Origin of the sequence: Blattabacterium sp. DPU, assembly GCF_011290385.1 — a bacterium.
In the GTDB taxonomy this organism is placed as follows: domain Bacteria; phylum Bacteroidota; class Bacteroidia; order Flavobacteriales; family Blattabacteriaceae; genus Blattabacterium.
Genome location: NZ_CP049785.1, coordinates 200,317 through 257,987, shown reverse-complemented (window position 1 = coordinate 257,987; position 57,671 = coordinate 200,317). Strand labels below are relative to the sequence as shown.

50 protein-coding genes and 8 tRNA genes (1 of these 58 running past the window's edge) are annotated in these 57,671 nt (G+C 25.6%); 21 read left to right on the top strand and 37 right to left on the bottom strand.

The annotated features are described in order from the left end of the window. A protein-coding gene (gene glnS / locus G9C01_RS01210; protein WP_242673958.1) for a glutamine--tRNA ligase crosses the window boundary here: on the top strand, positions 1–259 show its end. It extends 1,433 nt beyond the left edge of the window; the window shows 259 of its 1,692 coding nt (coding positions 1,434–1,692); its start codon lies off the left edge, out of view; the stop codon is at positions 257–259. Between the two features lie 269 nt (positions 260–528). Here the strand turns inward: glnS and rpoC are convergent, their stop codons facing one another. From rpoC to ileS, 17 genes are all read right to left on the bottom strand, one after another. Beyond that, positions 529–4,758: a DNA-directed RNA polymerase subunit beta' gene (rpoC, locus tag G9C01_RS01205; protein WP_166265361.1), complete on the bottom strand. Its 4,230-nt coding sequence runs from the start codon at positions 4,756–4,758 to the stop codon at positions 529–531. 29 nt (positions 4,759–4,787) lie between these two features. Beyond that, entirely contained in the window at positions 4,788–8,597 is a 3,810-nt protein-coding gene (rpoB, locus tag G9C01_RS01200) for a DNA-directed RNA polymerase subunit beta (protein ID WP_166266383.1), read from the bottom strand. A 45-nt stretch (positions 8,598–8,642) separates the two neighbouring features. Further along, positions 8,643–9,020, bottom strand: coding sequence for a 50S ribosomal protein L7/L12 (gene rplL / locus G9C01_RS01195; RefSeq protein ID WP_166265358.1), 378 nt, complete (start codon positions 9,018–9,020; stop codon positions 8,643–8,645). Positions 9,021–9,079: 59 nt separating this feature from the next. Beyond that, positions 9,080–9,622 carry a 50S ribosomal protein L10 gene (gene rplJ / locus G9C01_RS01190; protein ID WP_166265355.1) on the bottom strand — a complete coding sequence of 181 codons (543 nt, stop codon included), beginning with the start codon at positions 9,620–9,622 and terminating at the stop codon, positions 9,080–9,082. Beyond that, positions 9,619–10,314, bottom strand: coding sequence for a 50S ribosomal protein L1 (gene rplA, locus G9C01_RS01185; protein ID WP_166265352.1), 696 nt, complete (start codon positions 10,312–10,314; stop codon positions 9,619–9,621). Before rplA ends, rplJ begins: the two co-directional genes overlap by 4 nt. 30 nt (positions 10,315–10,344) lie before the next feature. Next, entirely contained in the window at positions 10,345–10,773 is a 429-nt protein-coding gene (rplK, locus tag G9C01_RS01180; protein ID WP_166265349.1) for a 50S ribosomal protein L11, read from the bottom strand. 7 nt (positions 10,774–10,780) lie between these two features. After that, entirely contained in the window at positions 10,781–11,335 is a 555-nt protein-coding gene (gene nusG / locus G9C01_RS01175; protein ID WP_166265346.1) for a transcription termination/antitermination protein NusG, read from the bottom strand. A gap of 13 nt (positions 11,336–11,348) precedes the next feature. Next, positions 11,349–11,534: a preprotein translocase subunit SecE gene (secE, locus tag G9C01_RS01170; protein ID WP_166265343.1), complete on the bottom strand. Its 186-nt coding sequence runs from the start codon at positions 11,532–11,534 to the stop codon at positions 11,349–11,351. An 18-nt stretch (positions 11,535–11,552) separates the two neighbouring features. Beyond that, positions 11,553–11,625 (bottom strand) — tRNA-Trp (locus G9C01_RS01165). A gap of 26 nt (positions 11,626–11,651) precedes the next feature. Beyond that, positions 11,652–12,839 carry an elongation factor Tu gene (gene tuf, locus G9C01_RS01160; protein ID WP_166265340.1) on the bottom strand — a complete coding sequence of 396 codons (1,188 nt, stop codon included), beginning with the start codon at positions 12,837–12,839 and terminating at the stop codon, positions 11,652–11,654. Between the two features lie 31 nt (positions 12,840–12,870). Next, positions 12,871–12,942, bottom strand: a tRNA-Thr gene (locus G9C01_RS01155). A gap of 28 nt (positions 12,943–12,970) precedes the next feature. Continuing rightward, positions 12,971–13,043, bottom strand: a tRNA-Gly gene (locus G9C01_RS01150). Between the two features lie 7 nt (positions 13,044–13,050). Then, a tRNA-Tyr gene (locus tag G9C01_RS01145) sits at positions 13,051–13,134 on the bottom strand. 9 nt (positions 13,135–13,143) lie between these two features. Further along, positions 13,144–13,217 (bottom strand) — tRNA-Thr (locus G9C01_RS01140). An 84-nt stretch (positions 13,218–13,301) separates the two neighbouring features. Then, positions 13,302–13,952, bottom strand: a complete 651-nt coding sequence (locus tag G9C01_RS01135) for a lipoprotein signal peptidase (RefSeq protein ID WP_166265337.1) — start codon at positions 13,950–13,952, stop codon at positions 13,302–13,304. Positions 13,953–13,963: 11 nt separating this feature from the next. Then, positions 13,964–14,359: a TraR/DksA family transcriptional regulator gene (locus G9C01_RS01130; RefSeq protein ID WP_166265334.1), complete on the bottom strand. Its 396-nt coding sequence runs from the start codon at positions 14,357–14,359 to the stop codon at positions 13,964–13,966. After that, a complete protein-coding gene (gene ileS / locus G9C01_RS01125; protein WP_166265331.1) occupies positions 14,356–17,820 on the bottom strand; it encodes an isoleucine--tRNA ligase in 3,465 nt (1,154 codons plus the stop codon). The genes G9C01_RS01130 and ileS overlap by 4 nt, the downstream gene beginning before the upstream one ends. Positions 17,821–17,875: 55 nt before the next feature. On the opposite strand from ileS, the gene mutS reads away from it, so the two are divergent. From mutS to G9C01_RS01110, 3 genes are all read left to right on the top strand, one after another. Continuing rightward, complete coding sequence (mutS, locus tag G9C01_RS01120) at positions 17,876–20,446, top strand: DNA mismatch repair protein MutS (RefSeq protein ID WP_166265328.1); 2,571 nt, start codon at positions 17,876–17,878, stop codon at positions 20,444–20,446. A gap of 47 nt (positions 20,447–20,493) precedes the next feature. Beyond that, a tRNA-Gly gene (locus tag G9C01_RS01115) sits at positions 20,494–20,566 on the top strand. 9 nt (positions 20,567–20,575) lie between these two features. Continuing rightward, positions 20,576–20,660 (top strand) — tRNA-Leu (locus G9C01_RS01110). 16 nt (positions 20,661–20,676) lie between these two features. On the opposite strand, the gene guaB is transcribed toward G9C01_RS01110, so the two are convergent. Then, positions 20,677–22,143 carry an IMP dehydrogenase gene (gene guaB, locus G9C01_RS01105; RefSeq protein WP_166265326.1) on the bottom strand — a complete coding sequence of 489 codons (1,467 nt, stop codon included), beginning with the start codon at positions 22,141–22,143 and terminating at the stop codon, positions 20,677–20,679. Between the two features lie 175 nt (positions 22,144–22,318). On the opposite strand from guaB, the gene G9C01_RS01100 reads away from it, so the two are divergent. After that, positions 22,319–22,600 (top strand): hypothetical protein, encoded by a 282-nt coding sequence (locus G9C01_RS01100; protein WP_242673957.1) that lies wholly within the window; start codon positions 22,319–22,321, stop codon positions 22,598–22,600. A 69-nt stretch (positions 22,601–22,669) separates the two neighbouring features. Here G9C01_RS01100 and rplS read toward each other — a convergent pair whose 3' ends face one another. The 10 genes from rplS to G9C01_RS01055 form a co-directional block, all read right to left on the bottom strand. Then, positions 22,670–23,008, bottom strand: a complete 339-nt coding sequence (gene rplS / locus G9C01_RS01095; protein WP_166265320.1) for a 50S ribosomal protein L19 — start codon at positions 23,006–23,008, stop codon at positions 22,670–22,672. Then, entirely contained in the window at positions 23,008–24,402 is a 1,395-nt protein-coding gene (glmM, locus tag G9C01_RS01090; RefSeq protein WP_166265317.1) for a phosphoglucosamine mutase, read from the bottom strand. Before glmM ends, rplS begins: the two co-directional genes overlap by 1 nt. Positions 24,403–24,449: 47 nt before the next feature. Next, positions 24,450–24,797 (bottom strand): FtsX-like permease family protein, encoded by a 348-nt coding sequence (locus tag G9C01_RS03100; RefSeq protein ID WP_242673956.1) that lies wholly within the window; start codon positions 24,795–24,797, stop codon positions 24,450–24,452. Between the two features lie 296 nt (positions 24,798–25,093). After that, a complete protein-coding gene (locus G9C01_RS03095; protein ID WP_242673955.1) occupies positions 25,094–25,669 on the bottom strand; it encodes a hypothetical protein in 576 nt (191 codons plus the stop codon). Positions 25,670–25,684: 15 nt separating this feature from the next. Continuing rightward, on the bottom strand, positions 25,685–27,226 hold the full coding sequence (dnaB, locus tag G9C01_RS01080) for a replicative DNA helicase (RefSeq protein ID WP_166265314.1): 1,542 nt from the start codon (positions 27,224–27,226) through the stop codon (positions 25,685–25,687). A 73-nt stretch (positions 27,227–27,299) separates the two neighbouring features. Next, the gene (locus G9C01_RS01075; protein WP_166265311.1) at positions 27,300–28,256 is read right to left on the bottom strand and encodes an acetyl-CoA carboxylase carboxyltransferase subunit alpha; all 957 of its coding nucleotides are present in this window, start codon (positions 28,254–28,256) and stop codon (positions 27,300–27,302) included. Positions 28,257–28,273: 17 nt separating this feature from the next. After that, a complete protein-coding gene (locus G9C01_RS01070; protein WP_166265308.1) occupies positions 28,274–29,035 on the bottom strand; it encodes a succinate dehydrogenase/fumarate reductase iron-sulfur subunit in 762 nt (253 codons plus the stop codon). A 27-nt stretch (positions 29,036–29,062) separates the two neighbouring features. Next, positions 29,063–31,087 (bottom strand): fumarate reductase/succinate dehydrogenase flavoprotein subunit, encoded by a 2,025-nt coding sequence (locus G9C01_RS01065; RefSeq protein WP_166265305.1) that lies wholly within the window; start codon positions 31,085–31,087, stop codon positions 29,063–29,065. Positions 31,088–31,092: 5 nt separating this feature from the next. Next, complete coding sequence (locus tag G9C01_RS01060; RefSeq protein ID WP_242673954.1) at positions 31,093–31,692, bottom strand: succinate dehydrogenase cytochrome b subunit; 600 nt, start codon at positions 31,690–31,692, stop codon at positions 31,093–31,095. A gap of 118 nt (positions 31,693–31,810) precedes the next feature. Continuing rightward, a complete protein-coding gene (locus G9C01_RS01055; protein WP_166265299.1) occupies positions 31,811–32,962 on the bottom strand; it encodes a cysteine desulfurase family protein in 1,152 nt (383 codons plus the stop codon). A gap of 228 nt (positions 32,963–33,190) precedes the next feature. Here G9C01_RS01055 and rny point away from each other — a divergent pair, with 228 nt between their 5' ends. Genes rny through lpdA form a run of 3 tightly spaced genes read left to right on the top strand, consistent with a single transcriptional unit; the run spans position 33,191 to position 37,213 of the window. After that, the gene (rny, locus tag G9C01_RS01050) at positions 33,191–34,762 is read left to right on the top strand and encodes a ribonuclease Y (RefSeq protein ID WP_166265296.1); all 1,572 of its coding nucleotides are present in this window, start codon (positions 33,191–33,193) and stop codon (positions 34,760–34,762) included. 14 nt (positions 34,763–34,776) lie between these two features. Then, entirely contained in the window at positions 34,777–35,751 is a 975-nt protein-coding gene (locus tag G9C01_RS01045; protein WP_166265293.1) for a deoxyhypusine synthase family protein, read from the top strand. A gap of 31 nt (positions 35,752–35,782) precedes the next feature. Then, complete coding sequence (gene lpdA / locus G9C01_RS01040) at positions 35,783–37,213, top strand: dihydrolipoyl dehydrogenase (protein ID WP_371807692.1); 1,431 nt, start codon at positions 35,783–35,785, stop codon at positions 37,211–37,213. 3 nt (positions 37,214–37,216) lie between these two features. Here lpdA and G9C01_RS01035 read toward each other — a convergent pair whose 3' ends face one another. Together G9C01_RS01035 and G9C01_RS01030 are read right to left on the bottom strand one after the other, a co-directional pair. Further along, positions 37,217–37,888 (bottom strand): uracil-DNA glycosylase, encoded by a 672-nt coding sequence (locus G9C01_RS01035; protein ID WP_166265290.1) that lies wholly within the window; start codon positions 37,886–37,888, stop codon positions 37,217–37,219. 27 nt (positions 37,889–37,915) lie between these two features. Beyond that, positions 37,916–38,254 (bottom strand): 4Fe-4S dicluster domain-containing protein, encoded by a 339-nt coding sequence (locus G9C01_RS01030; protein ID WP_166265287.1) that lies wholly within the window; start codon positions 38,252–38,254, stop codon positions 37,916–37,918. 21 nt (positions 38,255–38,275) lie between these two features. Here G9C01_RS01030 and G9C01_RS01025 point away from each other — a divergent pair, with 21 nt between their 5' ends. Beyond that, entirely contained in the window at positions 38,276–39,313 is a 1,038-nt protein-coding gene (locus G9C01_RS01025) for an acyl-CoA reductase (RefSeq protein ID WP_207573368.1), read from the top strand. Here the strand turns inward: G9C01_RS01025 and ribD are convergent. The 4 genes from ribD to G9C01_RS01005 form a co-directional block, all read right to left on the bottom strand. After that, positions 39,305–40,333, bottom strand: a complete 1,029-nt coding sequence (gene ribD, locus G9C01_RS01020) for a bifunctional diaminohydroxyphosphoribosylaminopyrimidine deaminase/5-amino-6-(5-phosphoribosylamino)uracil reductase RibD (protein WP_166265284.1) — start codon at positions 40,331–40,333, stop codon at positions 39,305–39,307. The two genes, G9C01_RS01025 and ribD, sit on opposite strands and share 9 nt — an antisense overlap. A 5-nt stretch (positions 40,334–40,338) precedes the next feature. Further along, positions 40,339–41,094: a shikimate dehydrogenase family protein gene (locus tag G9C01_RS01015; protein ID WP_166265281.1), complete on the bottom strand. Its 756-nt coding sequence runs from the start codon at positions 41,092–41,094 to the stop codon at positions 40,339–40,341. Positions 41,095–41,106: 12 nt separating this feature from the next. Beyond that, positions 41,107–41,304: a 30S ribosomal protein S21 gene (gene rpsU / locus G9C01_RS01010; RefSeq protein WP_166265278.1), complete on the bottom strand. Its 198-nt coding sequence runs from the start codon at positions 41,302–41,304 to the stop codon at positions 41,107–41,109. Between the two features lie 20 nt (positions 41,305–41,324). Continuing rightward, positions 41,325–41,399, bottom strand: a tRNA-Val gene (locus G9C01_RS01005). 60 nt (positions 41,400–41,459) lie between these two features. On the opposite strand from G9C01_RS01005, the gene recG reads away from it, so the two are divergent. From recG to G9C01_RS00970, 7 genes are all read left to right on the top strand, one after another. Further along, positions 41,460–43,517 (top strand): ATP-dependent DNA helicase RecG, encoded by a 2,058-nt coding sequence (gene recG / locus G9C01_RS01000; RefSeq protein ID WP_166265275.1) that lies wholly within the window; start codon positions 41,460–41,462, stop codon positions 43,515–43,517. A gap of 6 nt (positions 43,518–43,523) precedes the next feature. Further along, entirely contained in the window at positions 43,524–45,662 is a 2,139-nt protein-coding gene (locus G9C01_RS00995; RefSeq protein ID WP_166265272.1) for an ATP-dependent helicase, read from the top strand. A 66-nt stretch (positions 45,663–45,728) separates the two neighbouring features. After that, positions 45,729–46,667 carry a cation diffusion facilitator family transporter gene (locus G9C01_RS00990; protein ID WP_371807691.1) on the top strand — a complete coding sequence of 313 codons (939 nt, stop codon included), beginning with the start codon at positions 45,729–45,731 and terminating at the stop codon, positions 46,665–46,667. A 10-nt stretch (positions 46,668–46,677) separates the two neighbouring features. Beyond that, the gene (locus G9C01_RS00985) at positions 46,678–47,259 is read left to right on the top strand and encodes a DUF4290 domain-containing protein (RefSeq protein ID WP_166265266.1); all 582 of its coding nucleotides are present in this window, start codon (positions 46,678–46,680) and stop codon (positions 47,257–47,259) included. A 21-nt stretch (positions 47,260–47,280) separates the two neighbouring features. After that, positions 47,281–48,594, top strand: a complete 1,314-nt coding sequence (gene murA / locus G9C01_RS00980; protein WP_207573367.1) for a UDP-N-acetylglucosamine 1-carboxyvinyltransferase — start codon at positions 47,281–47,283, stop codon at positions 48,592–48,594. A 312-nt stretch (positions 48,595–48,906) separates the two neighbouring features. Continuing rightward, entirely contained in the window at positions 48,907–49,389 is a 483-nt protein-coding gene (gene greA, locus G9C01_RS00975) for a transcription elongation factor GreA (protein WP_166265263.1), read from the top strand. Continuing rightward, on the top strand, positions 49,382–49,792 hold the full coding sequence (locus G9C01_RS00970; RefSeq protein WP_166265260.1) for an HIT family protein: 411 nt from the start codon (positions 49,382–49,384) through the stop codon (positions 49,790–49,792). The genes greA and G9C01_RS00970 overlap by 8 nt, the downstream gene beginning before the upstream one ends. 25 nt (positions 49,793–49,817) lie before the next feature. Here G9C01_RS00970 and G9C01_RS00965 read toward each other — a convergent pair whose 3' ends face one another. Further along, positions 49,818–50,591, bottom strand: coding sequence for a type III pantothenate kinase (locus G9C01_RS00965; RefSeq protein WP_207573366.1), 774 nt, complete (start codon positions 50,589–50,591; stop codon positions 49,818–49,820). A gap of 33 nt (positions 50,592–50,624) precedes the next feature. Here G9C01_RS00965 and G9C01_RS00960 point away from each other — a divergent pair, with 33 nt between their 5' ends. Both G9C01_RS00960 and G9C01_RS00955 read left to right on the top strand, forming a co-directional pair. Next, complete coding sequence (locus G9C01_RS00960; protein WP_166265257.1) at positions 50,625–51,413, top strand: alpha/beta fold hydrolase; 789 nt, start codon at positions 50,625–50,627, stop codon at positions 51,411–51,413. Positions 51,414–51,445: 32 nt separating this feature from the next. Further along, complete coding sequence (locus G9C01_RS00955; protein WP_242673953.1) at positions 51,446–52,042, top strand: 5-formyltetrahydrofolate cyclo-ligase; 597 nt, start codon at positions 51,446–51,448, stop codon at positions 52,040–52,042. Here the strand turns inward: G9C01_RS00955 and rseP are convergent. After that, positions 51,989–53,320, bottom strand: coding sequence for an RIP metalloprotease RseP (rseP, locus tag G9C01_RS00950; RefSeq protein WP_166265251.1), 1,332 nt, complete (start codon positions 53,318–53,320; stop codon positions 51,989–51,991). The two genes, G9C01_RS00955 and rseP, sit on opposite strands and share 54 nt — an antisense overlap. A gap of 68 nt (positions 53,321–53,388) precedes the next feature. On the opposite strand from rseP, the gene G9C01_RS00945 reads away from it, so the two are divergent. Continuing rightward, the gene (locus G9C01_RS00945; RefSeq protein WP_166265248.1) at positions 53,389–53,610 is read left to right on the top strand and encodes a FeoA family protein; all 222 of its coding nucleotides are present in this window, start codon (positions 53,389–53,391) and stop codon (positions 53,608–53,610) included. Between the two features lie 2 nt (positions 53,611–53,612). Beyond that, positions 53,613–55,670, top strand: coding sequence for a ferrous iron transport protein B (gene feoB, locus G9C01_RS00940; protein WP_166265245.1), 2,058 nt, complete (start codon positions 53,613–53,615; stop codon positions 55,668–55,670). Positions 55,671–55,782: 112 nt separating this feature from the next. Here feoB and G9C01_RS00935 read toward each other — a convergent pair whose 3' ends face one another. Then, a complete protein-coding gene (locus G9C01_RS00935; protein ID WP_166265242.1) occupies positions 55,783–56,766 on the bottom strand; it encodes a D-alanine--D-alanine ligase in 984 nt (327 codons plus the stop codon). 49 nt (positions 56,767–56,815) lie between these two features. Here G9C01_RS00935 and G9C01_RS00930 point away from each other — a divergent pair. Next, positions 56,816–57,671 (top strand): PASTA domain-containing protein (locus G9C01_RS00930; protein WP_371807690.1); only part of this gene is annotated, 856 nt, incomplete at its 3' end.

Below are 57,671 nucleotides of genomic sequence, written 5' to 3'. Positions count from 1 at the left end.
AAAAATTAATTTATACAATCCTCTTTTTTTAAAAAGAAATCCAAATATAAATTTTCATAAACATATTAATCCTAAATCAAAAGAAGAAATTACAGGTTACGCAGAACCTTATTTAAAAAAAGTAAAAAAAGGAGATCATTTCCAATTTCAAAGAATTGGTTATTTTTATGTAGATAGTAAAATTATCAATAAAAAAAATACTACTATTTTTAATCAAACAGTATCTATAAAAGATCAATGGAAAAAAATAATGAAATAAATATATATAATATAATTTTGTATATATCTGAATATTAATATGTAATCATACATATTGTATTTTTATAAAAAATATAAATGTGATACTAACGATCAAAATCCAAAAGTCGCATCAACAAATCAGGAAGAAGAACCACTAACTTTGGAAATCTTCATGCGTAAAAATCCCGGTGTGAGGAGAATTATTGAAATATTAAATGAGAATGAACCAGACAAGATATATATGCATTAAACAAAAAGTCAAATATAGCATGATTATTCATGCTATATTCATTGCGAAATATCTGTAAAAATGGATTCATATTCTCTCAATCCAGTTCCGGCGGGAATTTTATGTCCTACAATAACATTTTCCTTTAATCCATGTAAATGATCAATTTTGCTACTTATAGCTGCTTCACTCAAAACTTTTGTTGTTTCTTGAAATGAAGCTGCAGAAATAAAAGATTTGGTTTGTAATGCAGCTCTTGTGATTCCTTGTAAAATAGGCCTTGCCGTAGCAGGAATTGCATTTCTAGTTTTGATTAATTTTTTATTTTTATATTTTATAACTGTATTTTCATTTATTAAATCTCTGTAACTAATAATATCTCCATTTTTAAATGTTTCAGAATCTCCGGAATCTTCTACTACTCTCATTTGAGAAATTCTATCATTTTCTTCTATAAAATCATCTTTATATTCTATATTCCCTTCTAAAAATTTGCTATCTCCTACATCTATTACTTCTACTTTTCTCATCATTTGTAAAACAATAACCTCAAAATGTTTATCATTAATTTTTACACCTTGCAAACGATACACTTCTTGTATTTCTTTCACTAAATATTCTTGAACAGCTCTAGGGCCTCTTATATTTAAAATATCATTAGGGGTGATTGCTCCATCTGATAATGGCATTCCTGCTTTTACATAATCATTTTCCTGTACAAGTATTTGATTAGATAATTTTACTAAATATTTTCTAATTTCTCCTGTTTTAGATTCTACAATGATTTCTCTATTTCCTCTTTTTATTTTTCCATGACTAACTATTCCATCCATTTCTGATACTACAGCTGGATTAGATGGATTACGTGCTTCAAATAATTCAGATAAACGAGGTAACCCTCCTGTGATATCTCCTGATTTAGCTGTTTTTCTTGGAACCTTTACTAATATTTTTCCTATATCTATTTTTTCTTCATTTTCTACCATTAAATGAGCTCCAACTGGAAGATTATACACTTTTAGTTCCTCGTTTTTTTCATTAAGAATTTTTAATGTTGGGATCAAATTTTTATTTCTTACTTCCGTTATAACTTTTTCTTGAAATCCAGTTTGTTCATCTATTTCTACTTGATATGTTACTCCTTTCTCTAAATGTTGGTAAGATATTGTTCCAGAAAATTCTGCAACAATAACTGCATTATACAAATCCCATTTGCAAATTGTGTCTCCTATTTTTAATTGAGCTCCATGTTTCACATACAAACAAGCACCATAAGGAATATTATTTGCCATTAAAACAGATGACTTTTTTAAATTGAATAGTTTCATTTCCGTAGTTCGAGAAACTACTATTCCTATTTGATTAGAATTTTGTTTTGTTTCCACCAATTTTAAATCTTCGAATTCTATGATTCCTTCATATTTTGCTTTTATTTGTGAAGATTCCGTAATATTTCCTGCTGTTCCTCCAACATGAAAAGTTCGTAAAGTCAATTGTGTTCCTGGTTCTCCAATTGATTGTGCCGCAAGAACTCCAACTGCTTCTCCTTTTTGAGCTATTTTTCCTGTAGATAAATTACGACCATAACATTTAGAACAAATTCCCATTTTTGCTTCACAAGTCAAAGGAGATCTAACTTCTACTATTTCAATTCCAGATTTATCAATTATTTCTGCAATTTTTTCATTAATCATCTCTCCTGAAGAAATTATCAATTCATTTTTTTTATAAATATCATTTAAAGATATACGCCCTAAAATTCTATCAAATAAAGTTTCTACAACCTCTTCATTTTTTTTTAATGCAGAAATTTCTAATCCTCGTAAAGTTTTACAATCATCTATTTTAATGATAACATCTTGAGCTGCATCAACTAAACGTCTTGTGAGATATCCCGCATCTGCAGTTTTTAATGCAGTATCAGCTAATCCTTTTCTAGCTCCATGAGTAGATATAAAATATTCTAAAATAGAAAGACCTTCTCTAAAATTAGATAAAATAGGATTTTCAATAATTTCTCCTCCAGAAGATCCTGCTTTTTGAGGTTTAGCCATTAAACCACGCATTCCTGAAAGTTGACGTATTTGTTCTTTAGAACCTCTTGCTCCAGAATCTAACATCATATATACGGGATTAAATCCATTTCTATCTTCACGCATATATTTCATTACTTTTTCAGTAAGCATAGCATTAGTATTTGTCCATATATCAATTACTTGGTTATATCGTTCATTATTCGTGATCAATCCCATATTATAATTCATTTTTACATTATCTACTTGTTTAATAGCATGAAAAACCATCTTTTTTTTATTGTCAGGAATAATAATGTCTCCCAACCCAAAAGATAATCCCCCTTTAAATGCATTATAGAAACCTAATTCTTTAATATCATCTAAAAAGTTAGCAGTAGTAGGAACATCTGTAATATGTAATATTTTACCTATAATTTCTCTCAAAGACTTTTTTGTAAGAGATTCATTAATGAATCCTACTTTTTTGGGTACTACTTGATTAAATAAAACTCTTCCTACAGTTGTTTCTATTATTTTGGATATAAATTTTTCTTCTTCACGGATAAAAACTTTAACTTTAATCAAAGCATGTAAATCTACTACATTTTGATTATATGCTATTTCAACTTCTTCTGGAGAATAAAAAATAAGTCCTTCTCCCTTCACTTTTCTTTCAGAATCTGATACTAAAGGTTTAGTCATATAATATAGTCCTAATACCATATCTTGAGAAGGGACTGTAATAGGAGACCCATTTGCAGGATTTAATATATTTTGAGAAGCTAACATCAGAAGTTGAGCTTCTAATATGGCTCCATGAGATAAAGGTAAATGAACAGCCATTTGATCTCCATCAAAATCTGCATTGAAAGCAGCACAAACTAAAGGATGTAATTGAATAGCTTTTCCTTCTATCAATTTAGGTTGAAAAGCTTGAATTCCTAATCTATGTAATGTAGGAGCTCGATTCAATAAAACAGGATGTCCTTTTAAAACATTTTCTAAAATATCCCATATCATGGGATCTCTTTTATCAATAATTTTTTTGGAAGACTTTACTGTTTTTACTATTCCTCTTTCAATTAACTTTCTGATAATAAAAGGTTTATAAAGTTCTGCGGCCATATCTTTAGGCAATCCGCACTCATGTAATTTCAAATGGGGGCCTACTACAATAACAGATCGCGCTGAATAATCTACTCTTTTTCCAAGAAGATTCTGTCTAAAACGACCTTGTTTCCCTTTTAATGCATCAGATAAAGATTTTAAAGGACGATTTCCTTCTGATTTTACAGCAGAAACTTTTCTTGAATTATCAAAAAGAGAATCAACAGCTTCTTGAAGCATTCTTTTTTCATTTCGTAAAATGACTTCAGGAGCTTTGATTTCTATAAGTCTTTTCAAACGATTATTTCTTATAAGTACACGACGATATAAATCAGTCATATCAGAAGCAGCATATCTTCCTCCATCTAAAGGAACTAAAGGACGTAATTCAGGAGGAATCACTGCTAATACATGAATAATCATCCAAGATGGATTTCCTCCATTTTTTTTTCCTTCTCTAAAAGATTCAACAATCTGTAAACGTTTTAATGCTTCTGTACGTCTTTGTTTAGAAGTTTCATTATTAGCTTGATTTCTTAATTCCATTGATAAAAGATCCAAATCTACTCTATTTAAAAGATCTTCTATACATTCTGCTCCCATTTTAGCAATAAATTTATTGGGATCGGAATCTTCTAATTGTTGATTTCCTTTTGGGAGTTTGTTTAAAACTTGTAAATATTCTTCTTCAGTAAGAAAATCTCCTTTATTAAAAATAGATCCATCCGAACGTAAACCTAATCCTCCTTGAATCACAACATATCGTTCATAATAAATAATCATTTCAAGTTTTTTAGAAGATAAGCCTAATAAATATCCAATTTTATTAGGAGATGATCGAAAACACCAAATATGAACAATAGGAACTACAAGACTTATATGTCCCATACGTTCTCTTCTTACTTTTTTTTCGGTAACTTCAACTCCACATCGATCACAAATAATCCCTTTATAACGAATTCTTTTATATTTTCCACAAGCACATTCATAATCTTTTACTGGACCAAAAATTCGTTCACAAAAAAGACCATCTCTTTCTGGTTTATGAGTACGGTAATTAATTGTTTCCGGTTTTAATACTTCTCCATGTGATTCTTTCAATATAACTTCTGGAGAAGCTAATCGAATAATTATTTTATTAAATTTATTGTTTCTTTTTCTATTCATTTTTTTTAATGGAATAACAAAAATTCACTCTATTCTTCTAAACGTATATCTAATCCTAATCCTTTTAATTCATAACAAAGAACATTAAAAGATTCTGGATTATTAGGTTCAGGCATGGTTTCTCCTTTTACTATAGATTCATAAGTTTTAGCTCTTCCAGGAACATCATCTGATTTAACAGTTAAAATTTCACGTAAAATATTAGAAGCACCAAAAGCTTCTAAAGCCCAAACTTCCATTTCACCAAAACGTTGTCCTCCAAATTGAGCTTTACCTCCTAAAGGTTGTTGAGTAATTAAAGAATAAGGACCTATTGAACGTGCATGCATTTTATCATCTACCATATGACCTAATTTCAACATATATATCACTCCTACAGTGGCAGGTTGATCAAACCTTTCTCCTGTTCCTCCATCAAACAAATAGGTAGTACCAAAACGAGGAATTTGAGCTTTGTCTGTATATTTACTAATTTCTTCTATTGTTGCTCCATCAAATATAGGTGTTGAAAATTTAACATTTAATTTTTTTCCAGCCCAACCCAATACCGTCTCATATATTTGTCCTATATTCATTCTAGAGGGAACGCCTAAAGGATTTAAAACAATATCGACAGGACTTCCATCTTCTAAAAAAGGCATATCTTCTTCTCTCAATATTCTAGCTACTACACCTTTATTTCCATGTCTTCCTGCCATTTTATCTCCTACTTTTAGTTTTCTTTTTTTCGCAATATATACTTTTGCCATTTTGATTATTCCTGAAGGTAATTCATCCCCAACAGTAATAGAGAATTTTTGATGTTTAAAAGTTCCATTTAAATCACTCACTGCGATTTTATAATTATGTAAAATTTCTGATATTAAATTATTAATTTCAATATTATCAGTCCAATCACTATAATGAATATCTATATAATCATGTATACTACTCAGTATTTTTATTGTAAATTTTGTTCCTTTTTTTATTATTTCCTGTTTTTTTTCATTGAAAACAGAATTGAGACATAACTTTCCATCTAAAATAGATTGCAATTTTTTAATTAATAAGTTTTTTAAATTTGAAAATTTTTTTTCATATTCTTTTTCTAGATGTGTTATCTTTATTTTATCCTGAGCTCTAGATACTTTATCTTTTATACTTCTAGTGAAAAGTTTTGTATCTATAACAACTCCAAATAATGACGGTTCTGCTCTTAGAGAAGCATCCTTTACATTTCCAGCTTTATCTCCAAAAATAGCTCTTAATAATTTTTCTTCTGGAGTAGGATCAGATTCTCCTTTTGGAGTTATTTTTCCAATAAGAATATCTCCAGGTTTAACTTCTGCTCCTACTCTTATTATTCCATTTTCATCTAAATTTTTGGTTGCTTCTTCACTAACATTAGGTATATCATTAGTTAATTCTTCCATTCCTAATTTTGTATCACGAACATCTAAAGAGTATTCATCTATATGTATAGAAGTAAACCAATCTTCACTTACCACTTTTTCTGAAATTAAAACAGCATCTTCGAAGTTATATCCATTACATGGAATAAAAGCGGCTTTTAAATTCCTTCCTAAAGATAATTCGCCATTTTCTGTAGCATAACCTTCACATAAAATTTGTCCCTGAATTACTCTCGTTCCTTTTCTTACAATAGGCTTTAAATTTATACATGTATTTTGATTTGTTTTTCTAAATTTTATCAAATCATATACTTGAACTTGAAAATCAAAATTTACTAAATTTTCTTTATCTGTTTTATCATAACGAATAATAATTTTATTGGCATCAACATATTCCACTAATCCATTTTTTTTTGCATTAATTAATATACGTGAATCTCTTGCGACTTGTTCTTCTAAACCAGTTCCTACAATAGGTGTTTCAGGTTTTAATAAAGGAACGGCTTGGCGCATCATATTAGATCCCATCAAAGCTCTATTTGCATCATCATGTTCTAAAAAAGGAATTAGAGAAGCAGATATAGAAGCAATTTGATTTGGAGCTACATCTATATAATTTACTTGATTGGGATTAACTATAGGAAAATCTCCATCTTCACGAACTATAATTCTATCATATAAAAAATTTCCATATTCATCAATAGCATTAGCTTGTGCTATAATTTTACCTTCTTCCTCTTCTGCACTTAAATATTTTACTTTAGATTTTAAATCTACTTTTCCATTATATACAATTCTATAAGGAGTTTCAACAAATCCCATATTATTAATTTTCGCAAATACAGATAGAGAAGATATTAAACCTATATTTGGTCCTTCTGGAGTTTCTATAGGACATAATCTTCCATAATGAGAATAATTAACATCTCTTACCTCAAAACCTGCTCTTTCTCTGGATAATCCACCAGGACCTAATGCTGAAAGTCTTCTTTTATGAGTAATTTCAGATAAAGGATTTGTTTGATCCATAAATTGAGATAACTGGTTTGTTCCAAAAAAAGTATTTATTACGGATGATAAAGTTTTAGCATTAATCAGATCTACTGGCATAAAAACTTCATTATCACGAACATTCATTCTTTCTCTTATGGTTCTAGCCATTCTAGCTAAACCAATACTAAATTGAGTATACAATTGTTCTCCTACTGTTCTTACTCTTCTATTAGATAAATGATCAATATCATCTACTTCTCTTTTAGAATTAAACAAAGCATTTAAATGTTCTACTATTGCAATAATATCTTTTTTAGTTAAAACTAGATAATCAGGATCTATATTTAGACCTAGACGTTTATTTAACCGATATCTACCTACAGGTCCTAAACTATATCTAGCATCGGAAAAAAAAAGTTTATCTATAACTCCTCTAGCAGTTTCTTCATCTGGAGGTTCAGTATTTCTAAGTTGTCTATAAATATATTCTACAGCTTCTTTTTCAGAATTAGTGGGATCCTTATGTAAAGTATTATAAATAATAGAATAATCTTTCTTTCTTTCTCCTTCTTTATGCACTAAAATAGTTTTTATTTCATGATGAATTAAAATATCAATATGTTCTTCTTTTAAAAAAACATTTCTATCTATAAGAATTTCATTTTTTTCTACAGACAAAACTTCACCTGTATCTTCGTCAACAAAATCTTCATGCCAAATTTTTAAAACTCTAGCTGCTAGAGTTTTATTTAAAATATTTTTTTCATTATTTTCTATTTTTATTTCTTCAGCTAAATCAAATATTTCCAATATATCTTTATCTCTTTCATATCCTATGGCACGTAATAAAGTTGTCATAGGCAATTTTTTCTTTCTATCAATATATGCATACATAACATTATTAATATCTGTAGCAAATTCTATCCATGATCCTTTAAATGGAATAATTCTAGCAGAATAAAGTTTTGTTCCATTAGCATGATGGGATTGACCGAAAAAAACACCAGGAGAACGATGTAATTGAGATACAATTACTCTTTCCGATCCATTAAAAATAAATGAACCAGATGGAGTCATATAAGGACATGTTCCTAAATAAACATCTTGATACACTGTTTCAAAATCTTCGTGTTCAGGATCAGTACAATACAATTTTAATTTAGCTTTTAAAGGAACACTATAAGTTAAACCTCTTTCTATACATTCTTCTATTGAATATCTAGGAGAATCTATCGAATACCCTTTAAATTCTAAAACAAAAGAATTTCTAGCATCAGAAATTGGAAAATTTTCTGTAAAAGCTTTGAATAACCCCTCATTTTTTTTATCTTCTGGTTTTGCATCTAATTGAAAAAACTCTTTAAATGATTTGATTTGAATACCCAAAAAATCTGGATATTCTACTTGTTTTGCTACTGAAGCAAAAGTGATTCTTTTTTTTTCTATATTCACCAAATTCACCAATTTTAATTTAATGGATTTAAAAAAAATGTAAACTTATTATTTGAGTTCCACTTCAGCACCTATTTCTTCAAATTTATTTTTAAAATCTTCTGCTTCTTTTTTATTTACAGATTCTTTAAGAACACTGGGAATGTTATCTACTAAATCTTTAGATTCTTTAAGACCTTTTCCAGTTATTTCTTTTACTAATTTCACTACAGATAATTTAGAATTTCCAGATGATTTTAAAATTATGTTAAAAATACTTTTTTCCTCTTTTTCAGAAATTTTCTCTTTTTGATCTTGAGATGAAGTATTTTTTATTTGAACTGAAGTAGATGGTTCTATTCCATATTTTTTTTTTAATATAGTAGCTAATTCATTAACTTGTTTTACGGTTAGATTTACTAATTGTTCTGCTAACTTTTCTATCATTTTATTAATTTTTATATTATTAAATATTGTAAGTATAGAATACTTACTTTTTCATTTTTTCACTTTTTTTTAGAAGATAAAACTTCTAAAAGTCCACATATCTGATATTTTGTTGAATTTAAAAAAGATGAAACTATATTCTTTACTGATAATTGAAGTATATTTAAAATTTCAATGATCATATCTTCTTTTGATTTAAGATGTAACAATAAATCCAAATCTTTGTTTCCTCCAAAATAAAAAGATTCTTGAGCATAAACTCCTTTTAAATAAGGTTTTTCAATTTTTTCCTTAATATGAAAATCCTTGATAATTTTTGAAGTTATATTTGCAATGTTGAAATTTGAAAATAATATAGTTGTATTTCCATTTAAAATAGAAAAAAAAGAATCAAATTTTTTATTATAAATTTCATGTATAGCTTTTTTCAATAAAGTATTTTTTGCCATTTTCATTTTAATACCATGTTCATGGAAATTTTTTCTAAGAATAGATATTTTATGAGAATCTAAATTGGATATATCAACTAAATATATCATTTCATTATTTTCTAATATAGAAACTAATTTTAATACTTCTTTTTTTTTATTTTTTTTATTCATTTATTCACAATATTTCTTAAATCCAATGGAATACCAATACTCATAGTGCTAGATAAATAAATACTTTTTATATAAAAACCTTTAGATGTAGAAGGTTTATGCCGAATAATTACTTTCATAAATTCTTCGATATTTTCCAATAAATATTGATATGAAAACGAAATTTTTCCTACCGAAGCATGAATAATTCCATAACGATCTGCCTTAAAAGAAATCTTTCCAGATTTAATTTCTTTAATAGATTTTTCTGGATTGGCAGAAACGGTCTCCATTTTTGGATTGGGCATTAATCCTTTAGGACCCAGAATTTTTCCTATAGGACCCAATTGATTCATAACAGAAGGAGTAGCAACAATAACATCAACATGAGTCCATCCATGTTTAATTTTTTCAATATAATTTAATCCAACATAATCTGCTCCTGCTTTTTTTGATTCTAACTCTTTTTCTTTAGGAACCAAAGCTAAAATACTAATATTTTTACCCGTACCATGAGGTAATAAAACTGTCCCTCTTACCATTTGATTAGGAATACGAACATCTACATTAAGATGTACAGAAATATCAACAGATGCATCAAATTTTACAAAATCAATTTCTTGAACAAGAAATATTGCTTCTTTTAGAGAATACTTTCTACTAGAAACTTTTTCTAGAATTTTCTTTTTATTTTTGGTTAATCTTTTTGACATACTATGATAAAATGAATGAAATTTTATAATCTAACTATCAATTTCTATTCCCATAGATCTAGCTGTACCGGAAATCATAGATATAGCGGATTCAATCGAAAAACAATTAAAATCTTCCATTTTATTCTTTGCAATTATTTTAATTTTGTTTAAACTAATTTTTCCTATTTTAAAACGATTAGATTCTTTAGATCCTTTTTCTTTTTTTACTACAGCTAATAACTGAATAGAAACTGGAGGTTTTTTAATAACAAAAGAAAATGATTTGTCTTCATATACAGTTATTATAACTGGACATATTTCTCCCATTTTATTTTGAGTAAGAGAATTATATTGTTTACAAAATTCCATAATATTAACTCCAGAACTTCCCAAAATAGGACCAATAGGAGGGGCTGGACTTGCTTTTCCTCCATTGATTTTCTGTATTCTAATTCTTTTCATTACTTTTTTTTTCATGATTCCATTAAATTTTTTCTATTTGTGTAAAGTTCAATTCTAATGGAGTTTTTCTTCCAAAAATTAAAACAGCTAATTCTAATTTTTTTTTTTCTTCATTTATTTTTTCAATTGTTCCATTAAAACCTGTAAAAGGCCCATCTATCACTTTAATAGTTTCTCCTACTACAAAAGGAATACGAATATTTTCATAACTTTCAGATAATTGATCTATTTTTCCTAACATTTTATTAACTTCTTCATTCCTCATAGGAATAGGAACTGCTGAAGAACCTTTCCCTTCACTTAAAAAATTTATAACACCCGGAACATTTTTTATTGCATGAGCCGCTTCTCCTTCTAAATTTGCTTCTACCATAACATATCCAGGATAATGAACTTTCTCTCTATGAATTTTTTTTCCTTTTCTCATTTGTATAACTTTTTCAATAGGGACTAACACTTTTCCTATATGTTCCTGAAATCCATTATCTCTAACTTCATTTTCAATATATGATTTCACCTTGTTTTCTTGTCCACTCATGGTTTTTATTACATACCATTTCCTTTCCAAATCACTCATTAATATATAATTTTTATAAAGAAAATAATTTTTTAATCAAAAAAATAAAAAAACCATCTACTCCATATAAAAATATGGATAGAAATATGGAAAAAAAAGATACAATCATTGTTGTTTTTTGTAAATTTTCCCATTTAGGCCATGTAATACAATGAAAAAATTCATTATAAATTTCTAAAAAAAAATTATTTTTTTTCATGTATATATTTAGTCAATGCACGGACGGTAAGAATCGAACTTACGACCTTCGGTTTTGGAGACCGATGCTCTACCAACTAAGCTACATCCGTAGATATATTTTTATTTATTCATTAAATTAATCCATTATATGAATAACTTGTCCCGCTCCTACCGTTTTTCCGCCTTCACGAATAGCAAAACGTAAATTTTCACTTAAGGCTATGGGATGATGCAATTCTACCTCCATAGAAACGTTATCTCCAGGCATAACCATTTCTACGCCATTTGGAAGATGAATTTCTCCTGTTACATCTGTCGTTCTTAAATAAAATTGAGGACGATACTTATTATGAAAAGGAGTATGTCTTCCACCTTCTTCTTTTGTAAGAATATAAACTTCTGCTTTAAATTTTTTGTGAGGGTTTATAGATCCCGGAGTTCCAACTACCATTCCTCTTTTTATATCTTTTTTTTCTATTCCGCGTAATAATAACCCCACATTATCTCCTGCTTGACCTCTGTCTAATATTTTTCTAAACATCTCAACTCCTGTTACTGTGGACGATAATTTATTTTCTCCCATTCCAATTATATCAACTAAATCTCCTGTATTAATAATTCCACTTTCAATACGACCTGTTGCTACTGTTCCTCTTCCTGTTATAGTAAAAACATCTTCTACAGGCATCAAAAATGGTTTATCCATTTCACGAATAGGTTCAGGAATATAATCATCTAATACTTTCATTAAATCTTTTATTTTTTCTATCCATTTTTTTTCTCCATTTAAAGCTCCTAAAGCAGACCCTTGTATTATAGGAATATTTTCTCCATCATACTCATATTTAGAAAGTAATTCTCGAATTTCCATTTCTACTAATTCTAGTAATTCTGGATCATCTACTTGATCTACTTTATTCATAAATACAATAATTTTTGGAACACCTACTTGACGAGATAATAATATATGTTCTCTGGTTTGGGGCATAGGTCCGTCTGTAGCTGCTACAACTAGAATTGCCCCATCCATTTGAGCTGCTCCTGTAATCATATTTTTTACATAATCTGCATGTCCCGGACAATCAACATGTGCATAATGTCTATTTTCTGTTTCATATTCTACATGAGATGTATTAATAGTAATTCCTCTAGCCTTTTCTTCAGGAGCATTATCTATTGCATCAAAACTTTTTTCTTCTGCTAAACCAATCTCTGATAAAACTTTTGTAATTGCAGCAGTCAAAGTTGTTTTACCATGGTCTACATGACCTGTGGTACCTATATTTACGTGTGGTTTGTCTCGTTTAAATTTTTCTTTTGCCATGATAAAATTATTAAAATATTGAGTTTTAAAAAGCCAACGGCGGGATTTGAACCCGTGACCTCTTCCTTACCAAGGAAGTGCTCTACCACTGAGCTACATTGGCCATATCATTAATTATTCTCATATAATAGAGCGGAAGACGGGATTCGAACCCGCGACATTCAACTTGGAAGGCTGATGCTCTACCAACTGAGCTACTTCCGCTATGTGATGGGGAGAGCAGGATTCGAACCTGCGAAGGCAAAGCCAACAGATTTACAGTCTGTCCTCGTTAACCATACTTGAGTATCTCCCCAAAAAAAAAAGCCGATGGAGGGATTCGAACCCACGACCCCGAGATTACAAATCACGTGCTCTGACCAACTGAGCTACACCGGCTATTCAAATTTTATTCGTAATAATGAAAATCAGGACGATACAAATCTATGGAGATTTTTATAAATCTCAAAAAAATAATAAATGTTATAATATTTTTACATTTCTAATTTTAGATTTAAATATGATCAATAAAAACATCCCAATAGATATCATAACATCTGATAAATTAAAAATAGGTTTAAAAAATTGAAAATTATAACCTCCAAAAAATGGAATCCAGTAAGGAATATAGGTATCTATTATAGGAAAATAAAACATATCTACAACACATCCTTCCATAATAGAAGCATATCCCCTATTTTTTTCAAAAAAATCATAATTTATTTTAGATATTCCAATATAAGGAATCCATTTTTTATATTCTTGATTATAAATTGTTCCTGTATTAAATAATAATCCATATAATGCACTATCTAAAAAATTTCCTATAGCTCCAGATAAAATTAAACTTATAGGAATAGTAAAATATTTAGAAGAATCCTTTTTTATATTTCTATAAAGAAAAATAGAAATAAAAAAAACTAAAAAAAATCGTAATATGCTCAATATTATTTTTCCATGATATCCTTCATTAAAACTAATACCATAAGCCATTCCCGGATTTTCAACAAAAAGAATACGAAAAAAAGAAAATATAAAAACACCATCTCCTAATTTAAAATGAGTTTTAATATAAATTTTTAAAACTTGATCTATTAATAAAATAGAAAAAATAATTACAAAAAATTTTTTCAAAAAAATAAAATTTATTTATTTATTTTTTCTAGATGTCTTTTTCCTTCAATACTTAAAGTAGTGTGAGGGACTGCCATAAGACGTTCTTTTGGTATTAATTTGTTAGTAATACGACATATTCCATAATCTTTATTATCTACTCTAATTAATGCCGCATTTAAACTTTTTATAAATTTTTGTAAATGTTCCACAATTTGAGCATTTTGTTCTTTGCTTAAAGTTTCTGATCCTTCTTCAAAAGCTTTAAAAGTAGGATAAGTATCGTCTGTTCCATTATTTTGATCATTATAAAAAGATTTTTTAAAAATTGATAAATCCTTTTTTGCTTTTTTCAATTTTTCAAGTATAAGTTTACGAAATTCTTTTCTTTCTTCCATAGAATATCTTTGTTTCCCTTGTCCTTTCATTTTTTTATATTTTCCACTTTTAAAATCCGCATATATAATATGAATTTTTCTTCGAAATAGATCTCTTCTTCTTCTTCATGTTCTGTTTTTTTTTCTTGTAAAAAAATATCTACAGAAAGCGTTTCTTTACAAATAAAATCCTTATTTCTTTGTAAAATAATTTGTGTTTTATTTTGAGATAAATAATCTCCTTTTACACTGATATATACAAATATTTTTTCAATAACATTATATTTACGATCTTTTCTTAATTTTTGTATATGTCTAATTAATTCTCGAACAAAACCTTCTTCCCAAAGAAGATCTGTAATTCGTAAGTCTAATGCTATTGTAAATTTAGAATCAAATAAAACAGACCAACCTTTAATATATTCAGTAGTAATTTTAACATCTTCTAAAGAGAGTACTATTTTTTTTTCTCCCATAAAAAAAACGTATTTTTTATTTTTTTCTATTTCTCTAATTTTATTTTGATTAAATTTTTTTATAATTTCGGAAATTTTTTGAGTTTCATTTCCATATTTAGGCCCCAAAAATTGATAATTAGGTTTAATATGTTTAGTGTATTCAAGACTTTTATAAGAAGACGGAAATTCTATTTCTTTGACATTAGCTTCTTGAAATAAAATATCAGATGATTGTTTTAATTGAAAACGTATTTTTTTATCAGAAATAAGAATAAGCAATTTCTGCAAAGGTTGACGAATTTTAATTTTATTTTTTTTTCTTATCGAAAAAACCATTGCCACTATTTTCTGAATCAAAAGCATTTTATTCTCTAATTTTTTATTAATTAAATTAGAATCATAATTAGGAAAACTTGTAAAATGAATGCTTTTAAAATTGTCTTTTTTAGTTACAGAATTTAAATCCACATATAATTTTTCAGAAAAAAATGGAGCAATAGGAGAAATTAATTTAGCAACAACAGTTAAACATTTATAAAGAATTTGATATGCAGAAATTTTGTTTTTTGTATATTTTTCTTTCCAAAATCTTCTTCTACATAATCTAACATACCAATTACTTAATTTATCTAAAACAAAAGATGAAATCAAACGTGATACTTTAGTTGGATTGTAGTTAGCATAATAATTATCTGTTTTTTGAATAAGAGTATTTAATTCAGAAAGAATCCAAAAATCTAATTCAATGTACTCATTGAAGTTTTCTTTTTCTTTGTAAGAAAAACCATCAATATTTGCATATAAAACAAAAAAAGAATAGATATTGTACAATGTTCCAAAAAATTTGTTTATAATGGTATGAATTTCATTTATATTAAATTTTAAGTTTTCCCAAGGTTCGGAATTGAATATAATATACCAACGTATAGCATCAGGACCATAATTATCTATTAAATCAAAAGGATTTATAGTATTTCCTTTACTTTTTGACATTTTACGACCATTTTGATCCAAAACCAATCCTGTTGATACTACATTTTTATATGCTATAGAATCAAATAATAAACTGCTAATAGCATGTAAAGTAAAAAACCATCCTCTTATTTGATCTATTCCTTCCGAAATAAAATCAGCAGGAAATAATAAATTTTTATCTATATATTCTTTATTTTCAAATGGATAATGAAATTGAGCATATGGCATTGCTCCAGAATCAAACCATACATCAATTAAATCGGATTCTCTTTTCATAGGTTGTCCTTTAGAAGAAACCAATATGATTTTATCTAAAATATGTTTATGCAAATCTATTTTATTATAATTATCATCACTCATATCATCTAATAGAAAATCTTCAAATATGTTATATGACATAAAACCATATTTAATAGATTTTTGAATTTCAAAAAATAACTCTTTAATTGATCCTACCACGATTTCTTCATCTCCTTTTTCCGTTCTCCAAATAGGAATAGGTGTTCCCCAATATCTAGAACGTGAAAGATTCCAATCTTTTGTATTTCTTAACCAAGAATCAAAACGTTTTTTACCTGTAAAATCAGGATACCATTGAATTTTTTTATTCAAACTAATCATTTTATCTTTTATTTCTGTAGTTTTTACAAACCATGAATTTAATAGATAGTAAAGTATTGGTTTTTCTGTTCTCCAACAATGCGGATAAAAGTGAATATGTTTTTCCGTTCTAAATATTTTTTTTTCTTTTTCTAAAAAAAGAATTATTTCTTGATCTACTGAAAAAACTTTTTTTTGATTTGTATAAAATTCATTTTTAACATATTTTTCAGAAAATCCATGAGGAAAATTTTTTATAAATTTTCCTTGAAAATCAACTAAAGGAACGGGTATATTTTCTTCATTTAAAACTAACATAAGAGGAATATTGTATTTTTTAGATGCTGAAAAATCATCCATTCCAAATGTAGGAGAAATATGAACAATTCCTGATCCTTCATTAACATTCACAAAATTTCCTGTTATAATTTGAAATGCGTTTTCTTCGTTACGATAAGGTTTAAACCAAGGCAATAATTGCTCATATTTGCTGTGTATAATTTCTTTTCCTTTAAATTTTTTTATTATTAAATAAGGTATTTTTTTGTTTTTTTTTATATTTTTTACATCATAATCTAACAAAATATTATTTGAAACAGAATAAAATTGACTCGGTAATAATATTTTATGAATTAATTTTTCAGAAAAAACAATATTTTCTTTTAAAAAAGTATATGTATTATAAGTTTGTACTAAAACATAATCTATATCATAACCGAAAGCTAACGCTGTATTAGAAGGAAGAGTCCAAGGAGAAGTAGTCCATGATATAAAATATATATCCCCTGATATATTTTTAAATTTATCGGGTAAAGTATTTTTAATTGCTTTAAATTTTAAAAATGGAGATAATTGTTCTACTTTTTTATAAGTTCCCGGCATATTCAATTCATGATAACTTAATCCTGTTCCTGCAGCAGGAGAATAAGGTTGAATGGTAAAGCCTTTATAAATAAGATTTTTATTATATAATTTTTTAATCAACCACCATATACTTTCTATATATTTTGCATTATAGGTAATAAACGAATTATCTAAATCGACGAAAAAACCTATTTTATCTGTAAATAATTTCCATTTATTTAATGATGCATTAACAAAGTTTTTACAAAAATTATTATATTCTTTTACACTAATTTTTTTTCCTATATCATTTTTAGTAATTCCTATATTTTTTTCTACATTTAACTCTACTGGAAGTCCATGAGCATCCCAACCGGCTTTTCTAAAAACTTTTTTACCTTTCATCATATGATATCTACATAAAATATCCTTTATGGTTCTACTTAAAATATGATGAACCCCAGGATTTCCATTTAAAGATGGAGGCCCTTCATATAAAATATATGAAGGAATATTTTTTTTATTATGAAAATTAGAATTATTTTGAAAAATCTTATGTTTTTTCCAGTACTGAGATATTTCTATGGTTATCTGACTAAGATTCAATTTTTTATATTCTTTGAATATTCTTGACATAAGGCTATAATCTATAATAATAAATTAAATTAATAATCTTCTATTTTAATTTGATATGAATAAAAACAAAACTTTTTCTTACAAAAAAGAAGAAACTCCATTAATTAAACAATATAATAATATAAAAACTAAATATCCAGATACTATTCTATTATTTCAAGTTGGAGATTTTTATGAAACTTTTGGAGAAGATGCCATTAAATGTTCTCAAACATTAAATATTGTTCTAACTAAACGATCTCATATACATTTAGCAGGTTTTCCTTACCATTCTTTGAGTACTTATTTACCAAAATTAATACGTTCAGGATTTCGTGTTGCTATTTGTGATCAATTAGAAGAACCCAAAAAAGGAAAAAATATAGTTAAAAGAGGAGTAATAGAACTTGTAACTCCAGGAATAGCTATAGATGAAAATATTATATATCCTAAATCAAATAATTTTTTAGCTTCCATTCATATAGGAAAAAATAAAAATTTAGGTTTAAGTTTTTTAGATATTTCCACTGGAGAATTTTTTGTAACAGAAGATACGAAAAATAATATTTTACAATACTTGAAACACTTTCATCCTAGTGAAATTATTTTTCAAAAAAAGGAAAAAAAATTTTTTGATCAACTTCTAAAAGGAAAATATTATACATTTTTAATGGAAGACTATATGTTTGATTATTCATTTGCATATGAAAAACTAACATCACATTTTCAAATTAATTCTTTAAAAGGATTTGGAATAAATGATTTAAAATTAGGAATTATTTCTTGTGGAGTCATTTTATCCTATTTACATAATACTTTACACTTCAATATAAAACACATTTTTAATATAAAAAGAATAAAAAAGGAAGAACATATGTGGATTGATGATTTTACTTTTCGTAATTTAGAAATATTTTCTCCTTTAAATAAAGAAGGAATTTCTTTAATAAATGTATTGGATCATACTATTACTCCTATGGGAGGAAGATTATTAAAAAATTGGATTCTTTTTCCTTTAAAAAATTTATTTCATATAAAAAAACGTCATCAAATAGTACAAGAATTATGCAACAATAATATGATACGTCTTTTTATAAAAACGAAACTTAAAAATGTTTATGATATAGAAAGAATTACTTCTAAAATAGCCATTGGAAAAATTTCCCCACGTGAAATGTATGCATTGTATAAATCTTTGATTTCCATAATAGAAATACAAAAAGAATTCTTATCTCAAAAATCTAAAATTTTTATAAGTATTGGAAATTCTTTTCAAAACTGTAATTTTATATGTGAAAAAATTGCTAATACTATACAAAAAGATCCCCCACATCAAATTGAAAAAGGAAAAGGAAATGTTATAATTAAAGGATTTTCTAAAGAATTAGATGAAATTCGTGTAATGTACTTTTCTCAAAAAGAATATTTAGAAAAACTCTGTTCAATAGAACGATTAAAAACAGGAATTAATAATTTAAAAATTGGATATAACAATCTTTTTGGATATTTTTTTGAAGTTAAAATTTCTAAAAAAGAAAAAGTACCATCTCATTGGATACAAAAACAAACACTTACAAATTCTATTCGATATTTTACTGAAAAATTAAAAAATTATGAATCTAAAATTTTTAATGCAGAACAAAAAATATTTTATTTGGAAAAAAAAATATTTAATAATTTAATCAATCAAATATTAGAAAAAATAAACTTCTTACAAAAAAATTCGAAAATAATTGCAAAATTAGATGTCCTCTATTCTTTTGCTAGTTTAGCATTAGAAAATAATTATGTAAAACCTCAAGTAAATAATTCCTTAAAAATATCTATCATAAAAGGCAGACATCCAGTTATTGAAAGACAATTTATAGATAAAACCTCTTACATCCCTAATGATATTATTTTAAATAAATCGAATCAACAAATATTGATCATAACAGGACCTAATATGTCAGGAAAATCTGCCGTTTTACGTCAAACTGCTATCATTATATTAATGTCTCATATTGGAAGTTTTGTTCCTGCTAAATATGCAGAAATAGGATTAATAGATAAAATATTCAGTAGAGTTGGAGCTTCCGATAATATTTCTTTAGGAGAATCTACTTTCATGGTAGAAATGAATGAAACAGCAAGTATATTAAATAATCTTTCCAAAAGAAGCTTTATCATTTTAGATGAAATAGGAAGAGGAACAAGTACTTATGATGGAATTTCAATTGCAAAATCTATTATAGAATTCTTACATAAAAAAAATATACGTCCTCTAACCTTGTTTGCTACACATTATCATGAATTGAATGAAATGAGTTTTTTTTTAAAAAGAATAAAAAACTATCATATTTCCGTAAAAAAAATCAATGATAACATTATTTTTATGAGGAAATTAATAGCTGGAGGAAGTGAACACAGTTTTGGAATTTATGTAGCTAAAATATCAGGTATGCCCATAGAAATCATAAAAAGAGCAAAAAAAATATTAAATACATTAAAACCAAAAAAAAATAAAACGGAAATTAATAAAAGAAAAGTTTTGCATTCATTACAAAAAATAATTTTTTATTTAAAAACAATTAAAAATGTTGATTCTTTATCATTAAAATATGCAATTATAAAAATTCATGAAATTAAAAATTTATTAGATTATTAAAATTTGCTATATATATAAAGTGTATTTAAATTAGTATGAGTATGTATGCGAGAATAGCTCAGTTGGTAGAGCACGACCTTGCCAAGGTCGGGGCCGCGGGTTCAAATCCCGTTTCTCGCTTCCTAAATAACCCGGATGGTGGAATAGGTAGACACACAGGACTTAAAATCCTGTGATCATTGTGATCGTACGGGTTCAAATCCCGTTCCGGGTATTTTTGGAAACTTATTTTATGTTTTATAATTAAAATAGTTAGGAGATTCTTTTGTAATATTTACACTGTGAGGATGATTTTCTTTTAATCCTGAATTGGTAATTCTTACAAATCTTCCTTTCTTCATAAGTTCCACAATAGTGGAAACTCCACAATATCCCATTCCAGAACGTAATCCTCCACAAATTTGATAAATAACATCTCTCATTTTTCCTTTATAAGGAACTATAGCTTCTATTCCTTCCGGAACAGATTTTTCGGTAAATTGAAAATACCGATCTCTACTTCCTCTTTTCATAGCTATTAATGACCCCATTCCTACATAAGTTTTAAATTTTCTTCCTTGAAAAATAACTTCTTCTCCTGGAGCCTCATCTGTTCCAGCAAATAAACTTCCAATCATTACAGAACTTGCTCCGGCAGCAATAGCTTTTACTACATCTCCTGAATATCTAATTCCTCCATCAGAAATTACGTTAACATTTCTTTTTTTAGCATATTCATATACATCATTAATAGCTGTTATTTGTGGCATACCTACTCCAGCTATAACTCGCGTTGTACAGATAGATCCAGATCCGATTCCTACTTTTAAAATAGTCGAACCGGCATTTATCAAATCTTTGGCGCCTTCCATAGTAACTACATTTCCTGTTAATAGTGTGATTTTTGTAAAAGAATTTCTGATAGATTTTATTGTTTCCAAAATTTTATAAGAATGACCATGTGCCGAATCTATAGCTATAATATCTACTCCTACTTTAACTAAAGCTTCTACTCTTTCTAAAGTTCTTTTATCTATGCCAACAGCAGCACCTACACGTAAACGTCCTCTAGAATCTTTACAAGCATTAGGATATTCAATCAAATTATCAATATCACGAATCGTAATCAATCCCACTAATTTATTACAATCATCCACGATTGGCAATTTTTCTATTCTTTCTTCCAACAAAATATTTTTAGCTTTTTCTAGAGTTATATTTTGTTTAGATGTAATTAATTTTTCTTTTGTCATCACTTCTTCAACTAAAGAATCTAAATCTGTACGGTATTTTATATCTCTTTTAGTAATAATTCCTACTAATGAATGATTATCTTCTATAACAGGTAACCCAGAAATTTTAAATTTTTCCATAAGATATTTAGCATATTTTAATGTGGAATTTCTAGAAAGAGTAATAGGATCATCTATCATTCCGCTTTCACTCCTTTTAACTCGATAAACCTCTTCTGATTGATTTTCTATATTCATATTTTTATGAATAATTCCTATTCCTCCTTCTCTAGCTATAGATATAGCTAAAGATGACTCTGTAACTGTATCCATAGCAGCACTTAATATAGGAATATTCATAGTAATATCATGTGTAAGAGAAGTTTTAAGAGAAACTTCTGATGGAAGAATTGATGAATAAGAAGGAATAAGTAAAACATCATCAAAAGTAAGAGCTTCTTTTAAAATCTTTTTATTTAAAGACATAATATTTTTTTTTATAAAATTTTGTATAAAGACATAATATTCTTATTTTCAAACTAAAGAAAAAAAAATCTAATTTTGTTCTCTATTTTAAAAAAAATACAAATAATGATATATTTTCCAAATTTTTATATAAATTTGCCCAGAATATGTAATAACTGAAATACTATCGATTATGATGAAAAAATTAAGAATTACGGTCACTACAATTTTGTTAGCAATATTTTTATTTACAATTAGTTGCAACAACAAAAATAAAAATGAAAATAACTCTACTACAACAGAAGAGGAAAAAACAGCTAATAACAATGAGAATCAGACCGATTCAAACAATAGTACCCCTCCTACAACTCCTAGTGAGGACTCCTCAAAAAACAATAATAATAATGAGGAAAATAATAACAATACAACTGAAAAAGAAAAAGGAACAACTGAAGAAAACGATAAAAATAATAAATAAATAAGAGTATAGAGTCTAAGTAAAAGCGAAAAAAGCGGTGCACTATTTCACTTTATTTTTTTTCGCTTTTCAACTTTTTACTCTAGCTTTTTTTCCTTTTAAAGCTCTAAAATAATAAATTTTAGATCTCCTAACTTTTCCTTTTTTGTTTATTTCTATCTTTTGTATGTTAGGTTGATTGAAAATAAATATACGTTCTATTCCAATTCCTGTACTGATTTTACGAATTGTAAATGTTTTAGTTAATCCTTTTCCTTGTTTTTTTATAACAACTCCTTTAAAAGATTGAATTCTTTTTTTTTCTCCTTCTTTAATTTCAAAAAAAACAGTCACTGTATCTCCTGAATGAAATAATGGAAAATCATTTCTAGAAGAACATTTATCTTCTATATATTTTATATAATTCATCATAATTCTTTTATTTCATATATAATTTTCTTAGCTAAAAAATTAGCTCTTTCCTTTGAAGTACTTTCTGTATGTATTCTAATGATATTTTCAGTATTTGATTTTCTGATATGGATCCATTCATTAGATTTTAAATAGATTTTAATTCCATCCTTGAAATCCATTTTTTCTCCTTTATATTTTTTCTTTATTATTTTTAATAAAATTTTAATTTTGTCATTATTATGAGAAAAAAATCGAATTTTTTTTTTCGACATAAAATAATTGGAATATCTTTTTTTTAATTTAGATAACGGTATATTAGCAAGTTTAGCTATTTGAGTTAAAAACAATGCAATTCCAATCAATGCATCTCTTCCATAACGCAAATTAGGATAAATAACTCCTCCATTTCCTTCACCCCCAATAACAGCATGAACCTCTTTCATTTTTTTTACGACGTGTACTTCTCCAACAGGAGAAGAATAATATGGTACTTTTTTTTTGATAGATAGATCTTTTAATGCATGAGAAGAAGACAAAGTTGATACAATAGGCCCTAATTTATTTTCTAATATATAATCAGCTATAGACACTAAGGTATATTCTTCTCCAAAAAAATCTCCGTTTTCGCAAATAAACACTACACGATCTACATCGGGATCTACAGATATTCCCAAATTGGCCTTAAAATCCGGTACTTTTTTACATATTTCTTTTAAATTTTTTTCAATAGGCTCAGGATTATGAGCAAAATCTCCATGAGGATCACAATACATTTTAATAACATGAACTCCCAAATATTTTAACAAAATAGGGACCGCTATTCCTCCTGTAGAATTAATTCCATCTACCACAACTTTTAATTTCGCCTTCTGGATAAGATCTTTATCTATAATAGGTAATGAAATAATTTTTTCTATATGTTTTTGAATATAATTTTTTTTATAAATAAGATTCCCTAATTTTTTGTATGAAGAAAAATTAAAATATTTTTTTTCTGTTATATAGAACAATTTTTGAAAATCTTCTTCAGATAAGAATTCTCCATAAGAATTGAACATTTTTAATCCATTCCAATTTTTAGGATTGTGACTTGCCGTCAACATAACTCCTCCATCCGCTCTTTCGTTGATTACAGCAATTCCAACAGTAGGAGTAGTAGACAAACCTATGTTGATTACATCTACACCAAGACTTTGAAAAGTAATTATTAAAAATTGTTGAAACAAAACAGAAGAAATTCTTCCATCTCTACCTAATATTATAACAAATTTTTTCTTATTATTATGTTTTTTTTTCATCCAGGAAACATATCCTGCGGAAAATTGAATGATATCTATGGGAGAAAATCCTTTTCCTACCTTTCCTCCCAATGTTCCTCTTATTCCAGATGAAGATTTTACAAGTGTCAAAAACTTATTGAATTTTTTTACAAAAATACGAAATTAAATTTTTTGGATTATTCAAATTCTATAACTTTTATAGGAGAAATTTTTTTAATAAAAAATAATGCAGGAAAAAGTATTGTTATAAAACAAATAAAAATAAGAGATAAATTGATAATGATAATATGTTGTATATTAATATAAATAGGAACAAAATCAATAAAATATTGTATTTTATTCAAAAATATTAAATGAAATTTTTTTAGTAATACTAATAAAGTAATTCCAATACTATTTCCTATAATTAATGAAGGTATTAATATTTGTATGATATACAATAAAAATATTTTAAGTATAACTTGGTTTTTCGCTCCTAAAGTTTTTAAAATACCTATAGTTTTAATTCTTTCTAAAAGAAGCATCAGAATAAATACAATCATGTTGATGGTTACGGATGCAAAAATAATCAAGCTAATGACAATAATATTTATGTCAAAAATATTTATCCATTTTACAAAATCATGATTATTAATATTAAAGAAAAGTTCTTTGGATTCTTTATTAAAAATTCTTTTTTTGATATTATCATAGGATACAAAAATTTCAAATTTTTCTACTAAATTTTTTTCATATCCATAAATTTTTTGAATAGATTTTATATTTCCAATAATATATACATCATCAAATTCTGGTATTCCAGTTTCATATAAACCAGAAATTATAAATTTTTTAGAAATGATAATAGGATTTTTTTTTTATCAAAAGAAATAAAATCAATTCTGATGTTGGAACCAACATTTAATCCTAATGATAAGGATACTTTTTTAGATAACAAAACATTTTTATGAGATAGAAGTTTTTTTCGAAAAAAATTTTCAGTAATTAAAAAATACTTAAAAAAAATAGGATTATAATCTTCATATAAACCTTTAAATATATATCTATCTATTTTTCTACTTGTAGAAACAATTACGTCACTTTCTATAATTCCATGAATTTGTTGAATTAAATTTTTTTTACTAAATTTTCTGAGTAACAAATTTTTTTCCGTTACAGAAAAATAACGATTATTTGTTGTTAGAGTATTTTTTTGTATTATAATTTGTCCTCTTATATTTAATAGTTTTTCTTTTATAATTTCTTTAAATCCAAACCCTATAGAAAAAGTTAAAAACGTAATAATTAAAGCAATAATTATTGTTATTTGTGTTATTATGACTATAATACGAAGAGTTTTATTTTTTCTACAATCCTCCCAAATCGTTTTTTTGTAAAAAAACCATTCAAAATTCAATTTTACTTTTTTATTTTAAATATCTTCATCTAAATAATTTCCGTTATTGAAATTGATTTCATTATTATATTCTGAATTTTCGAAATCATTATAAGGAGAAGACATAAAAAAATTTTTTTTATAATCTTCTTCACAAGATAAAGAAATAGTTTTTTTTTCTTCTAAATTTGCAAATTTAGCCTGATCACTTATAAATTTTATACGAAATTTATCTAGTCCCCCATTTCTATGCTTAGCTATTATAATTTCTGCTTGTCCTATACAAGAATCATTATTTTCATCCGAATCCCAAATTTTAAATCCATAATATTCAGGTCTATAAATAAATAAAACTATATCTGCATCTTGTTCAATAGCTCCTGATTCCCGTAAATCAGATAATATAGGTCGTTTGCTTCCTCCTCTTGTTTCTACTGCTCTAGATAGTTGAGATAAAGCTATAATTGGAATATCTAATTCTTTAGCTATAGATTTTAAACTTCTAGAAATAACTGATATCTCTTGCTCTCTATTTTGTAATTTATAATTATGATCATTAATCCCCATTAATTGCATATAATCTATAAATATCAATTTAATTCCATGTTGAGATATTAAACGCCGACATTTTGCACGTAAACTAAATATAGATAAAGAAGGAGTATCATCTATCAATAAGGGGACATTCTTCAAATTTTTTGTTTTATGTAATAAATGTTTCCAGTCTAATTGAGATAAATTAGCTTTTCTAATTTTTTCTGAAGAAATTCCAGTTTCTGATGAGATTAATTTTGTAATTAACTGAATTGAAGACATTTCTAATGAAAAAATTGTAATTGGAATTTTTTGATCTACAACTATGTTTTTTACCATAGATAACATAAAAGTTGTTTTTCCCATTCCAGGTCTAGAAGCCAATATAATTAAATCAGAATTTTGCCATCCAGAAGTAATATGATCCAACTGATGAAATCCAGAAGAAATTCCACTTAATCCTTCTTTTTCTGTTTTTTTAATTTTATCGATAGCTTTTTGTATTATAGATTGAGTTGTTTCATATTTTTTTTCTATTAAATATTTTTGATGAATTTCAAATAATTTTGATTCTGCATAATCTAAAAGATCAAAAACATCTGTATTTTCCTCATAACATTCTTGAATAACATTAGAAAATATACTAATTAGTTTTCTTAAAATAAATTTTTGTATTACGATACGACTATGATATTCTATATGTGCAGAAGAAATAACTTTTTGTGTTAACTCAATCAAATATAATTCTCCTCCTATTGATTCCAGTTTTCCTATTCTTTTGAGTTCATTTAAAACAGTGTATATATCTATAGGATTAGAATCGTGATATAATTTTTGTATTGCAAAAAATATTTCTTGATGTTCTTTTTTATAAAAAAATTCGGGAAAAAGTATATCAATAACTTCATCTAACCCTTTTTTATCAATCATAATTCCCCCTATTATAGCTTCTTCTAAATCTAATGCTTGAGGAGGAATTTTTCCTTTTTTTTTCATGGAATCAAAACAAAATTTTTTTGTTTTTTCCTGTATAATATTACTCATAAAATCATTTTAATAAACGTGATATGATGAAGTAAACAGAAAATCTGTTAATTAGAATAGAGTTGCTAAAAATTTATTCATCAAAAAAACCAATAGAAATATACTTATTTTTTCTCTCTTCAATAAGAGATTCGATATTAATTTCAGATAATTGTTTATAATGTTTAATAATTTGTTTTTTTACAATTTTGTAAGCTTTTTCAGGAAAAAAATGAGCTCCTCCTAAAGGTTCTTTAATTACATCATCTACAAGATTTAATTTATACATATTTTCTGCTGTTAATTTCAATGATTCTGCTGATTTTTCTTTATTTTCACGATTTCCCCAAAGGATTGTAGAACAACTTTCAGGAGAAATAACAGAAAACCAGGAATTTTCCATCATTGAAATCTTATCTCCTATTCCTAATCCTAAAGCTCCTCCACTAGCTCCCTCTCCTATAATTAAAACAATAATAGGTACTTTTAAACACATCATTTCATAGATATTTTTACCAATAGCTTCTCCTTGCCCCCTTTCTTCGGCTTCAATTCCAGGAAAAGCTCCAGGCGTGTCAATAAAAGTAACAATAGGTTTTTCAAATTTTTCTGCTAATTTCATAAGACGCAAAGCTTTTCTATATCCTTCTGGATTAGGCATCCCAAATCTTCTATACTGTCTATCCTTAGTATTTTTTCCTTTTTGAGTTCCAATTAACATAAAAGTATAATCCTCTATTTTTCCAAATCCTCCTACAATAGCTTTATCGTCACCAAAATGACGATCTCCATGTAATTCTATAAAAGAACCTTTTTTTGTTATGAAATGTATATAATCTAAAGTATAAGGTCTATTTGGATGTCTAGATAATTGTACTCTTTGCCAAGGAGTAAGATTACTGTGTAATTTTTTTATGGTTTCTTCCAATTTAAATTGCAATTGATTGCAAACCTCTTTCATATTTATTCCACTTTTTTTTTCTATTAATACACAGTTAATATACTGATCTTGAATTTCTTGTATTGGTTTTTCAAAATCTAAATATTCCATATTAAAAAAAATAGAATTTAAAAGGTAAATGATTGAATGTATTCACGATTCATTAAAGAAATATATTCCGTGGATATTCCTTTTGGACATTCAATTTCACATGCTCTAGTATTAGTACAACTTCCAAATCCTTCTTCATCCATTTTATTGATCATATTTATAACTCTTTTTTTTCTTTCTATCTTTCCTTGAGGTAATAAAGCAAATTGTGAAACTTTTGCCGAAACAAATAACATTGCCGATCTATTTTTACATGCCGCAACACACGCTCCACAACCTATACATGTAGCAGCATCAAAAGCTTTATCTACTTGATCTTTTGGAATTGGAATCATATTACCATCTATTGTTTTTCCAAATGTATTCACAGATATATATCCACCTGATATAATAATTCTATCAAAAGAAGATCTATCAACGACAAGATCTTTAATTATAGGAAAAGGTTTAGCTCTCCAAGGTTCTACATATATAGTTTCTCCTTCATGAAAATGACGCATATGAAGTTGACAAGTAGTAATTAAATTATCTGGCCCATGAGCTCTTCCATTAATATATAGAGAACACATTCCACAAATACCTTCACGACAATCATGATCAAATGATATTGGAGAAGAATCTTTTTTTTCACATATAATTTTATTATTTAAAATATCTAACATTTCTAAGAATGAACTGTTAGGAGATATGTTATGGATTTGATAAGTTTTAAAATAACCTCTTTCCTCACAATTTTTCTGTCTCCATATTTTTAACTTAAAATTCATAAGTTTTTCCATACAATCTTTTATTATATTTTTTTTATATTATTTATAAGAACGTGACTGTACTTTTACAAAAGTAAAATTTAAATTTTCTTTATGCATAATTTCATCACTTACAGGATGATTTTCTTTATATTCCCATAGAGAAACATATTTATAATGAACATCATCACGAAGAGCTTCTCCTTCTTTTGTTTGATATTCTTCACGAAAATGACTTCCACAAGATTCTTTTCTATTTAAAGCATCCATAGCCATTAATTCTCCTAGTTCTAAAAAATCTGCAACACGTCCAGCTTTCTCTAATTCAGAGTTTAATCCATCATCAATATTTCCAGGAACAAAAATATTTTTCCAAAATTCATATCGGAGTTCTTGTATCCTTTTTATAGCTTTACACAGACCTATATGATTTCTACTCATTCCCACATATTTCCACATAATATTTCCAAGTTTTTTATGAAAAAAATCAACAGGCATATTTCCATTATTTTTAATAAGTTTTTGAATTCTATTTTTTACATTTTTTTCTGATAATTGAAAAGCTATATGTTTTGTAGATATTTTTTCTGTAATACATTCAGATAAATAATCTGCTATAGTATATGGTAAAATAAAATAACCATCAGCTAATCCTTGCATTAATGCAGAAGCTCCAAGTCGATTTGCTCCATGATCAGAGAAATTAGCCTCTCCTATAATATAACATCCCGGAATAGAAGACATTAAATTATAATCTACCCACAATCCTCCCATGCTATAATGTACTGCTGGATATATTTTCATAGGAGTGTGGTAAGGATTGTCATTAGTTATTTTTTCATACATATGAAATAAATTACCATATTTAGACTCCATTATTTCTTTTCCTAATTTATTATTGTGTAATAAACTAGATTGTTGAATTCCTAATTCATTTTCTTTTTCTTTTCCATATTTTTCTATAGAAAAACGGAAATCTAAAAATACACCTTCTTTAGTTTCATTATTTTCTATTCCAAACCCTTTATCACAACGTTCTTTTGCCGCTCTAGAAGCAACATCTCTTGGTACAAGATTTCCAAATGAAGGATAACGTCTTTCAAGATAATAATCTCTATCTTCTTCATTTATATTCTCAGGTTTTTTATACCCATTACGTATGGAAATAGCATCTTCTAATTTTTTGGGAACCCATATTCTTCCATCGTTTCTTAATGACTCAGACATTAATGTTAATTTAGATTGATAGTTTCCATGTACTGGAATACAAGTGGGATGTATTTGAGTGAAACAAGGATTCGCAAAAAATCCTCCTTTTTTATGGACTTTCCATATAGCACTTGCATTAGATCCCATTGCATTAGTTGATAAAAAAAATACATTTCCATAACCTCCTGAAGCTATAACTACAGCATGTGCGGCATGTCTTTCTATTTTTCCAGAAATAAGATTTCTAGCAATAATGCCTTTAGCTACTCCATCCACAATAACTAAATCTAACATTTCATGACGATTATACATTTTAATTCTTCCTATTCCAATTTGTCTAGATATAGAAGAATAACAGGCCAATAAAAGTTGTTGTCCTGTTTGTCCTTTAGCATAAAAAGTTCTGGATACTTTTGTTCCTCCAAAAGATCTAGTATCCAAATATCCTGCATAATCACGAGCAAATGGAACTCCTTGTGCTACACATTGATCTATAATATTAGAAGATATCTCTGCTAAACGATAAACATTTGCTTCTCTAGATCTATAATCTCCTCCTTTAATTGTATCATAGAATAGTTGATAAACAGAATCATTATCTCCCTTATAATTTTTAGATGCATTAATTCCTCCTTGTGCAGCTACAGAATGAGCTCTTCTTGGAGAATCTTGGTAACAAAAGGCCTTTACTTGATATCCTAATTCTGACAGAGAAGCAGCGGCTGAACCTCCAGAAAGTCCTGTTCCAACAACAATAATTTCTATATTGGATCTGTTGTTAGGAGATACTAATTTTAAAGTCGATTTATGATCTTCCCATTTGTGAGTTAGTGAACTCAATGGAATTTTTGAATTGAGCTTAAAGGTATTTTTCATTAATATTAGTTTTCATTAAAGAAAAACCAAATAGCAATAATAGAAAATCCAGAACAAATAAACCATAGGTATAAAAAACCCAATTTTTGTATCCAAAATAATCTTCTTTTATTAGATAGACCTAAAGATTGAAAAGAAGATTGAAATCCATGATTTAAATGAATTCCTAGAATCAAAAATGAAAACACATATATAAATGTATAAAAAGGATTTTTAAATAGAGAAACAACTATATTGTAATCAGAAATTGAATGATTTGAATACTTCATAGGAATCATGAAATTTATAAGATGTAAAACTAAAAAACATAAAATTAAAATTCCTGTATATATCATTGTACGACTACTAAACGAAGTAGTAAAATAAAAATTCATAGCATAATCAACTTTTCCTTTTATTTTTTGATTCTCTAAATGTAATTTAACTCCTAATAAAATATGAATTATAAAACCTACAGCTAAAACATATTCCATAATTCTAACAAATATATTTCCTCTCATAAAAAAAACAGCTTCGTTAAAAGCTTTTTCTCCTGAAAAAAGAAATAAATTAACACTTAAATGTAACAGCAAAAAAATCATTAAAAAAACTCCTGTTGTGGCCATAACCACTTTTTTTCCAACAGAGGATCGAAAAAAATTACAATGATTCACCAATGATAATTTACATGTTTATTTTGGGTAAATATAAATAAGATATTTGAAATATTTTATTTAGTATGTTTTATTTTCTAATTTTCTGAAGAGCCGATACAAGCAAATCTACATCTTTTTTTTCGTTGAAAATACCAAAAGAAATTCTAATAGGCATTGTTTTATTTAACAAATATCTATCAGTTATAGATTGAATCACATGAGATATTTTAATGCTACTATTACAAGAACTTCCATGAGAAACGGCAACCCCCATTAAATCTAAATGAAAATATAATAAATGATCTTTTTTAGTAGGATATAAAAAATTTAATATAGAGGGAATACTTTTTTCTGGATGAGATGATAATCCGTTGAAAACAATGTCTGGAATTATTTTTTTTAATTCTAAAATACAATAAGATTTCAAATCTTTCATTTTTTTTATGTGACTTGAGAAACTACAATAAGATAATCGTAAAGCTTCTGATAATCCTGCAATTCCATGAATATTTTCTGTTCCTGAACGGATTCCATACTCTTGAATTCCACCAGTAATAAAAGGTTTCATCTTTTTTAAAATACTTTTTCTTATAAAAGCAAAACCAATTCCTTTTGGTCCATAAAATTTGTGTGCACTCGCAGTCACAAAATCAAAAGATAATTTTTTCATATTAATGGGAATATTTCCTATAACTTGTATAGCATCTGAATGAAAATAAGCATTATATTTTTTACATAAAAAAATTACTGGATCTACTTCTAAAAAATTTCCGATTTCGTTATTAGCATACATTAAACTCACAAGTTTTTTTTTATCCATATTTTTTTTTAACATTTCTTCCATATGATTCAAATCTAATATTCCTTTATCATAAAAGGATATGAAATCTACTGAAATTTTATATCTCATGGATAAATCTAAAATCGTTTTTAATACAGATGGATGTTCTAACTGTGAACTTATAATATATTGTATTCCTAAATCTAATACTGAAGATCTTAATACAAGATTATTTGCTTCAGTGCCTCCTGAAGTAAAAATAATTTCGGAAGGAGATGCTTTAATATTTTTCGCGATACAAATTCTAGATTCTTCTAAAATTGAATAAGCTTCTCTTCCATAACTATGTTGTACAGAAGAAGGATTTCCTAATGAGGATTTTAATGTATTCATCATAACTTTAATAACTTCCTTTCTTATAGGCGTAGAGGCTGCGTTATCTAAATATGCTCGTTTCATTTACTATTGAAAATTTTACATATACATACAAATATATAATCTATTCAAATTCTGTTTGTTAAAATACATTTTAATAAAAAATCTCATTTTTAATTTTGTATATTTATCCTAATTATATTAAGATTAATTTAAAATATTTTAAAGCATTCATGAGTTAAAAGTTAAATATTTGTTTTTTTAACAATGTCATTAAAATGACTATTTTATTTTTATTTAAATTGAGTGAATATGAAAATAAATGTTGGATTTTCGGTATTAATGGGGTTTTTGATTGGAATTATTACATGTTATTTTTTTGGAAAAAAAACTATATTAACAAAATATATTCAATTATTAGAAAAAGCTAAATTTCAGGCAAAAAAAATTATAAAAAATGCAGAAAAAGAAGGAGAATCTATAAGAAAAAATAAAATGCTTCAAGCAAGAGAAAAATTTATAGAACTTAAGTCTAAACATGAAAAAGACATTTATTTAAGAGAAAAAAGAATAATTGATATAGAAGATAAAACAAGAGAAAAAGAAAATAGATTATCTAAAGAAATAGAAATTTATTTTAGAAAAAATAATCGTTTAGAAACACAAATACACGATTATGAAAAAAAATATAAAATTCTTCAAAAAAAAGAAAAAGAATTTGAAAATATGCATATTCAACAAGTAGAATTACTTGAAAAAATATCCAATTATTCTTCTGAGGAAGCTAAAAATGAATTAATTGAAATTCTTAAGGGAGAAGCAAAAGCAAAAGCTCAAACTTATATACAAAATATTATAGAAGAATCACAATTAACTGCAAAAATAGAGGCTAAAAAAATTGTTATTCAAGCTATTCAAAGAATTGGGACAGAACAAGCAGTTGAAAATGCTGTATCTGTTTTTCACATAGAATCAGATGATGTTAAAGGAAGAATAATAGGTAGAGAAGGAAGAAATATCAGGACTTTAGAAAAAGCAACAGGAGTAGAAATTATTGTAGATGATACTCCAGAAGCAATTCTTTTGTCCTGTTTCAATCCTATACGAAGAGAAATAGCCCGATTATCTCTTCATAAATTAGTTATAGATGGACGGATACATCCAGCTAGAATTGAAGAAATAGTAGCAAAAACAGAAAAACAAATTGAAGAAGAAATAATAGAAATAGGAAAAAAAAACATTATAGATTTAGGAATTCATGGAATCCATCCTGAATTAATTAGAATGGTAGGAAGAATGAAATATCGTTCTTCTTATGGACAAAATCTTTTACAGCATTCTCGCGAAGTTGCTCATTTATCAGGAATATTAGCTTCCGAATTAGGATTAAATTCAAAATTAGCAAAAAGAGCCGGATTATTACATGATATAGGAAAAGTACCTGAAAATGAATCAGAACTACCTCACGCAATTTTAGGAATGCAATGGGCCGAAAAATATGGAGAAAATATGGAGATTTGTAATGCTATAGGGTCACATCATGACGAAATAGAAATGAAAGTGTTACTATCTCCTATAATCCAAATTTCAGATTCTATTAGTGGAGCTCGTCCTGGAGTAAGAAGAAATTCTTTTGAATCTTATTCAAAAAGGCTTAAAAATTTGGAAGATATAGCATTTAGTTTTGATGGAGTTAAAAAAGCTTTTGCCATACAGGCAGGAAGAGAATTACGTGTATTGGTTGAAAGTGATAAAATTGATGATAAAAAAGCTTTTCAATTATCTTGTGATATAACAGAAAAAATAAAAAATGAAATGACTTATCCTGGACAAATTAAAGTAACAGTGATTAGAGAAACTCGAGCTGTACAAATAGCTAGATAAAATTAATAAAAATTATGAAAGACTCTCCTATTACTTCTTTTATTAAAAAATATTTTCTTCATTTTAATGCTTTAACTTTATCAGAAGCAGCTCAAGCATATAAATACCATATTAAAAATAATGGAAAAATGATGATAACACTAGCAGGAGCTATGAGTACTGCAGAATTAGGAAAAATTTTATCTGAAATGATACGAAAAGATCAAGTTCATATTATTTCTTGTACAGGAGCTAATTTAGAAGAAGATGTATTAAATTTAATAGCACATTCTCATTATAAAAAGATTCCTAACTATAGAGATTTAACTCCTGATGAAGAAAAAAAATTTTTAAAAGAAGGATATTACAGAGTAACAGATACTTGTATTCCAGAAGAACAAGCCTTTAAAGAATTGCAAAAACATATTTTAAAAGTATGGATAAGAGCTAAAAAAAAATCAGAACGTTATTTTCCTCATGAATATATTTATCAACTGTTATTAGAAAATATTTTAGAGCCTTATTATAACATAGATTCATCAGATAGTTGGGTATTAGCTGCAGCAAAAAAGAATATTCCATTAATAGTTCCAGGATGGGAAGATAGCACTATAGGAAATATTTTTGCTTCATTTTGTATGAAAAAACAATTTCAACCTTTTATCGTAAAAAACGGAATTGAATATATGATATATTTGGCAAAATGGTATCAAAAAGAGTCCATTAAACATAAAATAGGTTTTTTTCAAATCGGAGGAGGAATATCAGGTGATTTTCCTATTTGTGTAGTTCCTATGTTATCTCAAGACATAGGATTTTCTCCGACTCCATTTTGGTCTTATTTTTGTCAAATTTCTGATTCAACAACAAGTTATGGTTCTTATTCCGGAGCTGTTCCTAATGAAAAAATTACTTGGGGAAAACTGGATAAGGACACTCCAAAATTTATCATTGAATCAGATGCAACTATAGTTGCTCCGCTTATTTTTGCATATATATTAAATATGTAATGTAACTTTGTCAAAATAAAATATTTTTTTGATGAATAAAATAAATAATTTATATGATCTTGTTATTATTGGTTCTGGACCAGGAGGATATATATCTGCTATTAGAGCAAGTCAATTAGGTCTTCGTACTGCTATTATAGAAAAATATCAAGAATTAGGAGGAACATGTTTAAATGTAGGGTGCATTCCTTCTAAATCTCTTTTAGACTCTTCCAAATATTTTTTATTAGCTAAAAATAATTATTCTTCACATGGAATTTTTTTTGAAAAATTATCTTTTGATTTTTCAAAAATGATGAGTAGAAAAAATGAAATAGTCAACAGCATAAATAATGGAATAAAATATCTAATGAAAAAAAATAAAATTGATTTATATCAAGGAATAGGTTCATTTCAAACTGAAAATCTTTTATTTGTAAAAGATAAACAATCTCTACAAAAAAAAAATGAAATACAATTTCAATATTGTATCATATCTACAGGATCTAAACCTTTATGTCCCCCTCATTTAAGCTTTGATATAAAAAATAGAATTTGTTCTTCTACAGAAATTCTGAATTTAAAAGAAATTCCAAAAAAATTAATCATAATTGGAGGAGGAATAATTGGATTAGAGTTAGGTTCTATTTTTAATAGATTAGGAAGTAAAATCATTATTATAGAATCAAAGGATAAGATTATATCAAACATGGATCATTCTTTAAGTCAAGAAATGAAAAAAATATTAGAAAAATCTTCCATACAAATAGAAACCTCTTTATCCGTTATCAATATATTTAAAGAAAATCATAAAGAAATATCAGTTCATGCAAAATATCATAATGGAAAAAAAGTTAATTTTATAGGAAATTATTGTTTATTATCAATAGGAAGAACTCCGTATACAAAAAATCTAGATTTAGAAAATCTAAATATTAAGATGGATAAAAAAGGATTTATATTTGTAAACGATAATCTACAAACTTCTGTAAAAAATATATATGCCATAGGAGATGTTATAGGAGGAAAAATGTTAGCTCATAAAGCTGAAGAAGAAGGATTGTATGCTGTGGAACATATAGTGGGTAAAAAACCACCAAAATTAAATTATGATTTAATTCCATCAATAATTTATACCTATCCTGAAGTAGCTAGTGTTGGTCTATCAGAAAATGAAATTCAGAAAGATAACATAGAGTATAATATAGGCATTTTTCCTATGAAAATACTAGGAAGAGCTCATACAAGTGGCTGTACAGACGGTTTTTTAAAAATGATTTCTGATAAAAAAACAGATGAAATATTAGGAGTTCATATAATTGGAGATCATGCAGGAGATATGATTATGGAAGCATCTATTGCTATGGAATTTAGATCCTCTTCAGAGGATATATATAGAATATGTCATCCTCATCCTACTTTTAGTGAAGCATTCAAAGAAGCTGCTCTCCTAAATTTTGAAAACCGTTCTATACATATGTAAAATTTAACTCCAAGAAATAGTTTTTTTCCCTATTTTTTTTAAAAAAATGTTTGTTTTTTTAAAATGTCTGGAGCCCAAAAAACCCATATGAGCAGATAAAGGAGATGGATGAGATGTTTTTAAAACGTAATGATTGTGAAAAGAATTAATTAAAGATATTTTTTTTTGTGCATATTTTCCCCACAACAGGAAAACAATATTTTCTTTTTGATCAGAAATAGTTCGTATTATTTGATTTGTTAAAAATTCCCATCCTATATTTTTATGAGATAAAGGAAAATTTTTTCTCACTGTTAATATTGAATTTAATAATAATACTCCTTGTTCTGCCCAATGAATTAAAGATCCATTGATAAAATTTTTTTTAAAACTAAAACAATTATTCACTTCTTTAAATATGTTCTTCAATGAAGGTGGAAAAGAGACTCCATTAGGAACAGAAAAACAAAGACCATCAGATTGATTTTCTTTGTGATAAGGATCTTGTCCTATAATTACTACTTTTAATTTTTGAAAAGAACAATGTTTTAAACAAGAAAATATGTTTTCCTTTTTAGGAAAACAAATAAATCGATTATATTCAATTCTCAGAATTTTTAATAATTCTTTAAAATAAGGTTTATGATATTCATTTACTAAAAATGAATTCCAATTATTAAACTGTTTTTCTAACATTATCATTTTTAGTATCATTATCGAAAATCAACTCCAATTTTCATGTAAAAAATTTTTCTTTTTTAAAAGTTTCTCTTCATTTTCAATATTTTTTTGATCTAGAATACAACATTGAACTGGACAAACCATAATACATTGTGGTTCATCATAAAATCCTACACATTCTGTACATTTTTCCGGAACAATAAAATATATATCTTTTTTTTTGGGTTGTTGAAATAGAGTGGGATCCCATACTTTATTTTTTTTTAGAGAAGTTCCATCTGACATTCTCCATTTTTTTCCTCCTTCATAAATGGCTTGATTAGGACATTCAGGTTCACAAGCTCCACAATTTATACATTTTTCTGTAATTTTTATAGACATTTAATTTTAAAAATTAAAATAATGATTAAAACTTTTGATAAGTTAGGATCTTTTCTAAGAGAAGTTAATAAATTTTATACATACAACAAATATTTATCCAAAAATTATAAAATGTTTTTCCCTCATTTTAAAAAAATTATTGATAAAGTAACTATTATAAATAAATGGTTTAGAATAGAGGATTTATTAATAACTTTTGATCAATGGGGAAATAATCTTAAAAAAGATAAGTTAGAGTGTTGGATGAATAAATATTATTTTACAAAAAAAAATAAAAAAATTCTTGTTATTATGCCTGGAAATATACCGATGGTAGGATTTCATGATTTTTTGTGTGTCATTTTATCAGGACATAAGATCATCATTAAATTATCTGAAGAAGATAATTTATTACTTCCATTTTTATGTAAAATAATAATATATGAAAATCCTATATTAAAAAATAAAATAAAATTTACAAATAATATTTTTTATGAAAAATTTGATTATGTTATAGCTACGGGAAATAATAATACGGCTCGTTATTTTGAATATTATTTTAGAAAATATCCTATTTTACTTAGAAAAAGTAGAACTTCTGTCGCTATATTACGAGGGAATGAAACAGAGAAAGAATTAATTTCTTTAAATCAAGATATGTTAACTTATTCAGGAAGAGGATGTAGAAATGTAGGAAAAATATTTATACCTCATAATTATAATGTTCATTTGATTTTAGAAAAATCATTTATTTCCGAATATATTACAAAAAATTATAAGTATACAGATAACTATAAATATTATCTATCTATATACACTATGAATAAATTTGATTTTCAAAAAAATCATTTTGTTATTTTAAAAGAAGAAAAAAATTATCATAGTCCAATATCTGTAGTTTATTATGAATTTTATAATAATTTAAGTCAATTAAAAAAAAAAATATTAGAAAACAACCAACAGATACAATGTGTAGTATCAAAAAATTTTTGGGACAAAGAAATATTTTTTGGAAAAACACAATATCCAAAATTGGAAGACTATGCAGATGAAATCAATACAATTCAATTTTTAAATTGATAATTTTATAATAAGTTGATCTTTATCTAAATTCATTCTTTTTGATATTATTCCTCCTATTTTAGGAGCTTTTAATCCACTTTTTAATATCACATCACAAGTGAAAATACGACATTCATCCCAAATATTTTCTTTGATAAAATTTTCCAGAGTTTTTTTTCCTCCTTCCACTATTAGAGATAGTATTTTTTTTTGATGCAAAAAATTCAATATTTGATTGATAATTTTTTCTTCAAAAGAAATTTGAATAAATTCTATATTTTTTTGATTTTCTTTATTTTTTTCTGTAAACACAATGGTTTGTTGAGTTCCATCCAAAACAAAATGAGTATTAGAGATTTTTAGTTTTTTATCAAAAAAAATTCTAATAGGATTTTTTCCAAACCATTTTCTAACATTTAATTTTGGATTATCATTTAATACAGTTTTACTTCCTACCAAAATACCATCTTCTTCAGATCTCCATTTATGATTTAATTGTCTAGCGTGTATTCCACTAATCCAATTATCTTTTTTATTTTCTGAATATATAAAACCATCATCACTCTGTGCCCATTTTAATATAATATAAGGACGTTTTTTTTCATAGAAAGTAAAAAAACGTTTATTTAAAATACGACATTGGTTTATTAAAACATTTTCTATAACTTCAATTCCATACTTTTTTAATTTTTGTATTCCTAATCCTTTTACTTTATCACAAGGGTCTTGTATTCCTATTACTACTCTTGGTATATTTTTTCTTATTATTAAATCTACACAAGGAGGAGTTTCTCCAAAATGAACACAGGGTTCCAATGTTACATATAAAGTGCTATCCAAAAATAAATATTCATTTTTTATATTATTAATAGCCAAAAATTCAGCATGATACATTCCTTTTTTATAATGCCATCCTTCCGATAAAACTATGCCATTTCTTTCTATCACACATCCAACCATAGGATTTGGAGAAGTAAATCCTAATCCATTTTTAGCTAATTGTATAGCTCTTTCCATAAAAATTTCTTTATATATCATGAATTTTATATTTGCCATATCTTCCAAGATTCTTCAGCTTGAAGATATAACATTTCTAATCCATTTTTTATAAATGCACCTTTTTCTTCTGCCTTCTTTAGAAATAAAGTTTTATTAGGATTGTAAACTAAATCATAGAAATAATGTTCATTAGAAATATATCGATAAGGTAAAGATGGACATAAATTTACATTAGGATATGTTCCTACAGGAGTAGAATTGATGATAATCTTATATTCTTCCAATAAATTTTTATTGATATCTTCATATGACAAAAAACCTATATTTTTTTTTCTAGAAACATATTGATATGGAATTTGTAATTTATTTAAAACAAATGAAATTGTTTTAGAAACACTTCCAGTTCCTAAAATTAATGCTTTTAAATTTTTTTTATTTGTAAATTGATTTAAATTTTTTTTAAAAGAATTTTCAAAGCCTAAAACATCTGTATTAAAACCCATTTTACATTTATTGTTTATTTTTATAACATTCACAGATCCTATATATTTTGCTTCAGACGTGATCTCATTTAAAAAAGGAATAATACTTGTTTTGTAAGGGATTGTAACATTACATCCTTTCAAATAAGGATTTTGAAATATACATGGAATATCTTCTATTTTTGGAAGATCAAATATTTTATAATCTACGTTGATGATAGATTCTTTTTCAAATTTTTCTAAAAAAAATTTTCTAGAAAAAGAATATTGAATATTTTTTCCTATTAGTCCATAAATTATGGGGTTATCATATGTCATAAAATATGAAATCTATTCTTCTTTTTTCAATTTCATAAGTTCCCTATATTTTGCTCTTAATATTTCATTTCTTCTTCCTTCAGAACGTTTTATATATTGTTGCTTTTCTCTAAACTCTTTCAAAATACGAGTTTTATCAAATTTTTTTTTGCATTTTTTTAAAGCTTTATCAATTGATTCTCCTTCTCTAACAGTGGTAATTAAAATCATAAAAACTTAATAAATTTTAGTGGACACTATCGGATTTGAACCGATGCCCTCTACTCTGTCAAAGTAGTGCTCTAAACCTGCTGAGCTAAATGTCCTTTTAAATCAAACAAAATTAAGTATTTTTTGATATATAATGGATTATAATTTACTTTTTTATGTCCTCTAGTATTCTAAAAAAATCTATAAAATATTTAAAAGGATTAAATTTTAAAAAATCATATTTACTGAATATGGAATTAAATCTTTATACATATGAAGATTTACTTCTTTTTTATCCTAAAGGATATAAGTATTTACATATATTGAAAAATATATCAGAATTATCAAACAATAATCTAAATAATAATTTAGTACAGATATTAGGTAAAATAACTCAAGTTGAAGAAATAAATTATAAAAATAAAAAAGGAAAAATGTTAATAGCGTATTTGGAAGATACAACAGGTGTTATTGAGTTAGTTTGGTTTCAAAAAAATAATTTCACAAAAAATATTACAAGAAATATTCCAGTAATAGTATATGGCGTAGTTAAATATTTTCAAGAAAAAATACAAATCATTCATCCCAATATTAAGGAATTCCATTTATCAAGAATGAATTATTCTATATTTCCTATATATCCTATTCCTAAAAATTTAAAAAAAAAAGGAATCAATAATTTTTTTATGATTGATTTATTACAAAATCTTATAGAAGAATTAAAAAATGACATAAACGAATTTTTTTTTCATAGTTTTCTTAAAAAAAAACTAATGTCAAGGAAAAAAGCTTTAATTCAAATTCATTTTCCAGAATCTTTAAATTCTTTATTACAAGCACAACATTCTTTAAAATTTGAAGAGTTATTCCTATTAAAATTATTTTTATTATGCAAGAAAAAAGAAACAAATAGTAATCCTTTTACAAGGATAGGTCATTATTTTCATAATTTTTACAAATATTTTATCCCTTTTACTCTAACAGTAGAACAAAAAAAAGTCTTTAAAGAAATATGGAATGATTTGAAAAAACCTATTCAAATGAATAGATTATTACAAGGAGAAGTAGGGAGTGGGAAAACGATCATAGCTATGTTGTCAATGCTTGTAGCTTTAGATAATGGATTTCAATCTTGTTTGATGGCCCCTACTGAAGTTTTAGCCATACAACATTATTATTCTATAAGTAAAATGTTTACAAAAATTGGAATCAAAATAGCCTTATTAACAAGTTCTATTTCTGATTCTAAACGTAAATCAATATATCATGGAATATTGACAGGAAAAATTTCGATTGTAATAGGAACTCATTCCTTAATTCAAGAAAAAGTTCAATTTCAAAATCTTGGATTAGCGATAATAGATGAAGAACAACGTTTTGGAGTAGAACAAAGAGATAAAATTTGGAAAAAAGATGATAAAACTCCTCATATTTTGATTATGACAGCGACTCCTATTCCTAGAACTTTAGCTAAAATTATTTATCATGATTTAAATATTTCGATTATAAAAGAATTACCTTCAGGAAGAAAGCCTATTAAAACTATTCATTATTGGAACAATAACCGAGATCAAGCTTTTCAAATAATAAAAAATCAAATTTTAAGAGGTCGTCAAATTTATGTAATATATCCCACTATAAATACTTCTATAAAGTATAAAAATTTAATGAAAGGATATCAAGAAATCAGAGATAAATTTAAAGATTTTAAAAATGAAATTGGAATTTTGCATGGTGAAATGAATTTTCAAGAAAAAAATATACAAATTAACCGATTTTTACGTGGAAAAACTAAAATTTTAATAGCAACCACAGTTATAGAAGTAGGTGTTAACGTTCCTAATGCATCAGTTATTTTAATAGAAAATGCAGATTTTTTCGGATTATCTCAATTGCATCAGTTAAGAGGAAGAGTAGGAAGAGGAATTCATCAAAGTTATTGTATTCTTATTACTGATTATAAAATTAGCAAAGAAAGTTTTCTTAGAATTAAAAAAATGTGTGAAACAAATAAAGGACTAGAAATAGCTAAAGAAGATCTAAAATTACGTGGATGTGGAGATTTAATAGGTACACAACAAAGTGGAAAAAATTGTTTTCGTATTATAAATCTGATAAAGGATTATAAATTAATAAAAGAAGTTTTTCCAATTGCTAATGTTTTTTTCAAAAAACATCCTAATTTTTTAAATGAGACAAAAAATATTTTTTTTGAATACTACAAAAAAAAATGAGTATATATGAATTCTCTAAATAATAATCAACGTAAGATAATAGAGAACATGAATGGTCCTATATTAGTTCTTGCTGGAGCAGGATCAGGAAAAACTCGTGTTATTACACATCGTATTGTGCATATGATTAAAAATATAGGAATATCTCCTTATAATATATTGGCTCTTACTTTTACGAAAAAAGCAGCTAAAGAAATGAAATGTCGTATTTTGAGTATGTTAATGAATCAAACAGATTTTGATCAAATAACATTGGGAACTTTTCATTCTATATTTTCAAACATTCTAAGAAAAGAATCTCATTGGTTAGGATTAAAATCTAATTATACCATTTATGATCGTAAAGATTCAGAAAACATAATAAAACAAATATTCAAAGATATAAGTATGGATATATCTATGAATTATAAAGAAACAATAAAAAAAATTTCCGAATATAAAAATAATTTATACTTTTTAAATAAAAAAAAATCAATAAATAAAAAATCAAAATTTTTTACTAAAATTTATGATTCTTATACAGAGCGTTGTTTTCAAGCAAATGCGTTGGATTTTGATGATATATTACTTTATACCAATTATTTATTTCTTTATTTTCCAAATATTCTAGAAAAATATCAAAAAAAATTTAAATACGTATTAGTTGACGAATATCAAGATACCAATTTATCCCAATATACTATTATAAAAAATTTAGTTTATAAACACAAAAATCTTTTTGTAGTAGGAGATGACGCTCAAAGTATTTATGCTTTTCGTGGAGCTAATATATCAAACATTTTAAATTTTCATCTTGATTATAAAAACGCTATAACTTTTCGTCTTGATCAAAATTATCGTTCCACTAATCATATAGTACAAGCCTCTAATAACATTATTTCTTTTAATAAAAATCAGATCTATAAAAAAATATGGACCAATAATGAAAAAGGAGAGAAAATAAAAATATATAGTGCTACTACTGAGGTAGAAGAAGCTCAATATATCGCTTCTTCTATTCTTTCAATAAAAAAGAAAACAAATTTTCAATTTGAAAATTTTGCAATTCTTTACAGAGCAAATATACAATCAAATATTATTGAATATTCACTTAAAAAAAAAAATATTCCATATCATATATATGGATCGATTTCATTTGAAAATAGAAAAGAAATTCGAGATTTTTTAGCTTATCTTAGAGTTATCGTCAATCCAAATGATCAAGAATCCTTACTCCGTATTATAAAAAGAGGAAATCCAAAAATAGGAAAAAACATATTATGTTTATCTAAAAAAAAAAAGATTACAGTTTCTAATATAATAGAAAATATTGAAAATTATCAATCTTTATTAAAAATAAACAATAAAACAAAAAATAGATTTATAAATTTAATTAATACAATAAAAAAGTTACATATTCATATAATACAAGAGAATGCATATATAATAGCAAAAAATGTGGAAAATTTTTTGTTAAAAGAAAACTCGAAAAATTATAGTCATGAAGATTTTAAATCTATACTTGATAATATATTTCAATATGTCAAAGAACAAAAAGAATTAAAAAATAATGGAGATACAAGTCTTATTGGTTTTTTACAATCTTTTTATTTAGAAAAAAATGAAAATATTAATCATGAAAAAAATAAAGTTTCATTAATGACTGTTCATTTATCAAAAGGATTAGAATTTTCCATTGTTTTTATTGCAGGATTAGAAGAAAATTTGTTTCCATCAAAATCAAGTTTAGAAAATCAGTTTAAAATGGAGGAAGAACGTCGTTTATTTTATGTAGCTTTAACTCGAGCTCAAAAAAAAGCAATACTCACTTACACAAAATATAGATTTATATGGGGTGAGAAAAAAAAAAATAGTCCCAGTCGTTTCATTGACGAAATTAATACAAATTTTGTTGACTTAGAAAATCATAAATATATATCAGAAAAAGAAAAAGATAAAATTCATTATTTGAATCATTTTAATTATGAAAATAAAGATTCTAAATATTTAGAAATTAAAAAAGGAGTAAAAGTTTTTCATAAAGATTTTGGATTAGGAATCATTGTAGAATTGCAAAATAAAAATCAAATAGCTTTAATAAAATTTAAAAAATATGGAGAAAAAAGAATTTTATTGAAATTGAAAAAACTTATTATTTACTCATAAAAACAATTTATGAATGATTCAAAAAAAATTAAATTAAACTTTTATTTTCAAAAAATAATTTTTTTTGTGGCAATTATTTTCTTTTTCATAAAATTGATTACTTGGCGGATTACTTCTTCCCTTTCAATATTTAGTGATGCTATGGAAAGTTTGACTAATATCATTAGTGGACTTGTTGGATTATGTAGTCTTTATATATCATCTTTACCTAAAGATCAAAATCATCCATATGGACATGGTAAAGTAGAATTTATATCAACAGCTATAGAAGGAGTTATAATTTCTATAGTAGGAATTACTATTTTTATAAATACTTTTATACGTATTAAATATAATATACATAAAATTAATTTATCCAAATTAGATTATGGTGTATTTTTGATGTCTTTTACCGGAATTATTAACTATTTTTTAGGATTATTAGCCTGTAATATAGGACAGAAAAATAAAGCTTTAACATTAATAGCTAGTGGAAAGCACCTTCAAATAGATACTTATTCCACTTTTGGTATAGTTATAGGATTAATTTTATTAAATATTACCAAATGTACATGGATAGATCCTATTATTTCTATTATTTTTTCATCCGTAATTTTGTATACAGGATTCAAATTATTAAGAAAAGCTACAGCTGGAATTATGGATGAATCTGACAAAAAACTTTTAATAAAATTGTCATTTTCTCTAAATGAAAAAAGAGATGTTCATTGGATCGATCTTCACCATTTAAAAATTATTAAATATGGAAGTGCTTTACATATAGATTGTCATCTAATTGTTCCATGGTTTTTCAATATAAAAAAAGCCAATCAAGAAGTAAAAAAGTTAACTCAATTAACTAAAAATGAATTTGGATCTAAAGTTGAACTATCAGTTCACGTAGAAGCTTGTTCTAAGAATCATTGTCCATTTTGTTTAAACCATTTTTGTAAAGTAAGAAAACATTTTTTTAAAAAAAAAATTCTTTGGACTTTAGATAAAACATCTTATTATAATAAAACTTAAAATAGATATTATGGAATACAACACTAATCGTTTCAAATTGGTGATACCAGAATATGGAAGGAATATTCATAAAATGATAGACTATGCTATACAAATAAAAAATAGAAAAAAAAGAAATCGTTGTGCATGGTGTATTATTAAGTTAATGACGGGCTCTATTCATCCTAAATATCACAAGTCTATTTATTATTTTCAACATAAATTATGGAATCAATTATTTATTATGTCTAAATATAAATTAGACATTGACACTCCTTTTCCTAAACCGAATCCAAGAGAACCCTATAAAATGAGTTTATATAATAAAAAAGTAGTGTATCCTGAATACTTAACTAGCTTTAGATATTATGGAAAAATAATAAGAAATATGATCCATGTAGCAATACGTTGTAAAAATACGAAAAAAAAAGAAGGATTATTTTATGCGATTGCTAATACAATGAAAAAAAACTATTTGAGATGGAATAAAAATATAGTGGAAGACGATGTTATATTTGAAGATTTAAAAAAACTTTCAAAAGGAAAGATATGTTTAATGAACAATACAGATTCATTATTACAATGTTCTCATATTTTAAAAAAAAAGAAATAAAATTAGTTATAAATCTTTATAATGGGAACTTTCAAAATAAAAGGAGGATTACCTTTAAAAGGAGAAATTCAACCACAAGGAGCTAAAAATGAATCTTTACAGGTATTATGTGCCGTATTATTGACTTCAGAAAAATTAAGAATTAAGAATATTCCAGAAATAGGAGATGTTAAATGTTTAATGCAAATTCTTAAAGAATTAGGAGTTTTTATTAAAAAAAATGGAATTGGAGATTATACTTTTCAAGCCAAAAATATAAACACTGAATATTTCAATACAAAAAGATTTCGTGAATATGGTAGATCGATCAGAGGATCAATTATGATTGCAGGTCCTATACTTGCTAGATTCGGAAAAGTTTGTATTCCTATTCCTGGTGGGGATAGAATAGGAAGACGACGTTTAGATGCTCATTTAACAGGATTAAGATTATTGGGAAGTAATATACATTATCATAATGAATCTAAGTGTTTTGATTTACGTATTCCTAAAAATAATTTAATTGGAGAATATATTTTAATGGAAGAAGCTTCTGTTACGGGAACAGCTAATGTCATTATGGCGGCTACTTTAGCTAAAGGAAAAACAACTATTTATAATGCCGCTTGCGAACCTTATATTCAACAATTATGCAAATTGTTAAACAAAATGGGGGCAAAAATTAAGGGAATAGGATCCAATTTAATTCATATAACTGGAGTAAAAGAGTTAGGAGGGGGGGGCCACACTATATTACCTGATATGGTAGAAATAGGAAGTTGGATAGGATTAGCTGCTATTACTTGTTCTGAAGTTAAAATCAAAAATGTTAGCTGGAAAAATTTAGGAATTGTTCCTTACACATTTCAAAAAATGGGGATTAAATTAGAAAAAGAGGAAGATAATATTTATATTCCATCACAAAAATCTTACCAAATTAAAAAATCATTTAATAACGCAATACTAACAATATCTGATGCGCCATGGCCTGGATTAACTCCAGATTTATTAAGTATTTTAACGGTGGTAGCTACTCAAGCTAAAGGAAGTGTTTTAATTCATCAAAAAATGTTTGAAAGTAGATTATTTTTTGTAGACAAACTCATTGAAATGGGAGCACAAATTATATTGTGTGATCCTCATAGAGCAACTGTTATAGGACTGAATCATAAATCCTATCTTAGAGGAGCGATATTAAATTCTCCAGATATAAGAGCAGGAATATCCCTTCTTATAGCAGCACTTTCTGCTAGAGGAACTAGTATGATTAAAAATATAGAACAAATAGATAGAGGATATGAAAATATAGATACAAGATTACGTCTTTTAGGAGCAGATATTTTAAGAATGGAATAGATAAATAGAAATTATATTGAATCAAAAATTTCATAGAAACAAAATATGCATTTGAAAATATTTACCTCATAAACTATGTTTTAATCGTTTTCATTAAAACTCGAATAGTTATAAAAATAAATAAAACAAAAACACAAAAATTCGTAATTTTAATTCAATCAATTTTAATGTTTTTAAATAAAAAATGAAATATTTTTTGTTAGGGATGAAGCATGTGTATTATTTCAAAATCATATAACTTATATAACTTTACATGTCATTTTAATAAATAAATTAAATGAAAAAGATAAAAAAAAATAATAATGAAAAATTATGGAAAAATTTGAATATATAACTAAAGAAGGATTAGAAAAATTGCAAAAAGAAATAGAAAGATTAGAAAACATAGAACGACCCAAAATATCCATGCAAATAGCAGAAGCTAGAGATAAAGGAGATTTATCAGAGAATGCGGAATACGATGCAATAAAAGAAGCTCAAGCTTTTTTAGAAATGAATATAGCTAAATTAAAAAAAAAACGATCTAATGCACGAATCATAGATGGATCACAAATTAACAGAACTAGAGTTTCTATTCTTTCTACAGTAAGAGTTAAAAATTTAACCTATGGAGGAGAACAAATATATACTTTAGTTCCAGAAGGAGAAGCCGATTTAAAATCAGGTAAAATATCCATAAATACTCCTATATCGACAGGTCTTCTTGGAAAACAAGTAGGACAAATTGCCCATATCAGATTGCCTAATAAAATGATACTTGATTATGAGATTTTAGAAATAGCATTTAGTGAATAACAATATATTTCAAAAAATAATTAATAACGAAATTATAGCTTATAAAGTAGCAGAAAATTTTGATCATTTAGCCTTTTTAGATATTCATCCTATGAAAATAGGACATACTTTGGTAATATCAAAAAAAAGTAATGGAGATAAAATTTTTTCTTTATCGGAAAAAGAATTTATCTCTATTATGTCTTTTACAAGAAAAGTTGCTATAGGTATAGAAAGAATTATTCCTTGCAATCGTGTCGGCATATTTGTTATGGGATTCGAAATTCCTCATGTGCATATTCATTTGATTCCTATGGATAAAGAAAGTGATGTAAATTTTTCAAAAAAAAGAATAATTTTATCTTCAAAAAATTTTGAAATTTTGTCAGAAAAAATAAAAAAATCTATTCAAAAAATAGAATAGAAATGGTACAAATTTTAACTTATATTTAATGATTCCAATGAAATAATATCTTTAATCCTTTGATTGTATGAAGTTTATCTTTTATATGAATTTTTTTTGTTAAAGGTGTATATATGTGAGAAAGACCTCCGGTAGCAATAACAAAACAGTTTGTTTTCAATTCTTGATTGATTCTATTTATTAAACCTTCAATCATGCTTAAATATCCATATATAATTCCACTTTGAATACACGTTTCTGTATCCTTTCCTAATATACTAGGAGGTTTTTTTAATTTAATTTTAGATAATTGAGCTGTATTACCAATTAATGCGGTTAAAGAACTATTTATTCCAGGAGCAATAATAATACCTTTAATATTACCATATTTATTATCTATACAGGTGAAACTTAGTGCAGTTCCAAAATCTACTACTAAAGTAGTATTTTGATCTTTGTATAATGTATATGCAGCTATAGCGTTAGCATATAAATCTGTGCCTAATTGATGAGAATAATGTTTTATAGGAGAAGATGAATTTATATCAACTAGAATAGGTTTAATTTTATGTATTTCATATAAGGATTGTTCCACTTTCTTTGTAAGAGTAGGAACGACTGATCCTATTACTATATTTTGTATAAATTTGTAGAGGATGCCATACTGTTGATATATATTTCTAAATAATAAAATATATTCATCTAACGATCTTTGTGGGTTACTATTGATGATCCATGAACAATTACATTTCAAATTATAATTATTATTAAATAATCCAAAACGAAGACTGGAATTTCCAATATTTATTGTTAACAACATGATTCACTTCATTATATTAAAATAGTATAATATATGACTAATATTTGTAAAATAAATTTTAAAATAAAAGGAAAAGGAATTCCTATAGTTTTATTACATGGATTCATGGAAAGTATAGAAATATGGAACTATATATATAATAGTATTTCTAATAAATATAAAGTTATTTCAATTGATCTTCCAGGTCACGGAAAAAGTAGCTTAAAATTAGAAAAAGATTCCATTTTTACAATGGAAAAAATTGCAGAAATTGTAAAAAATATTGTATACAAAAAGAATGTACAAAAAGCTGTTTTTGTAGGTCATTCTATGGGAGGATATGTAGCTTTAGCTATAGCAGAAAAATATCCAGAAATGTTTTTAGGTTTGTGTTTACTTCATTCTACAACGATATCAGATACACTTGAAAAAAAGAGAAATCGTATTCGTTCTATTCAATTAGCTATGAATAATTATCCATTATTTGTATCCACAAGTATAAAAAAATTATTTTATAATAAAAAATTATCTTCTTTACAAGAAGAAATTTGTTTCGTGAATAAAATGGCTTTGCATATTCATATTAATAGCATTATTTCCTTTTTAAAAGGAATGTCTATTCGAAAAGATAGAAAATTTTTGTTAAAAACAACTCAATTTCCAAAATTATATATAGCTGGTTTATATGATCGAATTCTTGATATTCAAAAAATTTATGAAGAAACTAGAAACGGAAATCAAATTTATTTTTTTGCAATACCTACGGGTCATATGGGGCACATAGAACAACCAAAAGAAATAATAAAGATATTAGAAAATTTTATAGATTATTCTATAGAATGAATAAAAAAAAATTACGTAAAAAATATTTATATATGAGAAAGTCTATTTCTCAAGATAAAATTATAAAAATGAGTTATGAAATTTTTTTGCATTTAAAAAAAATGTTTTTCATATGGGAAAAAACATATTATCATATTTTTTTACCTATACGAGAATATAAAGAAGTAGATACATTTATCATAATTAATTTTTTACTAAAAATGGGAAAATGTGTAACTATTCCTTGTTCTAATTTTAAGGAATTATCTATAGAAAATTGTTTTTTTCATGAAAAAACTATCTTAACAAAGAAAAAATATGGAATTCTAGAACCTATTCAGAGACATAAATTTATTGTTTCAATTTCTCTTATTGAAGTTATATTTATTCCTTTATTAATATTTGATTTTAAAGGTCATAGAATAGGTTATGGAAAAGGTTTTTATGATAGATTTATTACTTTATGCAAAAAAAATGTTATTAAAATAGGTTTAAGTATTTTCCCTCCCATAAAAAAAATTGAAAGAGTACATAAAAATGATTTATTTCTAGATATAGGAATTACTCCAAATCATATTTATTGCTTTAGAAAAAATTCAATAAAAAAAAACTTTGAAAATATCCCAAATAATAATAAACATCATAATTAAACTAATTATTATAAATCCGCAAATAGTACAACGTTCCATTATTTCTTCATTGATTTTTTTTCTTGTTATCATTTCTATCATGATAAATAATATATAACCACCATCTAATGATGGAATAGGAAATAAATTTAAAAAAGCTAACCAAATGGATAATGTAGCAGTTAAAGTCCAAAAAATATCCCAATTCCATTTAGAAGGAAACTCTTTAGCTATGGAAAAAAAACTACCTATTTGTTTATAAGCTTTAGTTTCTATATGAAAAACATTTTTCAAAAAAAATATTTGATTTTTTAAAACATTCCAAGTTTTTTTTATACCATGTGGTATACTCTCAAAAAAAGAATAATTCTTTTTTTCAAATAAAAAAATTTGATCTAAATCTATAAAATTTTTTAAATAAATTCCCAAAACTTCTTTTGAATCTAAAAAAATTTCTTTTTGAATAAGTTTTCCATTTCTATTAATGGACATTAATATGTTTTCATTTTTATATTTTGATAACAAATCTTTGAATTGATCAGAAAAAAGAATAAATTCAGAATTAATGGCTAATATCTCATCATTATTTCTTAATCCATACTTTTCTGCTTTAGAATTTTTGATTACATAATTGATTATAGGAGGGACACGAGGTTGAATAAAAAAATTCAGTTCTTTTCTATCAAAAAAAAATTTTTTTTTGTTATTATTTAATGATAATTTTATAATATTCCCCATACGATCTACAGTAATAGAATTTCCCAAAATAATTTCTTTAGGAATGTCATTAAAATAGGGAATATATTTTCCGTTTACAAATAAAATTTTATCTCCATTTTTCAGTCCTATTTTTTCTCCTAAAGCATCAACTTCTATACCATATTTAACATTTTTTGTAGGAAGATAAGTTTCTCCATATTTAAATAATAAAAAAGTAAAAATTAAAATAGATAACAATATATTGAAAAATATTCCTCCAGAAATAATTAATAGTCTTTTTATTGCTGATTTAGAACGAAATTCCCAATTATTAATTGTATTTTTTGATGAAATATTTTTATCATCCATTATCATTCCAGATATTTTGACATATCCTCCTAAAGGCAACCAACCGATTCCATAAATAGTGTGTCCTATCTTTTTTTTTAAGATAGAAAACCAAGGGTCAAAAAATAGAAAAAATCTTTCCACTCTAACTTTAAATATCTGAGCTATAATAAAATGACCTAATTCATGAATGATAACTAATATAGAAATACTAAGTAACAATTGTATAGATCTAATTAAAATTGATGACATTCCTATAGATTTCTAAATAAAAATAAAAAAGATAAATTTAAACCTTTATTATAAAATAAAAATATATTTTGAATTTATCTAATCTTAAAAAAGGAGAAAAAGGAATAATTAAAGGATATAAAAATGATAATTTTCCCATAAAATTGTTAGAATTAGGAGTTTTACCTGGAGTAAAATTTGAAATACTTTTTGTTTCCATTTTTTATGATCCATTATGTATAAGATATGATCAATCTTGTTTAGCTTTACGAAAAAAAGAAGCTGAAAACATTATAATAGAACTTATTTAATAATGCAAAAAATTAAATTAGCTCTGGTTGGAAATCCAAATGTAGGAAAAACTTCTTTATTTAATAAATTAACTGGACTTAATCAAAAAGTAGGAAATTATATAGGTGTAACAGTCGACAAAAAAATAGGATATTTTTATCATGAAAATACACACTATCAAATTATAGATCTTCCTGGTACTTATAGTATATATCCTTCATCTGAAGATGAAGAAGTAGTTTGTAAACTACTAAACAATATCAATGATTTAGATTATCCAGATAAAATTATGGTTGTAGCAGATTCTTCCAATATAAAAAAAAGTCTTCTTTTACTTAGACAAGTACAAGATTTAGGATTTCCTGTTCTTTTTGTATTAAATATGCTAGATGAAGCAAAAAAAAAAGGAATATCCATTAACATAGAAGAATTAAAAAAATTTCTTTTAACAGAGATTGTGTTAATCAATGCAAGAAAAGGAATTGGGTTAAATAAAATTAAAATAAAAATAAAAAACTTAAAAAAAACGAAAAAAACCTATTTTTTCAATCCAGGAATCCGTTATTCTCTTGCTATTAATGATGTAAAAAATAATTACAAAATAAATACTTATAAAGCTTGGTATTATTTAGCCTATAATAGAAAATTTTTAATAGAAGACTATTTTTTAAATAAAATAAAAAAAAAATACAACATTATATCAAAAAGATTACAAATTAAGGAAACATTAGATAGATATGAAGAAATAAAAAAAATTTGCTCTAAAACAGTTTCAGAATTTATTTCTGAAAAAGAAAAAAAACATTTAGAATTTTCTAAAAAAATAGATAATTATCTACTTGTACATCCTTTTTGGGGTTATTTCATTTTTATATTTTTTCTATTTTTCATTTTTCAATGTATTTTTTTATGGTCTGAAATACCAAAACGATTTATAGAATTTTTTTTTTATTTTATACAAAAAAAATTTTATAATGTTTATCCTGGGCCTTTAAATAATTTTTTTCTGGAAGGAATATTACCAGCAATTAGTGTTATTATTTCTTTTATTCCACAAATTTTTATTCTATTATTTTTTCTTCTTATAATGGAAGAAAGTGGATACATAAGCAGAGTGATATTTCTAATGGATAGAATTATGCGACCTTTTGGTTTAAATGGAAAAAGTGTAGTTCCTCTTATTTCTGGTATAGCTTGCGCTATTCCCGCAATTATATCCGCTAGACATATAGATAATCCTAGAGATCGTTTAATTACTATTTTAGTAACTCCTTTTATGACCTGTTCTGCAAGATTACCTATTTATACTCTAATTATATCTTTAATTATACCAGATAAAAAATGGTATTTCATTCAATTAAGAGGAATAATTCTTTTGGCTATGTATATTTTAGGCGTTATATCTGCTTTAAGTGTATCAATAATTTTACATCAATTTTTAAAGAAAAATTATAAAAGTCATCTTATAATGGAAATTCCTACTTACAAAATTCCTATGTTAAAAAATGTATTGATTACTTTATGGATCAATCTTAAATCATTTATTATCAATGCAGGAAAAATGATTTTACTAATTAATATATTGATTTGGGTTTTAGGAACTTTTGGTCCTTCAAAAAATTCATCAAAAATAAACATACTCAATATACAAAAAAAAGAATTACCTAACTCTTATTTAGGTTTATTAGGAAAAAAAATGGAACCTATAATTCATCCATTAGGATACGATTGGAAAATCGGAATAGGATTGCTATCTTCTCTTGTAGCACGAGAAGTCTTTGTTAGTACCATGGCTTCTGTATATAACATAGAAAAAAAAGAAAATTTTTTAAAAGAAAAAATGAAAAAAGAGATATACTATAAAACTAAAAAACCGATTTATAATTTAGCAACGGGAATTTCTCTACTGTTTTTTTATGCATTTTCTATGCAATGTATGAGCACTTTATCTATAATAAAAAAAGAAACAAAATCTTGGAAATGGCCAATATTACAATTTATTTTTATGACTTTTTTAGCTTATATAGCTTCATTATTAACATATCAAACATTTAAAATATTATGTGGCAATACATTATAATAAGTTTATTTTTTTTATATTCAATTTTTTGTTTATTTAAAAAATTATTGCATTTTTTCTTATATAAAAAAAATTTTTGCAAAAAAAAATGCAATTGTAAATTATAAAATTTTTATTTTTTCATTTTATCAATAGAAGTAAATATGGAATCTTTAAATACTTCGGATAAAGACATTCCAATTGCTTTCAATTGTTTTGGAAAAATACTTTCTTCTGAAAAACCTGGAATTGTGTTTATTTCTAAAAAAAAGGGTTCTTCATTTACAATGATATATTCCGATCTAGATATTCCTGATAAATTAAGAAACTTATATACTTTCATTGCTATTTTTCGTATTTTATTCTCTATATTTGGATCAAATTTTGCCGGAGTGATTTCTTTAGATTTTCCGGAATATTTTGATTCAAAATCAAAAAAATCATTTTGACTAATTATTTCTGTTATTGGTAAAACAATGACTTCATTTTTAAATGAAAAAACGCCAACGGATACTTCTCTTCCTTCAAGATAAGATTCCACAATAATTTCTTCATCTTCTAAAAAAGCTTTTTGTATTGCATGATCCAAATCTTTTTCTTTATAAACCTTACTTATTCCTAAACTAGATCCAGATCTATTGGGTTTTACAAAACAAGGAAGCCCTACTTTATCTATAATTTTTTTTGTACAAAAAACCTGATTCTTGTTTAAAAAAAAAGATTCAGCTGTATTAATGCCAAAATGCTTCAATAAAGTTAAACAATATTTTTTATTAAAAGTAACATTAGCATGATGAAAATTACATCCTGTATAAGGTATTTTTAGTAGTTCAAAATAAGCTTGTAATATTCCATCTTCTCCTGGAGTACCATGTATAGCATTAAATATACAGTCAAATTTTAGTCCTTTCATTCCACCAAAAATAGTAAAATCTTGTTTATTTATAGAATATTCTTTATTTTCATCATTTTTCAAAAACCATTTCTCTTTAAGAAGATATATCCTATAAGGATCAAATTCTTTTCTACATAAATTTTCATAAACAACTTTTCCACTTTGTATTGAAATAAGAGATTCTTTTGAATATCCCCCCATAATAACAGCTATTTTTTTCATTATTTATTTTTAATTTTAATATAAAAACATTTTTATTTAAATATTTTTTATGAAATATTTTGCAATATTCATCATTAATTTTTTAATTGCTATATTGATATTATATAAAATAGCTCAATTGGCATTGAAATGGGTAGATGTTTATACGAAACATGGATCTTATGTTGTAGTCCCTGATTTAAAAGGTTTTACTATACATAAATCTATATCTGTTTTAAAAAAATTAGGGCTGAAATATGAGATAGATACATCCCATTATGATCCTAATTTTAAAATTAATCAAATCATTTCCTTTTCTCCAGAATCGGGAGGTCATGTAAAAGAAGGAAGACATATATATATACAAGTTAATTCTAAATCATCTCAATCTGTTTTACCTAATATCATAAATAAAGATAAACGAATGGCTATAAAATTGCTTCATGCTAATCATATTTTTGTTAAAGAAATCAGATATATTAATGATATAGATAAAAACACTGTTTTAAAAGTTTTATATAAAAATAAATCTATTCAACCTGGATACAAATTTACTTCTAATCAAGAAGGAATCACTTTGATTATTGGAAAAAAATATGAAAAAAATAATTTGGTAGTGGTACCTAATGTTATTGGAATGTCATTACATTCCGCAACTCGCATTTTTAAAAATCAATTATTTCATGTTATTAATTTTTACTATGATCACACAATCACAAATCCTGATATAAATGCAAAAGTATACCGTCAAAAACCTGAACCTGGAGTTTTTTATGATAAAAATAAATCTATTGAACTTTGGTTAAGTTCAATAGAATTGTTAGATCAAACTGAAAAAATTCAAATAAAAGATTCCAAAGATTCTAAAAAACAAACTGAAAAAATTCAAATAAAAGATTCCAAAGATTCTAAAAAACAAACTGAAA

What these genes read in the sequence shown, in the direction of transcription:
- rplL (WP_166265358.1), bottom strand. Translation starts at nt 9,020, where the DNA reads ATGATAGAAAAGTTAGCAGAACAATTAGTAAATCTAACCGTAAAACAA.
- rplS (WP_166265320.1), bottom strand. Translation starts at nt 23,008, where the DNA reads ATGAATTATATAAAATATATAGAAGATAAATGTTCTTCTAGAAATGAT.
- G9C01_RS01075 (WP_166265311.1), bottom strand. Translation starts at nt 28,256, where the DNA reads ATGGAATATTTAGATTTTGAAAAACCAATACAAGAAATTCAAGATCAG.
- G9C01_RS01015 (WP_166265281.1), bottom strand. Translation starts at nt 41,094, where the DNA reads ATGACATATGATAACCCCATAATTTATGGACTAATAGGAAAAAATATT.
- lpdA (WP_371807692.1), top strand. Translation starts at nt 35,783, where the DNA reads ATGAATAAAATAAATAATTTATATGATCTTGTTATTATTGGTTCTGGA.
- rplK (WP_166265349.1), bottom strand. Translation starts at nt 10,773, where the DNA reads ATGAAAAAAAAAGTAATGAAAAGAATTAGAATACAGAAAATCAATGGA.
- rplJ (WP_166265355.1), bottom strand. Translation starts at nt 9,622, where the DNA reads ATGAATAAAAAAAATAAAAAAAAAGAAGTATTAAAATTAGTTTCTATA.
- G9C01_RS00985 (WP_166265266.1), top strand. Translation starts at nt 46,678, where the DNA reads ATGGAATACAACACTAATCGTTTCAAATTGGTGATACCAGAATATGGA.
- G9C01_RS01065 (WP_166265305.1), bottom strand. Translation starts at nt 31,087, where the DNA reads ATGAAAAATACCTTTAAGCTCAATTCAAAAATTCCATTGAGTTCACTA.
- mutS (WP_166265328.1), top strand. Translation starts at nt 17,876, where the DNA reads ATGAATAAAAACAAAACTTTTTCTTACAAAAAAGAAGAAACTCCATTA.
- G9C01_RS01130 (WP_166265334.1), bottom strand. Translation starts at nt 14,359, where the DNA reads ATGAAAGGACAAGGGAAACAAAGATATTCTATGGAAGAAAGAAAAGAA.
- recG (WP_166265275.1), top strand. Translation starts at nt 41,460, where the DNA reads ATGTCCTCTAGTATTCTAAAAAAATCTATAAAATATTTAAAAGGATTA.
- rseP (WP_166265251.1), bottom strand. Translation starts at nt 53,320, where the DNA reads ATGTCATCAATTTTAATTAGATCTATACAATTGTTACTTAGTATTTCT.
- G9C01_RS01100 (WP_242673957.1), top strand. Translation starts at nt 22,319, where the DNA reads ATGAAAAAATTAAGAATTACGGTCACTACAATTTTGTTAGCAATATTT.
- G9C01_RS00955 (WP_242673953.1), top strand. Translation starts at nt 51,446, where the DNA reads ATGAGAAAGTCTATTTCTCAAGATAAAATTATAAAAATGAGTTATGAA.
- ribD (WP_166265284.1), bottom strand. Translation starts at nt 40,333, where the DNA reads ATGATATATAAAGAAATTTTTATGGAAAGAGCTATACAATTAGCTAAA.
- G9C01_RS00965 (WP_207573366.1), bottom strand. Translation starts at nt 50,591, where the DNA reads ATGTTGTTAACAATAAATATTGGAAATTCCAGTCTTCGTTTTGGATTA.
- nusG (WP_166265346.1), bottom strand. Translation starts at nt 11,335, where the DNA reads ATGAGTGATTTGGAAAGGAAATGGTATGTAATAAAAACCATGAGTGGA.
- G9C01_RS01035 (WP_166265290.1), bottom strand. Translation starts at nt 37,888, where the DNA reads ATGTTAGAAAAACAGTTTAATAATTGGAATTCATTTTTAGTAAATGAA.
- G9C01_RS03100 (WP_242673956.1), bottom strand. Translation starts at nt 24,797, where the DNA reads ATGCTTCTTTTAGAAAGAATTAAAACTATAGGTATTTTAAAAACTTTA.
- G9C01_RS01025 (WP_207573368.1), top strand. Translation starts at nt 38,276, where the DNA reads ATGATTAAAACTTTTGATAAGTTAGGATCTTTTCTAAGAGAAGTTAAT.
- murA (WP_207573367.1), top strand. Translation starts at nt 47,281, where the DNA reads ATGGGAACTTTCAAAATAAAAGGAGGATTACCTTTAAAAGGAGAAATT.
- feoB (WP_166265245.1), top strand. Translation starts at nt 53,613, where the DNA reads ATGCAAAAAATTAAATTAGCTCTGGTTGGAAATCCAAATGTAGGAAAA.
- ileS (WP_166265331.1), bottom strand. Translation starts at nt 17,820, where the DNA reads ATGTCAAGAATATTCAAAGAATATAAAAAATTGAATCTTAGTCAGATA.
- G9C01_RS00995 (WP_166265272.1), top strand. Translation starts at nt 43,524, where the DNA reads ATGAATTCTCTAAATAATAATCAACGTAAGATAATAGAGAACATGAAT.
- G9C01_RS01055 (WP_166265299.1), bottom strand. Translation starts at nt 32,962, where the DNA reads ATGAAACGAGCATATTTAGATAACGCAGCCTCTACGCCTATAAGAAAG.
- G9C01_RS01070 (WP_166265308.1), bottom strand. Translation starts at nt 29,035, where the DNA reads ATGGAAAAACTTATGAATTTTAAGTTAAAAATATGGAGACAGAAAAAT.
- rplA (WP_166265352.1), bottom strand. Translation starts at nt 10,314, where the DNA reads ATGTCAAAAAGATTAACCAAAAATAAAAAGAAAATTCTAGAAAAAGTT.
- greA (WP_166265263.1), top strand. Translation starts at nt 48,907, where the DNA reads ATGGAAAAATTTGAATATATAACTAAAGAAGGATTAGAAAAATTGCAA.
- rpoC (WP_166265361.1), bottom strand. Translation starts at nt 4,758, where the DNA reads ATGAATAGAAAAAGAAACAATAAATTTAATAAAATAATTATTCGATTA.
- tuf (WP_166265340.1), bottom strand. Translation starts at nt 12,839, where the DNA reads ATGGCAAAAGAAAAATTTAAACGAGACAAACCACACGTAAATATAGGT.
- secE (WP_166265343.1), bottom strand. Translation starts at nt 11,534, where the DNA reads ATGAAAAAAAATAATTTTTTTTTAGAAATTTATAATGAATTTTTTCAT.
- G9C01_RS01060 (WP_242673954.1), bottom strand. Translation starts at nt 31,692, where the DNA reads ATGGCCACAACAGGAGTTTTTTTAATGATTTTTTTGCTGTTACATTTA.
- G9C01_RS01045 (WP_166265293.1), top strand. Translation starts at nt 34,777, where the DNA reads ATGAAAGACTCTCCTATTACTTCTTTTATTAAAAAATATTTTCTTCAT.
- G9C01_RS00960 (WP_166265257.1), top strand. Translation starts at nt 50,625, where the DNA reads ATGACTAATATTTGTAAAATAAATTTTAAAATAAAAGGAAAAGGAATT.
- rpsU (WP_166265278.1), bottom strand. Translation starts at nt 41,304, where the DNA reads ATGATTTTAATTACCACTGTTAGAGAAGGAGAATCAATTGATAAAGCT.
- G9C01_RS01030 (WP_166265287.1), bottom strand. Translation starts at nt 38,254, where the DNA reads ATGTCTATAAAAATTACAGAAAAATGTATAAATTGTGGAGCTTGTGAA.
- guaB (WP_166265326.1), bottom strand. Translation starts at nt 22,143, where the DNA reads ATGTCTTTAAATAAAAAGATTTTAAAAGAAGCTCTTACTTTTGATGAT.
- rny (WP_166265296.1), top strand. Translation starts at nt 33,191, where the DNA reads ATGAAAATAAATGTTGGATTTTCGGTATTAATGGGGTTTTTGATTGGA.
- G9C01_RS00935 (WP_166265242.1), bottom strand. Translation starts at nt 56,766, where the DNA reads ATGAAAAAAATAGCTGTTATTATGGGGGGATATTCAAAAGAATCTCTT.
- dnaB (WP_166265314.1), bottom strand. Translation starts at nt 27,226, where the DNA reads ATGAGTAATATTATACAGGAAAAAACAAAAAAATTTTGTTTTGATTCC.